General features: G+C 36.5%; 56 protein-coding genes and 1 rRNA gene (1 of these 57 running past the window's edge). 41 read left to right on the forward strand and 16 right to left on the reverse strand.

Annotation, left to right across the window (positions count from 1 at the left end; translation table 11 throughout):
• Positions 1-22 precede the first annotated feature (22 nt).
• Positions 23-133, forward strand: a 5S ribosomal RNA gene (gene rrf, locus Q8S25_RS13915).
• Positions 134-241: 108 nt separating this feature from the next.
• A complete protein-coding gene (locus tag Q8S25_RS13920) occupies positions 242-1,516 on the forward strand; it encodes a sensor histidine kinase KdpD (RefSeq protein WP_305538741.1) in 1,275 nt (424 codons plus the stop codon).
• Here the strand turns inward: Q8S25_RS13920 and Q8S25_RS13925 are convergent.
• Positions 1,506-1,961 carry a GNAT family N-acetyltransferase gene (locus Q8S25_RS13925; protein ID WP_305538742.1) on the reverse strand — a complete coding sequence of 152 codons (456 nt, stop codon included), beginning with the start codon at positions 1,959-1,961 and terminating at the stop codon, positions 1,506-1,508. The genes Q8S25_RS13920 and Q8S25_RS13925 overlap by 11 nt on opposite strands.
• A gap of 75 nt (positions 1,962-2,036) precedes the next feature.
• On the opposite strand from Q8S25_RS13925, the gene Q8S25_RS13930 reads away from it, so the two are divergent.
• Positions 2,037-3,509, forward strand: coding sequence for an NAD(P)/FAD-dependent oxidoreductase (locus Q8S25_RS13930; protein ID WP_305538743.1), 1,473 nt, complete (start codon positions 2,037-2,039; stop codon positions 3,507-3,509).
• Here Q8S25_RS13930 and Q8S25_RS13935 read toward each other — a convergent pair.
• Positions 3,506-4,768, reverse strand: a complete 1,263-nt coding sequence (locus Q8S25_RS13935; protein WP_305538744.1) for a replication-associated recombination protein A — start codon at positions 4,766-4,768, stop codon at positions 3,506-3,508. The two genes, Q8S25_RS13930 and Q8S25_RS13935, sit on opposite strands and share 4 nt — an antisense overlap.
• Positions 4,769-4,777: 9 nt before the next feature.
• The gene (locus Q8S25_RS13940; RefSeq protein ID WP_305538745.1) at positions 4,778-5,923 is read right to left on the reverse strand and encodes an MFS transporter; all 1,146 of its coding nucleotides are present in this window, start codon (positions 5,921-5,923) and stop codon (positions 4,778-4,780) included.
• 109 nt (positions 5,924-6,032) lie between these two features.
• Here Q8S25_RS13940 and aspS point away from each other — a divergent pair, with 109 nt between their 5' ends.
• Positions 6,033-7,859: an aspartate--tRNA ligase gene (gene aspS, locus Q8S25_RS13945; protein ID WP_305538746.1), complete on the forward strand. Its 1,827-nt coding sequence runs from the start codon at positions 6,033-6,035 to the stop codon at positions 7,857-7,859.
• A 70-nt stretch (positions 7,860-7,929) separates the two neighbouring features.
• On the opposite strand, the gene Q8S25_RS13950 is transcribed toward aspS, so the two are convergent.
• Together Q8S25_RS13950 and Q8S25_RS13955 are read right to left on the reverse strand one after the other, a co-directional pair.
• Positions 7,930-8,616 (reverse strand): hypothetical protein, encoded by a 687-nt coding sequence (locus Q8S25_RS13950; protein WP_305538747.1) that lies wholly within the window; start codon positions 8,614-8,616, stop codon positions 7,930-7,932.
• Positions 8,613-8,951, reverse strand: coding sequence for a PadR family transcriptional regulator (locus tag Q8S25_RS13955; RefSeq protein ID WP_305538748.1), 339 nt, complete (start codon positions 8,949-8,951; stop codon positions 8,613-8,615). Before Q8S25_RS13955 ends, Q8S25_RS13950 begins: the two co-directional genes overlap by 4 nt.
• Before the next feature lie 165 nt (positions 8,952-9,116).
• Between Q8S25_RS13955 and Q8S25_RS13960 the strand changes: the two genes are divergently transcribed.
• The 4 genes from Q8S25_RS13960 to accC all read left to right on the forward strand — a co-directional run bounded on the left by Q8S25_RS13960 (position 9,117) and on the right by accC (position 12,280).
• On the forward strand, positions 9,117-9,629 hold the full coding sequence (locus Q8S25_RS13960) for a hypothetical protein (RefSeq protein ID WP_305538749.1): 513 nt from the start codon (positions 9,117-9,119) through the stop codon (positions 9,627-9,629).
• An 87-nt stretch (positions 9,630-9,716) separates the two neighbouring features.
• The gene (gene efp / locus Q8S25_RS13965; RefSeq protein ID WP_305538750.1) at positions 9,717-10,283 is read left to right on the forward strand and encodes an elongation factor P; all 567 of its coding nucleotides are present in this window, start codon (positions 9,717-9,719) and stop codon (positions 10,281-10,283) included.
• A 156-nt stretch (positions 10,284-10,439) separates the two neighbouring features.
• Complete coding sequence (gene accB, locus Q8S25_RS13970) at positions 10,440-10,916, forward strand: acetyl-CoA carboxylase biotin carboxyl carrier protein (protein WP_305538751.1); 477 nt, start codon at positions 10,440-10,442, stop codon at positions 10,914-10,916.
• 26 nt (positions 10,917-10,942) lie between these two features.
• Complete coding sequence (accC, locus tag Q8S25_RS13975; RefSeq protein WP_305538752.1) at positions 10,943-12,280, forward strand: acetyl-CoA carboxylase biotin carboxylase subunit; 1,338 nt, start codon at positions 10,943-10,945, stop codon at positions 12,278-12,280.
• A gap of 98 nt (positions 12,281-12,378) precedes the next feature.
• On the opposite strand, the gene Q8S25_RS13980 is transcribed toward accC, so the two are convergent.
• From Q8S25_RS13980 to Q8S25_RS13990, 3 genes are all read right to left on the reverse strand, one after another.
• Positions 12,379-12,765, reverse strand: a complete 387-nt coding sequence (locus Q8S25_RS13980; RefSeq protein WP_305538753.1) for a hypothetical protein — start codon at positions 12,763-12,765, stop codon at positions 12,379-12,381.
• Positions 12,766-12,857: 92 nt separating this feature from the next.
• Positions 12,858-15,047: a glutamine synthetase III gene (locus Q8S25_RS13985; RefSeq protein ID WP_305538754.1), complete on the reverse strand. Its 2,190-nt coding sequence runs from the start codon at positions 15,045-15,047 to the stop codon at positions 12,858-12,860.
• 118 nt (positions 15,048-15,165) lie between these two features.
• Complete coding sequence (locus Q8S25_RS13990; protein WP_305538755.1) at positions 15,166-19,326, reverse strand: SdrD B-like domain-containing protein; 4,161 nt, start codon at positions 19,324-19,326, stop codon at positions 15,166-15,168.
• Between the two features lie 223 nt (positions 19,327-19,549).
• Between Q8S25_RS13990 and Q8S25_RS13995 the strand changes: the two genes are divergently transcribed.
• The 4 genes from Q8S25_RS13995 to Q8S25_RS14010 are packed head-to-tail and all read left to right on the forward strand — an operon-like array spanning position 19,550 to position 23,859.
• Positions 19,550-20,503 carry a hypothetical protein gene (locus tag Q8S25_RS13995; protein WP_305538756.1) on the forward strand — a complete coding sequence of 318 codons (954 nt, stop codon included), beginning with the start codon at positions 19,550-19,552 and terminating at the stop codon, positions 20,501-20,503.
• Positions 20,504-20,505: 2 nt separating this feature from the next.
• The gene (locus Q8S25_RS14000) at positions 20,506-21,414 is read left to right on the forward strand and encodes a cytochrome c peroxidase (RefSeq protein WP_305538757.1); all 909 of its coding nucleotides are present in this window, start codon (positions 20,506-20,508) and stop codon (positions 21,412-21,414) included.
• Positions 21,415-21,417: 3 nt separating this feature from the next.
• Positions 21,418-23,199, forward strand: a complete 1,782-nt coding sequence (locus tag Q8S25_RS14005) for a hypothetical protein (protein WP_305538758.1) — start codon at positions 21,418-21,420, stop codon at positions 23,197-23,199.
• Between the two features lie 21 nt (positions 23,200-23,220).
• Complete coding sequence (locus tag Q8S25_RS14010) at positions 23,221-23,859, forward strand: response regulator transcription factor (RefSeq protein ID WP_305538759.1); 639 nt, start codon at positions 23,221-23,223, stop codon at positions 23,857-23,859.
• Between the two features lie 2 nt (positions 23,860-23,861).
• Here Q8S25_RS14010 and Q8S25_RS14015 read toward each other — a convergent pair whose 3' ends face one another.
• Complete coding sequence (locus Q8S25_RS14015; RefSeq protein WP_305538760.1) at positions 23,862-26,348, reverse strand: DUF4114 domain-containing protein; 2,487 nt, start codon at positions 26,346-26,348, stop codon at positions 23,862-23,864.
• Between the two features lie 98 nt (positions 26,349-26,446).
• Between Q8S25_RS14015 and purL the strand changes: the two genes are divergently transcribed.
• Both purL and rfaD read left to right on the forward strand, forming a co-directional pair.
• Complete coding sequence (gene purL / locus Q8S25_RS14020) at positions 26,447-28,714, forward strand: phosphoribosylformylglycinamidine synthase subunit PurL (RefSeq protein ID WP_305538761.1); 2,268 nt, start codon at positions 26,447-26,449, stop codon at positions 28,712-28,714.
• A 1-nt stretch (position 28,715) separates the two neighbouring features.
• Positions 28,716-29,717, forward strand: a complete 1,002-nt coding sequence (gene rfaD / locus Q8S25_RS14025) for an ADP-glyceromanno-heptose 6-epimerase (protein ID WP_305538762.1) — start codon at positions 28,716-28,718, stop codon at positions 29,715-29,717.
• Between the two features lie 56 nt (positions 29,718-29,773).
• Here the strand turns inward: rfaD and Q8S25_RS14030 are convergent, their stop codons facing one another.
• Positions 29,774-30,649 (reverse strand): dienelactone hydrolase family protein, encoded by an 876-nt coding sequence (locus Q8S25_RS14030; RefSeq protein ID WP_305538763.1) that lies wholly within the window; start codon positions 30,647-30,649, stop codon positions 29,774-29,776.
• Positions 30,650-30,841: 192 nt separating this feature from the next.
• On the opposite strand from Q8S25_RS14030, the gene Q8S25_RS14035 reads away from it, so the two are divergent.
• Together Q8S25_RS14035 and Q8S25_RS14040 are read left to right on the forward strand one after the other, a co-directional pair.
• On the forward strand, positions 30,842-32,491 hold the full coding sequence (locus Q8S25_RS14035) for a CTP synthase (RefSeq protein WP_305538764.1): 1,650 nt from the start codon (positions 30,842-30,844) through the stop codon (positions 32,489-32,491).
• Between the two features lie 154 nt (positions 32,492-32,645).
• Positions 32,646-33,026: a biopolymer transporter ExbD gene (locus Q8S25_RS14040; RefSeq protein WP_305538765.1), complete on the forward strand. Its 381-nt coding sequence runs from the start codon at positions 32,646-32,648 to the stop codon at positions 33,024-33,026.
• Here Q8S25_RS14040 and Q8S25_RS14045 read toward each other — a convergent pair.
• On the reverse strand, positions 33,017-33,985 hold the full coding sequence (locus Q8S25_RS14045) for a DUF4407 domain-containing protein (protein WP_305538766.1): 969 nt from the start codon (positions 33,983-33,985) through the stop codon (positions 33,017-33,019). The two genes, Q8S25_RS14040 and Q8S25_RS14045, sit on opposite strands and share 10 nt — an antisense overlap.
• Before the next feature lie 131 nt (positions 33,986-34,116).
• Between Q8S25_RS14045 and yidC the strand changes: the two genes are divergently transcribed.
• Positions 34,117-35,955, forward strand: a complete 1,839-nt coding sequence (gene yidC / locus Q8S25_RS14050) for a membrane protein insertase YidC (RefSeq protein ID WP_305538767.1) — start codon at positions 34,117-34,119, stop codon at positions 35,953-35,955.
• Between the two features lie 6 nt (positions 35,956-35,961).
• Entirely contained in the window at positions 35,962-36,600 is a 639-nt protein-coding gene (locus Q8S25_RS14055) for a hypothetical protein (protein WP_305538768.1), read from the forward strand.
• On the opposite strand, the gene Q8S25_RS14060 is transcribed toward Q8S25_RS14055, so the two are convergent.
• Positions 36,601-36,948, reverse strand: coding sequence for a hypothetical protein (locus Q8S25_RS14060; RefSeq protein ID WP_305538769.1), 348 nt, complete (start codon positions 36,946-36,948; stop codon positions 36,601-36,603).
• A gap of 139 nt (positions 36,949-37,087) precedes the next feature.
• Here Q8S25_RS14060 and Q8S25_RS14065 point away from each other — a divergent pair, with 139 nt between their 5' ends.
• Genes Q8S25_RS14065 through Q8S25_RS14075 form a run of 3 tightly spaced genes read left to right on the forward strand, consistent with a single transcriptional unit; the run spans position 37,088 to position 40,044 of the window.
• Complete coding sequence (locus Q8S25_RS14065) at positions 37,088-38,509, forward strand: lipopolysaccharide assembly protein LapB (RefSeq protein WP_305538770.1); 1,422 nt, start codon at positions 37,088-37,090, stop codon at positions 38,507-38,509.
• 34 nt (positions 38,510-38,543) lie between these two features.
• Positions 38,544-39,308 (forward strand): phosphosulfolactate synthase, encoded by a 765-nt coding sequence (locus Q8S25_RS14070; protein WP_305538771.1) that lies wholly within the window; start codon positions 38,544-38,546, stop codon positions 39,306-39,308.
• Between the two features lies 1 nt (position 39,309).
• The gene (locus Q8S25_RS14075; protein WP_305538772.1) at positions 39,310-40,044 is read left to right on the forward strand and encodes a shikimate dehydrogenase; all 735 of its coding nucleotides are present in this window, start codon (positions 39,310-39,312) and stop codon (positions 40,042-40,044) included.
• Here Q8S25_RS14075 and Q8S25_RS14080 read toward each other — a convergent pair whose 3' ends face one another.
• Genes Q8S25_RS14080 through Q8S25_RS14090 form a run of 3 tightly spaced genes read right to left on the reverse strand, consistent with a single transcriptional unit; the run spans position 40,045 to position 41,666 of the window.
• The gene (locus tag Q8S25_RS14080) at positions 40,045-40,473 is read right to left on the reverse strand and encodes a thioesterase family protein (RefSeq protein WP_305538773.1); all 429 of its coding nucleotides are present in this window, start codon (positions 40,471-40,473) and stop codon (positions 40,045-40,047) included. It lies immediately after the preceding gene.
• Between the two features lie 29 nt (positions 40,474-40,502).
• Positions 40,503-41,099: an RdgB/HAM1 family non-canonical purine NTP pyrophosphatase gene (rdgB, locus tag Q8S25_RS14085; RefSeq protein WP_305538774.1), complete on the reverse strand. Its 597-nt coding sequence runs from the start codon at positions 41,097-41,099 to the stop codon at positions 40,503-40,505.
• 3 nt (positions 41,100-41,102) lie between these two features.
• Entirely contained in the window at positions 41,103-41,666 is a 564-nt protein-coding gene (locus Q8S25_RS14090; protein ID WP_305538775.1) for a hypothetical protein, read from the reverse strand.
• Positions 41,667-41,727: 61 nt separating this feature from the next.
• Between Q8S25_RS14090 and Q8S25_RS14095 the strand changes: the two genes are divergently transcribed.
• Complete coding sequence (locus tag Q8S25_RS14095; RefSeq protein ID WP_305538776.1) at positions 41,728-42,792, forward strand: branched-chain amino acid aminotransferase; 1,065 nt, start codon at positions 41,728-41,730, stop codon at positions 42,790-42,792.
• A 104-nt stretch (positions 42,793-42,896) separates the two neighbouring features.
• Here the strand turns inward: Q8S25_RS14095 and Q8S25_RS14100 are convergent, their stop codons facing one another.
• Positions 42,897-46,394, reverse strand: a complete 3,498-nt coding sequence (locus Q8S25_RS14100; RefSeq protein WP_305538777.1) for a T9SS type A sorting domain-containing protein — start codon at positions 46,392-46,394, stop codon at positions 42,897-42,899.
• A gap of 187 nt (positions 46,395-46,581) precedes the next feature.
• On the opposite strand from Q8S25_RS14100, the gene rpsL reads away from it, so the two are divergent.
• The 19 genes from rpsL to rpsH form a co-directional block, all read left to right on the forward strand.
• Positions 46,582-46,962 (forward strand): 30S ribosomal protein S12, encoded by a 381-nt coding sequence (gene rpsL, locus Q8S25_RS14105; protein WP_026751391.1) that lies wholly within the window; start codon positions 46,582-46,584, stop codon positions 46,960-46,962.
• A 67-nt stretch (positions 46,963-47,029) separates the two neighbouring features.
• Positions 47,030-47,500 carry a 30S ribosomal protein S7 gene (gene rpsG, locus Q8S25_RS14110; protein ID WP_349254895.1) on the forward strand — a complete coding sequence of 157 codons (471 nt, stop codon included), beginning with the start codon at positions 47,030-47,032 and terminating at the stop codon, positions 47,498-47,500.
• A gap of 192 nt (positions 47,501-47,692) precedes the next feature.
• The gene (gene fusA, locus Q8S25_RS14115) at positions 47,693-49,843 is read left to right on the forward strand and encodes an elongation factor G (protein WP_305538778.1); all 2,151 of its coding nucleotides are present in this window, start codon (positions 47,693-47,695) and stop codon (positions 49,841-49,843) included.
• A 302-nt stretch (positions 49,844-50,145) separates the two neighbouring features.
• The gene (gene rpsJ, locus Q8S25_RS14120) at positions 50,146-50,451 is read left to right on the forward strand and encodes a 30S ribosomal protein S10 (RefSeq protein WP_026751395.1); all 306 of its coding nucleotides are present in this window, start codon (positions 50,146-50,148) and stop codon (positions 50,449-50,451) included.
• Positions 50,452-50,742: 291 nt separating this feature from the next.
• A complete protein-coding gene (gene rplC, locus Q8S25_RS14125; RefSeq protein WP_295186363.1) occupies positions 50,743-51,360 on the forward strand; it encodes a 50S ribosomal protein L3 in 618 nt (205 codons plus the stop codon).
• Between the two features lie 35 nt (positions 51,361-51,395).
• Positions 51,396-52,028: a 50S ribosomal protein L4 gene (rplD, locus tag Q8S25_RS14130; protein ID WP_305538779.1), complete on the forward strand. Its 633-nt coding sequence runs from the start codon at positions 51,396-51,398 to the stop codon at positions 52,026-52,028.
• Between the two features lie 26 nt (positions 52,029-52,054).
• Positions 52,055-52,354 (forward strand): 50S ribosomal protein L23, encoded by a 300-nt coding sequence (rplW, locus tag Q8S25_RS14135; RefSeq protein ID WP_295186368.1) that lies wholly within the window; start codon positions 52,055-52,057, stop codon positions 52,352-52,354.
• A gap of 44 nt (positions 52,355-52,398) precedes the next feature.
• Complete coding sequence (gene rplB, locus Q8S25_RS14140) at positions 52,399-53,238, forward strand: 50S ribosomal protein L2 (protein WP_295186370.1); 840 nt, start codon at positions 52,399-52,401, stop codon at positions 53,236-53,238.
• Positions 53,239-53,294: 56 nt separating this feature from the next.
• A complete protein-coding gene (gene rpsS / locus Q8S25_RS14145) occupies positions 53,295-53,564 on the forward strand; it encodes a 30S ribosomal protein S19 (RefSeq protein WP_026763916.1) in 270 nt (89 codons plus the stop codon).
• Positions 53,565-53,603: 39 nt separating this feature from the next.
• Positions 53,604-53,951, forward strand: a complete 348-nt coding sequence (gene rplV / locus Q8S25_RS14150) for a 50S ribosomal protein L22 (RefSeq protein ID WP_295186373.1) — start codon at positions 53,604-53,606, stop codon at positions 53,949-53,951.
• A gap of 12 nt (positions 53,952-53,963) precedes the next feature.
• Complete coding sequence (gene rpsC / locus Q8S25_RS14155; protein ID WP_305538780.1) at positions 53,964-54,737, forward strand: 30S ribosomal protein S3; 774 nt, start codon at positions 53,964-53,966, stop codon at positions 54,735-54,737.
• 76 nt (positions 54,738-54,813) lie between these two features.
• Positions 54,814-55,233, forward strand: coding sequence for a 50S ribosomal protein L16 (gene rplP / locus Q8S25_RS14160; protein WP_026751403.1), 420 nt, complete (start codon positions 54,814-54,816; stop codon positions 55,231-55,233).
• 18 nt (positions 55,234-55,251) lie between these two features.
• Complete coding sequence (gene rpmC / locus Q8S25_RS14165) at positions 55,252-55,467, forward strand: 50S ribosomal protein L29 (RefSeq protein WP_026751404.1); 216 nt, start codon at positions 55,252-55,254, stop codon at positions 55,465-55,467.
• 17 nt (positions 55,468-55,484) lie between these two features.
• Positions 55,485-55,742 (forward strand): 30S ribosomal protein S17, encoded by a 258-nt coding sequence (gene rpsQ / locus Q8S25_RS14170; protein WP_026751405.1) that lies wholly within the window; start codon positions 55,485-55,487, stop codon positions 55,740-55,742.
• 75 nt (positions 55,743-55,817) lie between these two features.
• Positions 55,818-56,186: a 50S ribosomal protein L14 gene (gene rplN, locus Q8S25_RS14175; RefSeq protein ID WP_026751406.1), complete on the forward strand. Its 369-nt coding sequence runs from the start codon at positions 55,818-55,820 to the stop codon at positions 56,184-56,186.
• Positions 56,187-56,208: 22 nt separating this feature from the next.
• Positions 56,209-56,547, forward strand: a complete 339-nt coding sequence (gene rplX / locus Q8S25_RS14180; protein WP_295186381.1) for a 50S ribosomal protein L24 — start codon at positions 56,209-56,211, stop codon at positions 56,545-56,547.
• Positions 56,547-57,116, forward strand: a complete 570-nt coding sequence (gene rplE, locus Q8S25_RS14185) for a 50S ribosomal protein L5 (protein WP_305538781.1) — start codon at positions 56,547-56,549, stop codon at positions 57,114-57,116. The genes rplX and rplE overlap by 1 nt, the downstream gene beginning before the upstream one ends.
• Before the next feature lie 22 nt (positions 57,117-57,138).
• Positions 57,139-57,408: a 30S ribosomal protein S14 gene (gene rpsN, locus Q8S25_RS14190; RefSeq protein WP_295186385.1), complete on the forward strand. Its 270-nt coding sequence runs from the start codon at positions 57,139-57,141 to the stop codon at positions 57,406-57,408.
• Between the two features lie 47 nt (positions 57,409-57,455).
• Positions 57,456-57,671 carry the 5' portion of a 30S ribosomal protein S8 gene (rpsH, locus tag Q8S25_RS14195; RefSeq protein WP_295186386.1) on the forward strand. 183 nt of this gene lie beyond the right edge of the window, so 216 of the gene's 399 nt are visible here — the first part of the coding sequence; its start codon is at positions 57,456-57,458; its stop codon lies off the right edge, out of view.

Here is a 57,671-nt window from a genome sequence, read left to right on the forward strand (position 1 = left end):
GAATAAAATCAACTAAACTCTTTATGGTGGTTTTGCCGGGGGTGTTCACCTCTTCCCATTCCGAACAGAGAAGTTAAGTCCCCCATGGCCGATGGTACTCGCATCTAGCTGGGAGAGTAGGTAGCTGCCATATTTATTGAACCTCGATCTTTATTGATCGAGGTTTTTTTTTGCCCTTAACTATTTTGTTTAAATGATTAAACATTGATTAATCTAAATGGCTTAACTTGCCCATGGTTTTATGACTAAACCAAAATCCAATATATTATTTCAAATTCTTTCATTAGGTAATCAGGACGATACTCCATTTAGAGTGGCGTATAAGAACTATATGTTCAACCTATTCCTTTTGTTGGCTACTCCTTTTGCCTTTTTGGTAACCTGTATTAATTTGTATATTGGAGCTTATACGCTTGCCTTTTTTAATGTTGCACACCTTTTAATTTTTGTTGTTGGTTATTATATATCTTATTCGCAAAAGCATTTAGATTATAGACCTCTTTTATTGTTTATTGGTGCAGTAATTTCTTCTTATACGGCATATATGTTTAAGAATGGCAATGAATATCGCTTTCTTATCATGATTGTTGCAGCAGTGGTTTTATGTGAAAAAAATTGGCAGTATATATTATTTGTTCTTTTTGTTTCGCTCAGTTTTGTTGTAATTAGATTAGACGAATTGCCTTTGAGTACCATGAATGGGTTAAATATTTTTGAGAAAGTAATCAAATTGCTTTTTCCACTTTCTTTCTTTTCAATCTGTTTGTACTATTTCAAAGAATTCTATTTTAAAAATCAATACAAGCTTGAAACTGCATATGCCGAGTTAACAAAAAATAAAGAAGAACGTGATCGAATTTTAAATGTGGTTGCACATGATTTAAGGAGTCCGTTAAGTGGCATTTCTGGTATTAGTAAAATGATGTTGGCCGATGATAAAGTGGTGGAAGACAATAAAGAAATGTTTAGACTAATTGAGCAAAGTGCTGAATCTACGCTGAGGTTGATTACTGATTTGATGCATACCAATATTAATTCTGCAGAGCAATACCAGTTTCAAGAAATTGAATTAAATAAATTGGTACAGCAAATACTGCAAATACTTGTTTTTACTGCAAAAGAGAAGAATATTATAATTGAAGTAAATATTGCAAAACAAAAATTAATTTTAAATGCCGATAAGGATAAAATTGATAGGGTTATATCTAACCTAGTAACCAATGCAATCAAGTTTAGCAAACCTGGTTCAATAGTACACGTTTCTTTACATACAAATGATGGGTTTGCAGAAATCACTGTTAAAGACAATGGAATTGGTATACCTGAATATTTGCAGGGTAAAATTTTTGATTTGTTTACTACAGCAAAAAGAAAAGGAACGGCTGGTGAGAAAAGTTATGGATTAGGATTGGCAATTTGTAAAAAAATTGTGGAGGTACATGAAGGGTTTATTCATGTGGAAAGCAAAGAAGGGATAGGGTCTTCCTTTATTGTGAGGCTCCCTCTTAAGGCCTAACCATTTCAATATGCTCAATCCCATCTTCTAAATACATTTCTCCTTCTTCAATAAACCCAAATGAAGCATAAAATTTAATTAGATAACATTGAGCCCCAATTCTAATAGGCCCCAATCCAAACTGTTGGTGAATCAATTGAATGGCTTCTGCAATTAATAGCTTACCTGCACCTGTTTTTCTATACGAGGGGGCACTTACTACTCTTCCAATACTCATTTCCTTATAAGCTAAACCAGGGGGAAGCAATCTGCAATAGGCAATCAATTCATTGTTGTTCCAAAATAGTAGATGCATACTTTTTTGATCTTTATTATCTGCATCTTGGAATACGCAGTTTTGTTCAACTACAAACACTTCGTTCCTTAATTGAATAATTGCGTACAATTCAAATGGTGTGAGTAATTCAAATGGTTTTAAAGAAAAATAGGTTGTTGCCGTATTCATAGAGTTCATTTAACTGATTTGCAAATAATCCCGCATCTTTGCAATGCTGTAAAAATAAGCATACCAGCGATAATCATGTCAAAAAGAGTTGCAATCATAGGTGCCGGCCCAGCAGGATTAACTGCAGCCTACTTGTTGGGGAAAGAAAAACAACAAGTAGTAGTGTTTGAAAAAGACGCTACTTATGTGGGCGGAATATCTAGAACAGAAAGTTATAAAGGATACCATTTTGATATTGGTGGACATCGTTTCTTTTCTAAATCTAAGGAAGTAGAAGATTTTTGGACTGAAATCTTAGGTGATGAAATGCTTGAAAGGCCAAGAAGTTCTAGAATATATTACAATAAGAAGTTTTTTTCTTATCCCTTGGTTGCAATGGAAGCCTTAAAGAAATTAGGAATTATAGAAAGTGCGCTTTGTGTGTTGAGTTATTTAAAAGCTAAAATATTCCCTGTTAAAAATCCAACCAATTTTGAAGATTGGGTAGTTAATCAATTTGGTCAAAGACTATTCAATATTTTTTTCAGAACCTATACAGAAAAAGTATGGGGTATTCCTTGTAAAGAAATTTCTGCTGATTGGGCTGCACAAAGAATTAAAGGCCTTTCATTAAGTAGTGCTATTTGGAATGCACTTTTTAAGTCAAAACCATCTAAGAAAGGGGATGTAATTAAAACCTTGATTGACTCTTTTAGATATCCAAAGCAAGGACCTGGTTTAATGTGGGAACGCTGTACGGAGAAATGTAAAGCAATGGGTGTTCAGGTTGAAATGAATTGTGGCGTTAAAGACATTGCTACAGCGGATGGCAAATGGACAGTACATACCAATGATGGCAGAACCTTTAATGATTTTGATTATGTGCTTTCTTCGGCCCCAATGCGTGAATTGATTCAAGCAGTAAGTCCGGCCTTTCCAACTAAAGCCTTTGAAGGTGCAGCTAATTTAGGATACAGAGATTTTTTAACGGTTGTCTTAATTTGTAAGGATGAAGATGCATTTCATGACAACTGGATTTATATTCACGACCCAAGTGTGAAAGTAGGGCGTATTCAAAATTTTAAATCTTGGAGTCCTTACATGGTTCCTGATCCTGAAATGGCTTGTTACGGATTAGAATATTTTTGTTTTGAAGGTGATGGATTGTGGACCAGTTCCGATTATGATTTAATTGAATTGGCTAAAAAAGAGATTGCACAAATTGGATTAACCCAACCAACTGCTGTGGTGGATGGTTATGTGGTAAGACAACCCAAAGCCTATCCAGTTTATGATCATATGTATAAGGAAAGAGTAAATGATGTTCGTGAAGCTTTAAAACAATACCCAGGACTTTATTTAGTAGGTAGAAACGGAATGCATAAATACAATAACCAAGATCATAGTATGATGACAGCAATGCTGGCTGCTAAAAATATAGTAGCAGGTAAAGAAGTATATGATTTATGGGATGTGAATGAAGATGCGGAATACCATGAAGGTGGAGAAAGAGGAGCAGAAGTAGAGAAAGTTGCAGAACGCCTTGTTCCACAGAAACTGAATCCTTAGTACCCATATTTGCCTTTCCAACGCTCTTTTAAAAATTTCTTTATTTCATTTTCTCTGGCGTTATTTCCAGGAACATAAAATGAAGTGTTTTTTAATTGATCTGGCAAGTATTCTTGTTCAATGAAATTATTTTCTCCTAAATGTGAGTACTGATAATTTTTACCGTAGTCCATTTGCTTCATCAATTTAGTAGGTGCATTTCTCAAATGTAGCGGCACCGATAAATCACCGTGTTGTGAAACAGCTTGCTGGGCTTTAGCAATTGCTTCGTAAGACGCATTACTTTTTGGAGAAGAAGCTAAATATGTAGCGCATTGCGAAAGTATTATTCTGCTTTCAGGATAACCAATTTTTGAAACGGCATCAAAAGTTCCATTAGCTAATAGTAATGCGTTGGGGTTGGCATTACCAATATCTTCACTTGCGAAGATGAGCATTCTTCCAGCAATAAATTTTACATCTTCACCTCCTTCAATCATTCGGGCCAACCAATAAACGGCACCATTGGGATCAGAGCCTCTCATACTTTTGATAAATGCAGAAACAATGTCATAGTGTTGCTCACCAGATTTATCATACAAAGCAATTTTTTGTTGAGCCACTTTTAAAACAATATCATCGGTTATAATAGTAGCACCAGTTTGAACAACAAGATCCAAAAGATTTAATAATTTTCTACCATCTCCACCGCTTAGGTTTATTAAAGCCTCCGTTTCTGCTAACTGAATATTTTTTAGTTGCAGCAGCTCATCTCTATTAATGGCGTCTTGCATTAATTGAATTAATTGCTGCTTTTCTAAAGCTTTTAGAACATAAACCTGACACCTGCTCAACAATGCAGCATTCACTTCAAAAGAAGGATTCTCAGTGGTAGCACCAATTAGTCTGATAATTCCTTTTTCTACTGCACCTAATAATGCATCTTGTTGGCTTTTATTAAAACGATGTATTTCATCAATAAATAATACTGCTCCAGATAGATGTTTGGCTTGTTCTATCACTTCTCTCACTTCTTTAACACCACTACTGATGGCAGAGAGTTGAAAATAAGGCACTTGAAGGGTTTGTGTTATTACATTCGCCAACGTGGTTTTGCCTACACCAGGAGGCCCCCATAAGATCATAGACGGTACAACGCCTTTTACTAAAGCTGTTCTTAAAATACTTCCTTGGCCAGTAATATGTTCTTGACCCAATACCTCATCTAAATTAGTCGGGCGCATTCTCTCCGCCAAAGGGGTATGGGCATTATTGGTCATTGAGTAAATTTAATTTTTAAATTTAGTGATTCCCGCAAGAATAGTGGTACCAAATCCGAGTAAAGCAATAATCCCAAAGGACCATTGTAATCCAAATGCTTCTGCAATAAATCCAATTAATGGAGGACCAATAAAAAATCCAAAAAATCCTATACTTGAAACGGCTGCCAAAGCCATGCCTGCACTCATTTTTTCTGATTTTCCTGCTTGACTATATACAATTGGTACTACCGAGGAAACCCCAAAACCAACCAATAAAAAACCAATTGTAGCAAATACAATGGTAGGAAAAAATACTGCAATGAGTAATCCAATTGCAATTAGAATGCCGCTGCCTTGCAGAATTTCTTTTCTACCAAAACGCAATACCAGTCCATCACCTAAAAATCTACCCAATGCCATAGTACCCATAAATGAAGCGTAACCTAGCGTTATCAAACCTGGAGGTGCTTCAACAATTTTCTGAAAATAAATTCCACTCCAGTCGAACATGGTGCCTTCTGCCGCCATGCAACAAAAAGAGATTAATCCTAGTTTCAATAATATTTTATCGGGTTTTACAAATAAGGGCTGGTTACCAATAACAGCATCTTTGGGCATTCTACCAAACTTCATAATTACAGCAAGCAACACCATTACAGCTGCAATTACAAGAAAATGCTTTAGTGGATTAAAGCCCAAAGAAATCATTAGCGTTCCTACAGCTGCGCCAGTAAAACCGGCCATACTCCATATACCATGGAAAGAAGCCATAATCGATTTACCATATAAATCTTCTACTGCAACAGCTTGTGTGTTAACAGAGATATTCATCATATTGCCCAGTAATCCAAAGAAGAACAATAAAGTGGTTAGTACAAATATAGAAGTAGCAGCACCTAATGATAAAAGCAATAAAGGGTATATAATTGCAGCAATAAGCATTACCGTTCTGCTACCTAATTTGGCTACCAGCCAACCCGAAATGGGTAAACTTACCATTGAACCTGCAGGTAATGCAAATAGAATACCTCCTAATTCTGCATCATTTAATTCTAGTTTTATTTTAATATCTGGTATACGACTTGCCCAACTGGCAAAAGTAATTCCAGCTATAAAAAAGTAACTCCCAATAGACCAACGATGGGTTCTTCGCGAAAGGGTATTTACGTTCATAACTATAATTCAAGGGCAAAAATACCGCAATAAGACAACTTGGCCCATTTAGGTTATATTTGCGCTCTTAAATGGCTATTTGGCCTGTTGTATAAATTATTTTTTGCGTATGTATCGTACTAATACCTGTGGAGAATTAAGGTTAGCAAATGCGGGTCAAGAAACAACTTTGGCTGGCTGGGTTCAAACTGTTAGAAAGTTTGGCGCTATTACTTTTGTGGATTTGAGAGACCGTTATGGAATCACTCAATTGTTGTTTGGAGAATCGTTAACTGCTATGCTAGATGAGCAGCCTTTAGGTCGTGAATATGTTTTGCAAGTAAAAGGAAATGTACAAGAAAGAAGCAGTAAGAATGCCAATATTCCCACAGGCGAAATTGAAATAGCGGTAACTGAATTTAAGGTATTAAACAAATCAGCTGTGCCTCCATTTACCATTCAAGATGATACAGATGGTGGAGATGATTTAAGAATGAAATATCGCTTTTTAGACTTAAGAAGAAATGCGGTAAAGAAGAACTTGGAATTACGTTATGCAGTAAATAGATCAGCCCGAAATTATTTGCATGAAAATAGTTTCATGGATATTGAAACACCTTTTTTAATTAAATCTACTCCAGAAGGCGCAAGAGATTTTGTAGTGCCTTCTAGAATGAATCCAGGTCAATTTTATGCATTACCACAAAGTCCACAAACTTTCAAGCAATTGTTGATGGTAAGTGGGTATGATCGTTACTATCAAATCGTAAAATGTTTCAGAGACGAAGACTTACGTGCAGATCGTCAACCAGAATTTACACAAATAGATTGCGAAATGGCATTTGTGGAGCAAGAAGATATTCTACAAATGTTTGAAGGATTGGTGAAGCGTATTTTTAAAGACGTAAAGAGTATCGACTACACAGAGCAAGTTGAAAGAATGTCTTGGGAAGATGCCATGTGGCATTACGGAAATGACAAGCCCGATATTCGTTTTGGCATGAAGCTCTCTAACTTGAAAAGTGCCTTTTTAAAAGGTGGCCAAATTGAAGCTACAGGAGATTTAATTAATGGTGCTGGTTTTGGAGTGTTTGATAATGCGGAAACAGTATTGGCTATTGCCGTACCTGGTTGTTCCGAATACACACGCAAACAAACCGATGAATTAACTGAATGGGTTAAACGTCCTCAGATTGGTATGCAGGGGATGGTATATATCAAGTGCAACGCTGATGGAACCTACAAGAGTAGTGTAGATAAGTTTTATTCAGAAGAAAAATTGAAAGCCATTGCAGATTCGGCAGGAGCACAAGCCGGAGATTTGGTGTTGATTTTGGCAGGTCGTGAAGAAAGAACCCGTAAAGCAACCAGTGAACTTAGATTAGAAATGGGTAAGCGTTTGGGTATGCGCAAAGACGATGAATTCAAACTGTTGTGGGTGATGGATTTCCCATTATTTGAATATGCAGAAGAAGAAAATCGTTGGGTAGCCAGACACCATCCGTTCACTTCACCTAAGCCCGATCATATTGAAGTGATGATCAACAATAATCCAGTGATTGAAAATGCAGATAAATATTTAGAACATCCTTATTCCAATATCAAAGCCAATGCCTATGATATGGTATTAAACGGTAATGAAATAGGAGGGGGATCAATCAGAATTTATCAGCGTCCATTACAAGAGAAAATGTTTGCAGCTTTAGGTATGACCGAAGAAGAAGCACAACATAAATTTGGATTCTTATTGGGTGCTTTTGAATATGGTGCACCACCACATGGAGGTATTGCATTTGGATTTGATAGACTTTGTTCTATTTTAGGCGGCAGTGAAAGTATTAGAGACTTCATTGCATTCCCTAAAAACAATAGCGGTAGAGATGTGATGCTAGATGCGCCAAGCACTATTGATGATAAGCAGTTTGATGAATTACAGATTAAATTGAATTTAAAATAAATTCAATTTCTAATAATCGTAAAGAAGCCGTTTCATCTAATGGAGCGGCTTCTTTACTAAATAAATGTCTTTATGCAAATGCTTTGGGATATTGTTCTAGGGCGCTTTTGTATAACTCTTTTATGAAATCTCTATGTGCTAATATTGAAATAAAAATGATTAGCATAAACAGCGAAATAAGCGCATAGGAGAGAAAGTGCATACTTTTTACTTCAGCATAATCAAAAATACTGCTACTGAAAAAAATCTGTACAAAGAAGCCTGAATGAATAATTCCACTTAATCGTTCACTCGTAACAATCATTGCTTTTTTTTGGCTTTTAAAAAGTTTATTTGTTTGGATTGAATGAACAATTTCAAAAACAAATATGGCTAGGCCTAATGCAAACAAGAATATCCCTTGATAATAATCCTGAGTCAAAAACTTACCCACAAGTAACACAGCAGCATATAAGCAAAGTGTCAGTGCAATTTTTGGGACAGTGAAATACGAGAAGAATAATTTCCATTTTTGTTTTCTTGCTTTCTTACTCACCATCTCCATTCGGGTGGCTACAATATCTGCAAACCCCTTGATGCCAAAACCTGCATACACAATTTCAAGTGCTTGCTCAAAACTGAGTTTTGAATTCAAGTTCATTTTTTCTTCAATTGCTTCCGATAAGTGATCTACTAGTTCTACCTGAACATCATAATACTGAACATAATGCTTTCTGCAAAAAGCATAGAGGCTTTCGTATTGGACTTCTGTAATCATCCTATAGCTGTTTTAGGATTAACAATAAATTCAAGACTCTGCATAAATGCTTTCATTTCTTCCATAGCTACTGAAGTCTGCTTTTTTCCTGCTTTAGTTAAGCTATAATATTTTCGCATTCTGTTGCCATTCATTTCTGTTACTGCTTCTACAATGCCTTGTTCTTCTAATTTATGCAAGAGCGGATAGAGTGCCCCTTCTGTGATATTTAATTCGCCTTTAGTAATGTCTTTCACCATTTGGGTCATCTGGTAACCATACATTCTGCCATTGTCCTTTAGAAGCCTTAACAAGATGGGTTCAAGGCAACCTTTATATAGAGAAGATTTTTTCATTTCACGTTCAATTTTTTTGAGCAGTCTTTTGGATCACAATAATACATAAAATATAAATACATAAGAAAATTATGCATAAATAATAAAGTATTACTTATAAACTGCAGTGATAGTAAACCCCTATTGATTATTCTTTACCTTTACCCTTATTTACTAAACATATTTATGAAACAACTGACCATTTACAGAATTCTCTCTTTTATTTTGGTTCCTATTGCATTAATTATTGGATTTTTAGATCTATTTGTATTGGTTATGGGTTTGTCTGGTAATCCTGCTATGTTGTTTATTGCTTTTGTTATGGCTTGCCTGGTTATTTATGCATTTGCATCCCTTAGATTTTTACTGCACGGTATTGGTAATCAGCGTCATTGTAAACCTTCCTTAAGAGATTGGATTAAGGTAAATGCTTATGGCACTTTGTTTATTGCAGGTATGTTCTTTTTAAATTCAACTGGTGTATTCTTTCTTGGAGACATACAATTGCAGCAAATGTTATCAGACGTGATGGAGCAGCAGCCTGAATTGGCGGGAAAGATTTCTATGGAAACGATGGTGGATATGTTTAAAGTAGTTGCAGTGATTATGTTTATTATTAGTGTAACCGCAATCATTCATGTTCAAATTGGTTTTAGACTGTTGCGTCAATATTCCTATTTGTTCAGGAGTTTAGAATAAGGCATATTTATACCTTGTTTGTTGTTTCGTTGCTATTTCCTACTTTTGCAGCCGTCTTAACCAGACTTTATATTTAAAAAATTATTTATGGCAACTACTTCCGACATCAGCCGTGGCATGATTCTAAAATTAGACGGCAATCTATACTCTGTAGTAGAGTTTGGCGAAAATAAAACTGCAAGAGCTGCAGCAAAAGTTTGGGCTAAATTGAAAGGTGTAGACAATAAGCGCTCTATCGAAAAAACTTGGAACAGTGGTGAAAACATTTACCCTGTTAGAGTAGAAAAAAAGGCATTTCAGTACCTATACAAGGATGAAACAGGTTATAACTTAATGAATAACGAAACCTTTGAACAAATTGCTTTAGCAGAGGAAATGATTGATGCGCCTCAGTTTTTAATGGATGGTTCTGAAGTATTTGTTTTTATTAATACGGAAACCGAATTGCCAATTGGAGCTGAGTTGCCTGAAAAAATAGTCGTAAGAGTCACTTATTGCGAGCCAGGCCTTAAAGGCGATACCGCTACTAGAGCTTTAAAAGCAGCAACTATCGAAACTGGTGCTACCGTAATGGTGCCTTTGTTTGTTGACCAAGACGAATTGATACGCGTAAATACCAAGTCGGGTGATTACGTAGAACGCGTTAAAGAATAACTTCTACCGGGTAATCCCGGAATACAATGACCTGATTCCATTCGTTTCAGGTCATTTTGCTTATAACGAGAAAATACCTGTTTTTTAGTAAAAAAAGGCTATTTTGCCCCACAATTCAGCAAAAACTAACTGATTTTACCCCTAAAACTGCCATTTATGGACTTAAAGCAAATCCACGAATTAATCAAGATTATCAACAAAAGCAATATTGGAGAAATTAGTATTGAAGATAAAGATGGTAAAGTAACCATTAAGCAAAAGGAAGAACCTGCTGTAAATGTTACTGCTGCACCTAGCCATCAAGTTTATACTACTGCTGCTCCCTCTTTAGCTGCTGCTCCAGTTCAAGCTACTCCTGCCGCAGCTTCAGCCGCTGCTCCTAAGACAGACAACCTTATTACAGTGAAAAGTCCAATGATTGGTACTTTTTACCGTAGACCTTCCCCAGATAAGCCCATCCTTGCAGAAGTTGGGTCAGAAATCACTCCTGGTAAAGTGGTTTGTATAATTGAAGCAATGAAATTGTTCAATGAAATAGAAAGTGAAGTAAAAGGAACGATTGTTAAGGTATTGGTAGAAGATGCCAGCCCTGTAGAATATGATCAGCCTTTGTTCTTAGTTGAGCCGGCTTAATCAATTCTTCACCTAAAAAATTCTACATGTTTAAGAAAATATTAATTGCCAATAGGGGAGAGATTGCCTTGCGTGTAATCAGAACCTGTCGTGAAATGGGTATTAAAACAGTTGCTGTTTACTCAACAGCAGATAGGGAAAGCCTTCACGTAAAATTTGCTGATGAAGCTGTTTGTATAGGAAAGCCTCAGAGCAGTGATTCTTATTTGAATATTGCTCATATTATGGCCGCTGCAGAAATTACCAATGCAGATGCAATTCACCCTGGGTATGGATTTTTAGCTGAGAATGCCCGATTCTCTCAAATCTGTGCCGATCATGGTATCAAGTTTATTGGTCCAACCCCAGATATGATTAATAAAATGGGAGACAAGATCACTGCAAAAGAAACCATGATAAAGGCAGGTGTTCCTGTTGTTCCAGGTGGAGAAGGCTTGTTGGAAAGTATTGAGCAAACCAAATCATTGGCAAAAGAAGTTGGGTATCCTGTTATATTGAAAGCTACTGCTGGTGGTGGTGGAAAAGGGATGCGTGTTGTTTGGACTGAGGAAGAAATTGAAAAAGCATATACTTCTGCAAAAATGGAAGCTGCTGCATCGTTTAAAAATGATGGTATTTATATGGAGAAATTCGTTGAAGAACCTCGCCATATAGAAATACAAATTGCAGGAGACCAATATGGAAATGTTTGTCATTTAAGTGAAAGAGATTGCTCTATTCAACGTCGTCACCAGAAATTGGTTGAAGAATCTCCTTCCCCTTTTATGACTGCAGATTTGCGTGCAAAAATGGGCGAAGCAGCCATTAAAGCGGCTGCTGCAATTAATTATGAAAGTGTTGGAACCATTGAGTTTTTAGTAGATAAACATCGCAACTTCTACTTTATGGAAATGAATACCCGTATTCAAGTAGAACACTGTGTTACTGAAGAAGTAGTGAGTTTTGATTTGATTAAGGAGCAAATTAAAATTGCCATGGGCGAAAAAATTTCAGGAAGAAATTATGAGCCAACCATGCATGCAATTGAGTGTAGAATTAATGCAGAAGACCCATATAATGATTTCAGGCCATCACCTGGAAAAATCACCAATTTATTTACTCCTGGTGGTCATGGAGTAAGAGTAGACAGTCATGTATATGCAGGATATGTAATTCCTCCTTATTATGATTCAATGATTGGTAAACTAATTACTGTAGCGCAAACACGTGAAGAAGCAATAGATACCATGTATAGAGCGCTGAGTGAATATGTAATTGAGGGTGTTAAAACAACAATTCCATTCCACTTGCAATTGATGCAAAATGAAGATTTTAGAAAAGGAAACTTTACTACTAAATTCTTGGAATCTTTTACAATGAAATAAACTTTTGAATGTCAACTATCTTTTTGGGTATTGACAATAAAATAAGAAGCCCCCAGACAATTAAAATTTGGGGGCTTCTTGTTTTTAGCTTGAATATTTTACTTAGAACCACCACCGCCTCTTTGAGGGCGATTTTTTCTCATCTCTTCGTAGAAGTCGTTCACCAATTTAATTTGATCATCGGTTAAAGGAATGGCTTTAAACTTTTTTGTCTTTTCTTCATTTACTGTTTTGGTTTTCGCAGCTCTTTCTTCTTCGCTTAAATCGCGCATGCCACGCATTTCACCTTGACTCCATAATTGAATTTCTAAAACCTTGTCTGCTTGCGCATCAGTAAGCTTTGTTTTTTCAATTAATTGAGGCTTTACACGTTGCTTCATCATTTCAAGCATTTGTGCAGGATCCATTTGACCACCGCCCTGAGCTTGCACGGTGTTAAGAGAACAGATTAGCGCAAAAACGGCTACTGTGATTATTTTTTTCATTGTTTGGGAGTTTATATTAAACAAAATAGTGGATTTTTTCAAATCCACTATTTCTTTATCGGTCAAAAGCTTGTGATAGTCGGCAGTTCTTATTAACGTAAGAACAACATTTCTCTGTATTTAGGCAATGTCCAGTACTCATCGTCTACTAAATGTTCCAATTTATCAACATGGTATCTGATTTCATCAAAATAAGTGCTCTTGATATTTTCATATGCAATGGCTTTTTCTCTGCTATGAGTAATATTGTTAACCACTTTTCTTGCTTCAACCATTTCATACACTTTGGTATGAATTACTGAAATATGTTTGCTGATGAATTTAAGAATGGTTAATTGGCTGCTATACATAGACTCATCAAGTCCTGTTTCTTTTAATCCAGTAATATTTTTAATTAAATCGTTCTGGTATTTAATAGCGGCTGGTAAAATATGGTTAATGGCTAAATCTCCCATAACTCTTGCTTCAATTTGCACCGTCTTGATGTATTTCTCTAATTCAATTTCGTATCTAGCTTCAAGCTCAGAATGAGAGTAGATGCCATTGGTTTGATACAATTTCATTGCCTTTTCTGTAACCATTGCATCTAAAGCAATAGGGGTGGTTTTTAAATTGGGTAAACCACGCTTCTCTGCTTCTTTATGCCATTCTTCGCTATATCCATCACCTTCAAACAACACTTTTTTACTAGCAACAATGTATTTCTGAATTACATGCATGATGGCAATTTCTTTCTTGTCACCTTTTTCAATTAAGCCATCTACTTCTGCTTTGAATTTCTTTAAAGTATCTGCCATGATGGTATTCATAACTGTCATTGCATTGGCACAGTTTGCAGAAGAACCCACTGCACGGAATTCAAATTTGTTTCCAGTAAATGCAAATGGAGATGTTCTGTTTCGATCTGTATTATCTAGCATTAATTCTGGAATGCTGCGATGTAAGTCTAATTTCAAAATGGCTTCATCTTGTTCATCAAACTTAGTACCAACTCTTGTTTCAACATCAGCTAATACTTTTGATAAATATTGACCAACAAAAACAGAAATAATTGCAGGCGGTGCTTCATTGGCCCCTAATCTATAATCATTAGATGCAGAAGCAATAGCTGCTCTCATAATGTCTGCATTGTCGTGAACCGCCTTAATGGTGTTTACGAAGAATGTAAGGAACATTAAGTTGGTCTTTGGGGTTTTGCCAGGAGCAAGCAAGTTAACCCCAGTGTCTGTTGCTAAACTCCAGTTATTGTGTTTGCCGCTACCATTGATTCCAGCAAATGGTTTTTCGTGTTGAAGCACAACAAGGTTATGTCTTTTTGCTACTCTTTCCATTACATCCATTAAAAGGATATTATGGTCAACAGCAATATTTACATCTTCAAAAATAGGAGCACACTCAAATTGAGCTGGAGCTACTTCGTTGTGACGAGTACGCAATGGAATACCCAATTTATAAGCTTCTTGCTCATAATCTCTCATAAATGCATATACTCTTTCTGGAATTGAACCAAAGTAATGGTCTTCCATTTGCTGACCTTTTGCAGGTGCGGCACCAAAAACGGTTCTGCCGCACTGAACAAGATCTGGTCTTGCAGTAGCAAGGCCTGCATCAATTACAAAGTACTCCTGCTCCCAACCTAATGTAGGAGTTACTTTAGTAACGTTTTTATCAAAATAGTTACATACTTCAACAGCCGCTTTATTTAAAGCTTCAGTAGCTTTTAATAAAGGAGCTTTGTAGTCAAGTGATTCACCTGTATAAGAAACAAAAAGGGTTGGTATGCACAAAGTTTTGCCTTTGCCAATTTCCATAATGAAAGCTGGAGAAGAAGGGTCCCATGCAGTATAACCACGAGCTTCAAAAGTGGCTCTTAATCCTCCACTAGGGAAAGAAGAAGCGTCTGGCTCTTGTTGAATTAATGCGGCTCCGTCAAACTCTTCAATTGCAGTTCCATCACTCTTTAAAGTAAAGAAAGAGTCGTGTTTTTCGGCGGTAGTGCCTGTTAATGGTTGAAACCAGTGTGTATAGTGGGTAACACCTTTACTTTCTGCCCAAGCTCTAATTCCATTTGCAATTTGACTAGCAACACTGCGGTCAATTTTTTTACCACCTCTAATGCTGGTAATTAAACTTTTATATGCTTCATCGCTTAAAAACTCACGAGCAGTTTTTTGTGTGAATACGTTTTCACCGAAAATACCAGTAATCTTAGAACTGAATTGCGGTATAGAAGTTTCCGCATCGTTGGCAATACTGCTGATTGCGTTAAATCTTAAAGACATATTATTTTGATTTATTTTGCGCAAAAATAAGCCTATTTACCGTTTAGAATAATTCTTTTCGGATAAATAGGCTTAAAATGTGAATAAAATACTCAAAAATTAATACATGTATTTATTTTTAATATTTACCTGCTAGTATTTTAGTTGCTTTGTATTTAGTATTGTCTACACCTGTTCCATCCAAATTGATAATCAATACTTTTTGTGCACCATTGTTTTCCATTTCCACAGAAACAATATTTTCTCCTCTAATGGCATTCACCTGCTTGGTTAAAATAACTCTTCCAGTAACTCCATCACTAATTTTTAATTGCAAAGTTTTACTGTTGTCGCTTTTAAAGCGAACAGAAAACTTGTTTCCAGTAACCGGATTGGGGAAGGCACTCATGCTTACCTCTTTTAAGCTATTGATGTAGTTCATATCTTCTTTGCTAAAAGAGATATTGCTTACTGCCAATTGTAAGTCGGTACTTTTTCCTTTGTTTGGAGGAACAATAGTGATGATAATAGAACTAATATCTTTCAAATCAATGTTGCTGTTAAAAGCAATTGATTTAAAATCTTCTAATCCAATAGCATACTCTTTTGTTTCGTTGCTAATAGGTAATTGAATATTATACTGGTCATCCCAATTTTTGATAGACTGTTTTACTAGTGTAATTAAAATTGGAGCATTTCCGGAAGCAGTGAATTTTAAAGACTTGTAGCTGCTAAGATCTTGTGGAGTTCCACCTGCTCTTAATAACTTATAAACAGTAATATAGTCTGGTGTAGTTCCAGCAATTTCAGCATTTCTGAATACACTAAATTCATCTTTTGCTTTTGGCGTATTACTATTGGTTACTACAAACTTTTTAAGACTGGTGGTATTGGTATTATAATCTACACCCCAAGCACCATCGGCCATGAATACCTGATCTTCTAATTTACCATTGATGAATAAGTTAATGGTAGATTCGAATAAATCGTTGGTAGGTATTGAAACACTTGTAAGGCCATTGGCTTTTGCTGTAAAAGGAATGGTTCTTTTTACTTGTGTAGTAGACTGCTCGTTGGCTCTGTCACTAATTTCAAAGTAACCAGTAGTTGCAGTTAAATTGTTTTGCAAGGTTAAAGTAACATTTTCATCTGACCTTTTTCCTGCTGTAAAATAAGCGCCAGGCAAACCTGCTGTATTTGGAATAGAAACAACTGGTAATCCGGTGTTAAGGCGTGTAATGATATCTGTTGCCATTTCAATCACTAGGCTAGGAGATCCACCCCAAAGTTGAATGTTGTACATCATCTCTTCTAGGGTATAATCTTTATTTAACCAATTCGATTGAATAGTATAGTTGTTTCTTCCACTTTCTGCACCAATGATAAAGCTGGTAGCATATTCAATTTCACCATTCGTGTTTTTCAAATTGTATTGTACTAACTCATATCCTTTTACATTGATTGTTTTCAACGAAATCAATTCATATCCTTTTAAACGATCACAAATTGCTTTAGTATGATCATACACTTGGCCAACTGTTCTAGTTCCAAATGCAACTGCTTTTGAAACATTATTACTTACAAAGTCGATAGATAAAATTTCTTTAGCATTAGTGATTGAAATAATATCATTAGGTGTAGAAACAAAAGATTTATAACCGTTAGACAATTTAGTAGGTAAAATGTCTTGTAGTTTTAATGCTGTTCCTACAGATGCACCAGCGTATCTGTTGTATTGATCAGGAGTTGGAAGTTTTGTATAATCCACTGGTCCTTGCTCACTTTTAACAGCTCTGTTAAATACTCTGTATGCAATAGCATCGCCCAAGCTTTTGCTTTCAACACCACCACCACCACCACCGCCAACACCGCCAATGGTAACAAATCCAAAGTCGTAGGTATGATTGTTTTCGCCAGCAATTCCGGTAGTAATGTTAATTTCTGCGTCATTTCCAGTAAGGGAAGCGTCGCTGTCTCTTAAATCTGCATCTACATCTAATCCTCCATTATTAATTACAGTTAATTCATAGGTGCTTAATGGAGTTTGAACGCTTGAGCCAGTTGCGTTAGCAATGCGAATAATTAAAGCAGCACCTGGTTGAATTTGTGTGATATTATAGATAGCTGAAGCAGTGTTTACTCCATTTGGATCAGAAGAGAAAATATAGTTGCCTTCTGCATCAGTAGTTGCAGTTGCAATTACTGTAGAACCTTGTACTAAACTAACAGTAACTCCAGCAATTCCAATTTCCTCGGCGTCTTGAATTCCATCACCGTCTACATCAAACCAAACTCTATTTCCAATTTCAATTGGAGCAGGTGCAGTAATGATTTCTAAATCACCAAGTCCGTTGGCTTTACCAAATACACTTACATCGTTTCCTTCATATAATACTTTACCATTTAAGGCAATACCATTGCTGTTATTGTAATAACGAACACCACCTGTATACCAGGTGGTAATAGGGTCAAATGCAGTACTTATTAATTCCTTTCCAGGGAAGTTTAAAATAGAGCCTGTACTGGTTTCTTCGTGGTCTATATATAATTTACCAGTTGAAGTATTTCCAATTCCTAAAGTGCCGCCTAAACCAGCTGAAAAACGGTCAGTAAAATAAAACTCTCCTCCTCCAGGACCTTCCCCATTGCCAGCACCAGCAGAAGTATTGGTTCCATCTGAACCATTGTTTTCTAATGTAAAGCTGGTGTAAGTTCCATTGTTGCTCGCTTTTAAAATATCACCAGCAGCATTTCCAGTAAATAAACTAGTACCAGTTGTGCCCCTATTTTGATTGCCTGTTTGATGTCCGGTACGGTCCATTAATCCTAAAATCATTGATCCATCGGCTGGATTAAATTCGATGCTTGAAAGCATTGGTTGCGGATAAATAGCAGTACCAGTATTGCCAACAACAGTTAGTTCGGCAAATGTTCTTGCCCATGGATGCCAAGAACCATGGCTGGTTGTTGCTGCAGGAATGGTTCCATTGGGGTCTACGTAATTGGTATTGTGATTAACATTAAAGCCAGTGTTCATATTGGCTTTTCTATTGTATGTAAGGGGCGCGTCTAAAACAGTAGTAAATGTTTCAGCACCGGGTGTTGCAGTTGCATCAACTTTTAGAACCACCATTTTTAATTCAGCTCTATCAACACTAGAGTTATCTGGTTTAACACCATCTAATACTCCGCCTACATAAATAGCTCCCCTATAAAATTTAACTGCAAATGGTCTAAAGCTGCTATTGCCTTCTGTAACGGAAAATGCATTGTAAGAAACAATTTGAGAAGCCAATGTTGGAGCAGTTCCGTTTGCACCAATTTCTACTCTCCAAAGTTTACGATCGTTTAGATTAATTAAATATAAATAACGACCATCATCAGAAATAGCCATGCCCCCAATCCCTTTTTTACCAACCTCGGTAAATGCCAAAGCGTCGTTGTTTGGTTGGGTTTTATTAAAATCACCTGGGCTAAAACTTCTACCAGGTATATCACCAGCATCAAATGCAGGGTTTACTGCATTTAGGTTTACAAAACTGGTAGTATTGGTTTTATTGCTGGTACTTTTTGCATTGTTGGTAACATAAATTCCGTTCATTCCTAAAGGCCCCATAGAAACATGGCGCTTTACAAATGCGGCATAAAAAACTTTATCAGCTTTTCTGCTATATGCAGTTGCCCAAACAGAACCAATTTGGCCCATATCAGCTATAACATCTGCTGTAGCAACTCCATCATAATTGAAAGCAAAACTTCCATCACCATTTTTTGCATCAAACCAATTGCCATTATCTACTTGGCTATTACCATTTGCATATGTTGGAAGAATAATTCTTGCATTTAAATTATCTATATAATCGCCAGGATAGTTAATACCAAAGTCTGCTGTAGAAGAAGGAGCAGTAACAAATTGAACACTTGTTTTATTATTAGCACCAAAAGGAGCCGTAAAATCAGCCGACTGCCAACCACTAAATTCTAATCTAACTTTAGTTGTAGCAGGAATGGTGCCTGCAGAAAAACTATATGCTCCATTAATACCTGAAGTTGTTGATCCTAGCAAAGTACCTGCATTGTCATAGGCTTTAATAGTAATGCCAGCAGCTCCCGGTTCGTTGTAGGAAGCCGTATTGTTTTTGGCACCATTTGCATTAAAGTCTCTGTAAACTGTTCCACTAACTTGAGCGTTAATTGAAGCAATTATGCCTAACTGTGCTAAAACAATCAACAATACATAAATAAAGTATTGTTTTACCCTGTTGGCTTTTGGGTTAGATAATGTGTAAATAGCTTCCATATCCAGGTATTTATAAAAAGTTGTAAAAGGCGGATTTATATTATACTAAAGATAGATGCAAAACCGCTTTTTTGTATTCAAAACAGCTTAAAATGGCAGCTAGAAGCCAAATATACCAACCGTTTTGTATGTATTTTTCTGCAAATACATATCATTTTTTAGTCGTTGAAAGAAAAATTGATGAGATTGTCATTCATATACATTAATAGATTTAATAATTTTAATGATGAAATTTTCACTTTGTTCAATAAAATGCTGCGTATTATTTATAGTGTGTTGGATATTATTGAAACCAAATTTTGGATTAGCACAAAGAGAAATTAAACCCTGTCAACAAGAACCCGCTTTTATTAGAACATTGGGTTATGATCCATTGTGGACTGCGCTTAGTACTTCGGAAAAAACATATATCGGTATTAGCTTAATTGCATTCGAAAAAAAACTGGGACAAAATTCTCCTACTGCACAAACGCCCAAAATGGAAATTTACCAACACCCAAGTTGGAAATCAGCGGGTTATTTGTCTACCATTAGTTTTGACAGAATAGGCAATGTGTATACAGTTCCCGCACCACTGATATCTATGTTATACAATCAAACAGAAAAATTGAATACTATTTATAAAATTGATGCAAGTAATGGCGAAATGAGTGAATGGATCAATTTGCCTTTTGCTTCCAAACCAAGTTCGCAAAATCCGTATGGATTATTGGGCATTAATTATGATTGCCAAGACCACTATTTAGTTGCATCAACCGTGGCAGGATCGGATAGGTATAATGAACGAGGCGTTATTTATTTAATTAATCCAGTGAATAAAAAAACAACAGATTCTATAAAAAATTTTGATGCAATGGGAGTAGGTTTTGCCTTTGATGAACTAAGGAAAAAACGTTTATATTATGGAAGTGTTAGAACTGGCAATATTTTTTCGGTAGTGGTAAATTCAAAAGGGAAAATGGATAAAAAAACCATTCGTAAAGAATTAAGTTTAGAAGGATACGGACCTAGAGGGGATGACAAAGCGAGGAAAATTAAATTTAATGGAAACCAGCTGTTGGTAAGTGGAACTGCATTTAATTATAATTTACAAGCAGCTAGCGAAAAGCCTGAAACATTGTACACTTTTATATGGTTGGCTAAAGAGAAAAAATGGGGACTCATCAATTATAATTAATCATGCAAAAAAAGTGGAATGTTATTGGGTTGATTATAGCCGCCGTTTGTACGGGTCTCTTTCTTATGCAAGCAGAAAGCATTGCAAAGCAAAATTTAGTAAAGGCAAGAGTGAACTTAGGACGTCATCTTTTTTATGATACCAAGCTTTCTTATAATTTAACTAAGAGTTGTGTTTCGTGTCATGACCCTTCAATGGCATTTACCGATGGGTACAGAACCTCGTCAGGAGCCGATGGTTACAATGTAAAACACAATGCTATATCCTTATTAAATGTGAAGTATAGAACCAAATATACTTGGGCCAACCCTGCTATCACAAGCTTGCAAATGCAGATACAATTTCCTTTCTTTAACGAACATCCTACAGAATTGGGTTGGAAAAGTCAGGAGCAAATAATACTTAACCGATTTGCAGCTGATTCTAATTATCAACAGCTTTTTACATTAGCATTTCCTAATCAAAAAAAAACCTTCAACGTCATTAATATTCAACAGGCCTTAATTGCATTTGAAGAACAATTGATTTCTTTTAATGCCCCCTACGATCAATACTTGAAAGGGAATAAGCAAGCTTTAAATGCACAAGCAATTGCTGGCATGAAATTATTTAATTCTGAAAAATTTGGCTGTATAAAATGCCATAGTTGGGAGAAGCCATTTGAAAAAAATGAATCAAAATTTAGCTTTGGAATAAGAGTGCCATCTTTGCGTAATGTAATGATTACAGGGCCATATATGCACGATGGTTCAGTTGAAAATATATTTGCAGTATTTCGTTATTACGAAAATAAAAAGTCGTTGAATTTATCTAATACAGAACAACAAGCATTAATTGCATTTTTTAATGCTTTAACCGATACCAGTTATCTTAGCAATAAGGAATTGCTTAATCCGTTTCAATACCAATAGCTTATGCTTAAAAAAAATATATTCTCATTAGTGATGCTGTTAAGTATGTTTTGTACAGATGCTATTGCTCAACAAAAAAAAGCGGCATTAAAAAAAACAACAGCAAAGAAACCAACAGCTGTTTATTTAAATGAGTATAGGGCAGGCTTGATGAGTTCATCCAAAGCAGATACCAATTGGTTTATAATTGAAAGAAAAAAAGAGATTGAACAAATTCTAAAAGATAGTTTACCCGTAAAGTGGTACAAAGAGAAGGGAGGTGAAAAAGCATTACTAGCCCAAAAAATAGCCCTTGCCAATCCATTCTTTACGAGGTATTTGTTCGACTTAAAAACAGGTAAACCTTTGTGGAATGAAATTTTTGGCGTTTACCCTGCAAGGCCAGGAGACATCAAAAAAGGAATCACTTCGTTGCCTGGCGCTTTAATGCGAGTAGAAATGTATAATTATGCGAATAATTTAACCACAATTGGAATAGTAGACGTGTTTTCGATGAAATTGGTAAGTGCCGATCATTATCCAGATACACAGCCCGATATACCACAATCTTTAATTCAGCTTGCTGAACAAATCGCCATCAATGCCCCAGAAGTAGAAAAAGCATTAGGCTTTAAACCCAATGCCCAAAAACCAATCATGAGTAGTACTAAAACTGCTTTAAATAGAACCAAATGTGAACGATCTCAACATTTATGTGTTGCGCCTACATTTGTTCAGGGTAATAGGGCTTTGTGGGCAATTGTTGATTTAACAGACAATCGATTGGTTGGTTTGAGGTGGACCAATACAGGTGCTGATGCGGCAGTGGTAACTGAGCGGAAAATGCAAAATGAAACGGTTGCCGACTGTTATTGTGAGAAAGTAAATTCGATTAGTAAAAATGGATGGAATATGGATTATTTGCTAACTGCATCTGATGGTTTACAAATAAGTAATGTTACTTTCAACAACAAAAGAGTATTAAACAGTGCCAAATTGGTAGATTGGCATGTGAGCTATTCTGGAACAGATGGATTTGGATACAGTGATGCGGTTGGTTGCCCTATTTACAGTCAGGCTGCAGTAGTGGCTACTGATCCACCCAAAATTGCTGAAATAGTAGAAGGAGATTCTGTTGTAGGGTTTATGCTAGAACAAAAATTCTTTTCAGAGTTATGGCCTGGACCATGCAACTACAGCTATTCTCAGCGATATTTCTTTTATAAAGATGGAAGGTTTAGAATTACTTGTGCAAGCATTGGAAGAGGTTGTGGAAATAATGGTACTTATAGGCCAGTGTTTAGAATTTCTTTTGCAGGGAATGAGCAAAACTTTTATGAGTATGAACAGGCTGGCTGGAAACAATGGACTAAAGAGAACTGGCAATTACAAAAGCCCTCCACACTTTATGATTCCAGTGGGTTTCAATATAAAATTAGTTTAGATAAAGTCAATAGTTATTTTCTAGAACCCGGGAAAGGTCAGTTTAATGATGGTGGAAAAGGAGACAATGCCTATTTATATTTAACAAAAAATCACTTAAATAAAGATGAAGGTGAAACTGATTTGGTAACCATTGGGCCATGTTGTAATACCAATCATGAACAGGGACCTGAAAAGTTCATCAATGCTGTTCCAGAGAGCACCATCAATACCGATTTGGTGCTGTGGTATGTACCTCAAATGAAAAATGACGACCGACCAGGATCTAAGTATTGTTGGGCAGAAACCTATTATGAAAACGGGGTTTATAAAATAAAAGCGTATCCCTGTTTTGCAGGTCCTATGTTTGTTCCCCAAAAATAACTTATATTGAAACCTGATAATATGGAAAAAAAGATTCAAACAATGATTGCTGATGATCATCCGCTTTTTGTAGAAGGCCTAAAGATGATATTAAGTAGCAATGATCTTTTGCAGATAGCAGGTATTGCGAACGATGGTAAGCAGCTTTTATATTTACTTACCCAACAGCCCAATATTGACCTCATTTTGTTAGATGTAAATATGCCCAATTTGAATGGGTTGGATACAATTAAATATATTAAACAGTCTTTTGGTTCATCTAAAGTTTTAATGCTTTCTGCATATAGTGATGAAAAAGTGGTTGAGCAAGCCAAGAACGCAGGTGCAGATGGTTATGTTTTAAAAAATAGCAGCAAAGATGAATTGATGAAAGCCATTATGGATGTAGTAAATGGGAAAACGCATTTTGATTTACAAAATGAGCCTAACCAAGAAGATGCATTCAAAAAAATGGATATTTTTTTACGCAAATACAATCTAACGAAACGAGAAAAGGAAATTCTATTGTATTTGAAACAGACATATACCAATCAGCAAATTGCCGATAAGCTACATTTAAGTATTTATACTGTTGAAACACATAGAAAGAATATAATGCAAAAGCTGCAGTTGAGTTCCCCTGCAGCTTTAGTAAAATTTTTAGTTGAATTTAATATCTAGAATTAGTTCATTATAATTCTATTGGTGCCGTATTTAACACCAGAACCTTCTACAGAAATCATATAAACACCTGCTGCAGGTTTTGAGTTAAACTGCACTGGTACTACATTGTCTCCCTTTATTGCTTGTACTACTTTGCTATAAATAGTTTTGCCTGTTGCTGCATCAATAACACGCAACGTAAGTGGGGCATCAATATCAGAACGAAATGTTGCACTGAATTTTCCACCAATTGTTGGGTTGGGGTAAATATGTATTTTTTGCTGTTTTAAGTTTTCGATATATTCTTTAGGTTTTTTAGAAAAGAAGATATCCGCAATTGCAGCATCAATTGTAGTACTAACTCCAGTAGTGTTTTCAAAAGCAAAGACTACAGTTGTAATATCATTCGCTTTTATTTTTTCTAATGGATCTTCTCCTGCAAAATCTAATAAATTAATAGTGTAGTCTTTTAATTCTTTGCCAATTGGCAAAACATAGCTGAATTGCTTAGCAAAATTGGTAATGGAATATTTTACTAATGTAATTTTTAGACTTGCGCCTTCTCCTTTAGCTTTAAAGCTCATTGTTTTGTAATCTGTAAGGTCTTGCATTGCAGCAGCACCTCTTAGCAATTTGTATGCAGAAATATAACTATCAGTTTTTGCTTTAAACTGAACATCTCTAAAAACAGGATAAGTGTCTGCAAAATTTCTTGCTGTATCGTTGGTTATAGAATAAGATTCAACTACTGTTTTAGTTGAGTCGTAATCTAAATCCCAACTACCATCACTCATGTAAACTACATCTTGAAGTTTACCGTTGATGTACATAGAAATTAAGCTTTCGTGTGTATCATTCATTGGGAATGACACATTTGTTTTTCCATTTGGATTCAAGGTTAATGGAATAATACGTTTTGTTTCTAATTGAGAGAGTTCATTGTATTTTTCTTCCACTTCAAAATAAGCAGTAGTTGCCGTAGTTTCATTCTCTACTAATAAATTCACTTTAAGCCCATCTCTATTACCATAACGAATATAAGTGCTCGGTAAAGCAGTTGGTGGAGCAATAGTTTCTATTGGCATGATATTGCTTAGTTTGTCTAGCACATTCAATGCCATATCAATACACAAGTAAGGTGCAACGCCCCATACTTGATAGTTGTACATTGTGTCTTCTCCAACAAAATCTGCATTTAACCAATTGCTTTGGAAAGAGAAAGTATTTCTGCCTGCCTTTTTGCCAATTGAAAAACTCATTGAATACTCAATATTTCCATTTTCTTGTTTTAATTCGTATCTGGTAAATACTAGGTTTCTCAACTTAAACTGGTCCATATTTAGCAATACAGCCCCTTTGAGTCTATCGCATATTGGTTTAGTATGATCGTAAACATCTCCTAAAGTTTTAGTAGCAAATGCTACCGCTTTACAAGTATCATTTTCAGTAAAGTCAATTGCTCTAACTTCTACTGCATTGGTAATGCCTGGAATATCTGATGGTGTGCTAACAAAAGCCGTGTATGCTCCCTCAGGAATTCTATCTGGCATTACATCGGCTAATGTAAGTTCCCTGTTTAAAGAGCTGCTCTTAATTTGGTTGTGTTGTAAATCTAACTTTTCCATTCGTGCGTAATTAACTGGGCCATTGGTACCCTCTTTTAATTTACTCATTACACGCTTGGCAATTTTATTTCCTAAGCCTTTGCTTTCTAAACCTCCTGTATTACCCGAAAAAGAAACCCCACCATCTTCTGTAAAAATGGGAATAGAATCAAGTTTTTCTGTACACAAAATAGGATTTACGGTTGCATAAAAAAGTAGGTCGTTAAAGTCTTGATCACAATCGTTTCTATCTCGTAAAATGTCTTCAAATCCAATCACTAATCTATTGGTCATTGTGTCTCTAACAATAACAGTATGTTGTTTTAAAGAATCATTGCTTTCAGGATTATAATCTGGATTAGAATATACTTTCCAATTGCCTTGCTTTACTTCAGTGCCATCCCATCCATCTGAAATTAAAACGAACCCTATTTCGGTATTTGCAGGAAAATTACCTAAATACACTTTGTCTCCAGCAACCAATGATCCACCAAAATCTGCCTTAGATGCGTTTGGAAATATTATGGTAATATCCTTGTTTTTTGGTGCAGTAGTAGGTGGATTTCCTTTTGTAAAAGTATAATAACCCAATGCATTTCTGTACGATGCACCCTCGTCAATAAATGTTATCCATACATCGGATGGACAATTAACGCCAATCGTTTTTACCCTTTCTTGTGAAATTAGTAAAGGATTGTAAACAGGTACTGGTCTGTATTCGGGTAAAGTAATTTCAATAAGCGTTCTAAAAAATGAACTTACGCTGTCTCTAGGTGTAACCAAGTAATTTGGAACGCCTCTTGAGTTGTAAGTGCCCATATAGGTATAATTCTGTGCTTGAACCTGCTGGGCACCTGTATACAGGAACAAAGCAATGATAAAGGATAGGATAGAGCGGTTCATAGCAAAGAGTTTAATGTAAAATTACTGTATATCACAGCATATGCTGTTCTAATAACGTTACAAAGGCCTAAAAACGTATTAAATACCAACTAATTTGTATGTATTTTTTATGGAAAACTTCATTCGGACACATTGCCTTGGTTTTGTACCTTCGCAGCATCATGGAAATCACCGTAAAAACAGCCCAGCAGTTGCGATTAACTGCAGATGAATTTGAGTTGATAAAGCAAAAAATGGGTCGCACCCCTAATTTTACTGAGCTCTGTGCTTTTAGTGGCATGTGGAGCGAACATTGTAGTTATAAAAATTCCATTAAGTGGCTAAAAACCCTTCCAAGAGATGGGGGAAGAATGTTGGTTGCTGCTGGTGAAGAAAATGCGGGCCTTATGGATATGGGGAATGGTTTTGGAGTAGTATTTAAAATTGAAAGCCATAATCATCCAAGTGCTATTGAGCCATTTCAGGGAGCAGCTACAGGTGTTGGTGGAATTCAACGCGATATTTTTACCATGGGAGCAAGACCAATTGCTTCTTTAAATAGCTTACGTTTTGGTAATTTAAAAGACAAGAAAACCCAGCACCTTTTAGCAGGAGTTGTTAAAGGAATAGGACATTATGGAAATTGTTTTGGGGTTCCTACTGTTGGAGGTGAAGTCTATTTTGAAGATTGTTATCATACCAATCCTTTGGTAAATGCAATGAGTGTAGGTATTATGCAAGCCAATAAAATGGTGAGCGCAACCGCAAAGGGTACTGGTAATCCGGTAATTTATGTGGGTAGTGCTACTGGAAAAGATGGCATTGGCGGCGCAAGCTTTGCAAGCGCCGATATTACACATGATTCTGTTCAAGAATTGCCAGCAGTTCAAGTAGGCGACCCTTTTCAAGAAAAGAAATTATTGGAAGCTTGTTTAGAAGTACTAGAAACAGGTGCAGTAGTAGGTATGCAAGACATGGGTGCAGCGGGTATAATTTGCTCTACCGCAGAAATGAGTGCAAAAGGTGAAGTGGGCATGCATATTGACCTAGAAAAAGTGCCAACCCGTCAACAAAATATGAAAGCGTGGGAACTCTTGTTAAGTGAGAGCCAAGAGCGTATGTTGATGGTAGTAGAAAAAGGCAGAGAAGCAGAAGTGGTGGCTGTTTTTGAAAAATGGGATTTGAGTGCCAGCACTATTGGACATGTTACAGATGATGGGTTGTTAAATTTCTATATGAATGGAACTTTAGAAGCCAGTATACCTGCTTATGAATTGGTACTTGGTGGCGGTGCACCACAGTACACTAGAGAATATTCAGAGCCTAAATACTTTGAAAAAATCAATGCATTTGATGCAACTGCATTAGCCGATTTACAAGACCTGAAAGCTACCGCGGAGGCGTTAATCACCCTGCCAAATATTGCCAGCAAAAGATGGGTATATACTCAATATGATAGCATGGTGGGTGCAGCCAATACCAGTACCAATAGTCCAAGTGATGCGTCTGTGGTTTTGGCAAAAGGAACAGGTAAAGCTTTAGCCATTACGGTTGATTGTAATAGTAAATATGTTTTTGCTAATCCATATATTGGTGGAATGATTGCAGTAGCTGAAGCTGCAAGAAATATTGTTTGTAGTGGTGGAGAGCCAATTGGAGTTACCAATTGTTTAAATTTTGGTAATCCATATGATCCAGAAGTTTATTTTCAATTTGTACATGCGGTTACTGGAATGGGCGATGCGTGTAAAAAATTCAACACGCCAGTTACTGGAGGAAATGTGAGTTTTTATAACCAAAATCCAGACGGTCCTGTTTACCCTACACCAACAATTGGTATGGTTGGGATACTAGATAATATTAATCAAAAAATGACCATGCATTTTAAAGATGCGGGTGATATAATTGTTTTGATTGGGGCACAACACAACGATATTGCATCGAGTGAATACTTGCATAAATTGAAAGGAGTTCAATACTCACCTGCACCTTATTTTAATTTAGATGAAGAGTTCAATACCCAACAATTGATTAGTAAATTAATCAAAAGCAAAAAAATAAAAAGTGCACACGATATTAGTGAGGGTGGATTAATGATTACTTTATTAGAAAGTGGGTTCAGTGGCGGCAAAGGTTTTAATGTACATCCCACTGTTGATATAAGACAAGACGCATATTGGTTTGGAGAGGCGCAAGGTCGTGTGGTTGTTTCTGTTGCCGCTAGTGATTGGGGTGCTGTTCATGCCGCTGCTACTGCCGAAGGTATTGCCGTTACTCAATTAGGTACTGTTACTTCAAACGAAGTGGAAGTAGCTGGAAATAGTTGGGGTGCAATTGAAGAGTGGAAAAATAAATATGATACAGCCATAGAAAAGTTGATAAAATAATATGAGCAACAACTTGCATATTATGGTTACCGGAGCTGCTGGTTTTATTGGCAGTTGTATGGTGCAATATTTAAATGAACAAGGCTATTCAAATATTTATTTAGTAGACGATTTTGGTGTTGAGGAAAAAAGAAATAATTGGCAAAGCAAGCAATTTGTTACCATAATAGAACGCTATAATTTATTGGATTGGTTACATCAACACCAACCCAAATTAGATATTGTTATTCATTTAGGTGCAAGAACAGATACCACTGAGTTTGATTATTCAATTCATGAAGAACTCAATTTAGAATACTCTAAAGATGTTTGGAATTATTGTTGCATACATTCAATACCACTAATTTATGCATCAAGTGCTGCTACTTATGGCGGAGGAGAACATGGGTACAATGATGATCACTCAATTGTGAATCAGTTAACACCATTGAATCCATATGGAGTTAGTAAAAATGAGTTTGATAAATGGGCGTTACAACAAAATGCTCAACCTCCTTTTTGGACAGGGTTAAAGTTTTTTAATGTATATGGTCCTAATGAAGCACATAAGAAAAGAATGGCTTCTGTTATTTTTCATTCTTTTAATCAAATCAAAAGCAACGGCTTCGTAAAATTATTTAAGAGCCATCAACCTGGTTTTAAAGATGGAGAACAGCTCCGCGATTTTGTATATGTAAAAGATGTGGTCTCGGTTATTTTATGGATGATGGAAGAAATGGTAGAATTGAAATGGGTTATTGCTAATAATGGATTATATAATTTAGGCACAGGTAAAGCAAGAACCTTTATTGATTTGGTAAATGCTACTTTTAAGGGAATGGATATTGCTCCCTATATTGAGTTCATTGATATGCCATTAGACATTAGAGACAAATACCAATATTTTACTGAAGCCAACATGCAGAAACTGCAAAATGCAGGATACACAAAGCCTTTTTATTCTTTAGAAGAAGGCGTTGACAATTATGTAAGACAGTATTTAATTTCCAACAAGCAATACTAAAATAAAAAAAGAGGTTGCCCTTTTAGGCAGCCTCTTTTTTTAGCAAGTGATATTTTTTACAAACGTGCTTTCAAAAATTCTATGGTCTTTTTGTGCGCATCTTCTGTAGCTTCTTTATTAAAAGAAGGATTACTTGGATTGGCAAAGCCATGGTTGGCTTCGTAACGGTGTAAAGTTAATTTTTTACCTGCAGCAGCCATATCCTTTTCAAAGGTATTCACCACTTCTGGAGATGGGCTTCTATCTTGGTTACCAAAAAATCCAATTACATCAGATTGAAGTGATTTCAATTTTTCCATATTGTTTTCGGGGCGACCATAATACATAACTGTTCCTGCAGCTTGTTTACCAGCCAATATGCTGCTTTGTAAACTCCACATGCCACCAAAGCACCAACCAATAGTGAATATTTTTGCTTTAGTACCTGCATAAGCCAAAGCTCCTTTTACAATTGCTTCCAATCTTGGATTGGTAGCAGCTCTCATTAATTTCATTGCACTGTCTGGGGTGGCAGCTACTTTACCATCGTACATGTCTAAGGCAATTACATTTACATTGCCTAATTCTGCAGCTAGTTTTTCTGCTTCCTGCTTTATTTGGTCGTTTAATCCCCACCATTCTTGAATTACAAAAATCCAATTATTGGTTTTTTTCTTGCTTTTAATAAAATAACCCGAAGCTTTGTTTCCGTCAGGTGCATCAAAGCTGATAGTTTCTCCAGTACCATTGGTCAATTTAAACGGAAGCGGATTTTCATGCATGGCTGCAAATTCAGGAGTCATTGCTTCGTCTCTAAATTGGTCACGAATGTCTGAGTAACAAGCCAAGTAGTCTTCAGCGGAGCGAATACTTTGTTTGGTTTCGGTGTATCGGAAACCTTGAATGGCAATCAATACCACTACAAATAAGGCAAAAAATCGAAATTGTTTCATATATGTTGGTTGTTTAATTAAAGACTTGTTCACTTTTCACTAACAGTTTTTCGTCAGATTGGTTGAAAATAGCTTCGGTATTTTTCTTATTTCATTTTTTAAGCTAGCTTTGTTTGACCTCCGAACTATTTCAGTTCAAATTTCCAGGTCTAAGATTGTTTTTTAATTTATTGCAATAAAAGTATTCATTTTATGGCCAAGTATATTTTTGTTACCGGTGGAGTAACAAGCAGTTTAGGTAAAGGGATTATAGCTGCCTCATTGGCAAAATTATTACAGGCCAGAGGGCTTAAAGTAACTATCCAAAAATTTGATCCCTATATTAACGTAGATCCAGGAACATTAAATCCATATGAGCATGGGGAATGTTATGTAACGGAAGATGGGGCAGAAACCGATTTGGATTTAGGTCACTACGAAAGATTCTTAAATATTTATACCTCACAAGCGAACAATGTTACAACTGGAAGAATATATCAAACAGTTATTAATAAAGAGAGAGCGGGTGATTTTTTAGGTAAAACGGTGCAGGTTGTTCCACATATTACCGATGAAATAAAACATCGAATGCTTTTGCTGGGTCAAGACGACCAGTTTGATATTGTGTTAACAGAAATAGGTGGAACTGTTGGTGATATTGAAAGTTTACCATTTATTGAAGCAGTTAGACAATTGCAATGGGAACTACCAGAAGAAGATGTAATGGTAGTTCATTTAACCTTGATACCATATTTAAAAGCAGCCAAAGAATTAAAAACAAAGCCCACTCAGCATAGTGTAAAAATGTTGAGCGAAACTGGGGTACATCCAGATATAATAGTGTGTAGAACCGAAGAGCCTTTAAACAACGATATTAAAAGAAAGATTGCGCTGTTTTGTAATGTAAAACAAGAAGCTGTAATAGAAGCAATGGATGCTAGCACTATTTATGAAGTGCCATTGCATATGCTACGTGAAAAATTAGACATCATCTGCTTAAAAAAATTGAATATTACCAACTTTGCTGAACCCAATTTAAATAATTGGAAAGAGTTTTTAGATAAATTAAAATACCCTAAGAGCAAGGTTACTATTGGATTAATAGGTAAGTATATAGAACTACAAGATGCTTATAAGTCAATTTTAGAAAGCTTTGTACATGCAGGTGCTATTAATGAGGTAAAAGTGCAAGTAATAAATGTTCATTCCGAATTTATTACAGATGAAAATGTAGCAGAGAAATTGAATGGCTTAGATGGATTATTGGTTGCGCCAGGATTTGGAAATAGGGGAATTGAAGGTAAAATTGTTGCAGTTAAATACGCTAGGGAAAAAGGCTTGCCATTCTTTGGAATATGTTTAGGTATGCAAATGGCAGTTATTGAGTATGGAAGAAATGTGCTTGGTTTAAAAGATGCCCACTCTATTGAAATGGATGCAAGTTCGTCTCATCCAGTCATTAATATGATGGAAGAGCAAAAGAAGATAACTATGATGGGAGGTACTATGCGATTAGGTGCTTATCCATGTGAAGTAGAAGAAGGATCATTGGCACACAAAATCTATGGAACAAAAACATTTACAGAAAGACATAGACACCGTTATGAATTCAATAATGATTATTTAGATCAATACCATGCGGCAGGTATGAAAACCAGTGGAAAAAATCCGGCCACAGGTTTAGTAGAAATTATTGAATTACCCAATCATCCTTTCTTTATTGGGGTTCAATATCACCCCGAATTAAAAAGCACGGTGGAAAGACCTGCTCCATTATTTGTTGGTTTCATTGATGCTGCCAAAAAGTACAATGAAAGCAAGAGTAATTTTAAGTCGTCTAGCAAAAAGGATGCAGTTATCTAAGTAGTAAATTTTAATAAAAAAGGAATCCCACAACCAAAAATTGTGGGATTTTTGGCGTTTCATGAAAAAAATGGGGGGATTGGTGAAAAAAATGCCACCTGCATCTCTAGATTACCGAATTTAACAGTGTTAAACAACAACCATTTAATTGGAAATGAAAAAAGCCATTTTACTCATTTTTTTGCTACTTCCTTCTGCTACTTATTATTTAAGGGGCAATTTGGAAGCAACAGAAACTTTGGCATTTGTTCCCAATATATCTCCAGTAGAAAATCAGCCAATTGCCAGTGACTTAGAGTTGATGCATAGCTTAATTTTATTGAGTGACAAAGTAGTTGCCAATGTGTTTTCTAATGAAACATCTTTGTCTTATGATTCTTTACAGGTTTTTTTGAATAAATATGCGCAATCTTTAAATAATCAGACCTTATCTATTGCTGTTGCAAAAGGAACTGATTATATGGACGTAATACGGGTAGTAGATATGATGGCTAATTCAACTATAAAAAGTTACAAATTGGTCCGTTACGAATAAGATGCTTTAATCAATTTTATTTCTTCTGCTTCCACTAATTTAGATTTTACTTCATAAGTACCAGAAGGAAGTAAGTATTTAGCAAGTAAAGGCATTATTTCTATTAGTAACAACAAAACAATCAGTAAATAATATCTAAAAGCTACAGCCCTGTTTTGTTGTATTAAATGGTCCAAAGCTTCAATTTGAGTGATAAATCCATTATTCAATAGTTGATTAAATGAAGCCTGTTCTTTAGCAATGATACTATTGATAGATTGTATGGCACTATCCGAATATTGAATAGTAATAGTAAGCTTTTCGGCCATTGCTTGATAATCCGTTGCTGCTTTCTCTGCGGAAGCTTTTTTAGCTAAAGCAATTGCTTTTAAGCCAATTTTTTTTGAGCCACCTGTACCATCCGTTTCTTCTATAAATCGATTGCGCGTGTTAATCATTTCTTGGTAGTACCGATTCATTGTTTCGTTTGCTTGTTTTTGTTGATTAACAAACTGTTCTTTATCAAGCTGATAGCTTTTTACCAGTGCGATATTTTTATTTTTTTTTCTTATTTCATTGTCTATGGAAGCCTGCACTTTTACTTCTTTTTCAAAAAGAAAAAGTAAGGCAGGTTGGGCCATAAATAAGCCAATGGTAATGGCTAAGAATAAGCGGAAAACTAGTGGTTTCCAACCAATGGGTATAGATTTTTGAACCCCTTTAATTAGCGCCCGATCTATAAACAAAATCAATCCGCCCATGAAAATGCCCAATATCACTGCTAGCCACCATGTTGAAACAACGGTGCTAAAAAAGTAGGACCATGCCAAAGTGGCAAATCCCCAGGTACCCAATACCAGCATTCCTATTATGGAATGCCTATTTCGGTCTACTACCGCATCTTTTATTAATTCGGTTTCGGCCGTACTTAGCCACCATAAGAATTGTTCCCGGCGGTTGGGAAGATAATTTTCCTGCATAACTATTTTTTTTAATGGTTACGGCAGGCACAGGTTGTTTTTTGGTTGGTTGGGGTTGGCTGGTTGGAATGACAAAGAAAAGGCTTTTTTTGTTAGGCAAACGTTACCTTTGCCGCTCAATAAAATTTTGTATGAAGACGGACAAAAATACGGTCATTGGTTTTGTGTTGTTGGGTATCCTGATGTTTTTATATTTCTGGTACACAAGTCAGCAGCAAAATGCCATTATTGAGATGAAGAAAAGAGAAGAAGATTCTCTTGCAAAAGTGGCTGCAGCAAGAATGAAACTGGTAGATACTGTTGCATTAAAAACAGACTCATTAAAAAGAGATTCAGCTGTTAGGGTTATTGTTGCTGGAAATTTTACAGATGCCGCTGTAGGGCAAGAGCAAGAAACTGCTATTGAAAACGAATTGGTTAAAGTAAACTTTACCAATAAAGGTGGCCAAATTAAATCGGTAACTTTAAAAAATTATAAAGATGCCAATAATCAATTGGTAGTACTTTCTAATAATAGCAGCATCTCTTATGCAATTAATACTGCACCAGCGCAGTCTGCTACTATTGACAATTTATATTTCACTTCTAGTGAGCCCATAAAGAATTCCGATGGGTCTCAAACATTGCGTTATACACTTTCAGCAGCAAATGGACAATCAATTACCCATGAGTTTAGCTTACAACCCAATAGTTATAAGATTGGGTGGAAGTTAGGAATGAATGGCGCTGCTCAATTGCTTACCAATAGCTCCCTCAATTTGAATTGGACTGTTGCAACCCAACAAATGGAGCGAACGTCTCAGTATGAGCGCCAAGTTTCTAATATTTGTTTTTCTGAAGACAATGAGTTTGATTACATTTCCTCTAATACGGATCATACATTTGAAAAACCTGCACAATGGGTTTCTGTAGTGCAACAATTTTTTAATAGCACCCTAATTGCAGAAAATTCATTTAATAGTGGAAGTATTAAATGGGCAAGAGCAACCGACTCATCACGCAATTTGGCTACCGCTACCAGCACATTGCAAATGAAGTTGCCTGCAGCAGCTACTGTTTCTGTTCCATTCCATTTTTATGTAGGCCCTAACGAGTATGAAATTCTTGCAAAGCAGGCTCCAGAAATGGACAAGATTGTTAACCTAGGCAGAGATATGTATTCTTTTGTGCGACCAATTAACAAATACATCATCATGAATGTGTTTGATTTCTTTGCTTCATTTGTTAAGAATTACGGCTGGGTTATTCTATTGCTGACTTTGTTTATTAGACTGGTTACAGCCCCTCTAACTTATAGCAGTTATTTGAGTGGTGCAAAAATGAAAGCCCTACGCCCAGAGTTAGATATTTTGAAAAAGAAAATGGGAGACGACCAACAAGGATTTGCAATGGAGCAAATGAAATTGTTTAGAGAAGCAGGGGTTAATCCTTTAGGAGGATGTATACCAGCTTTGTTACAAATTCCTATCTTCTTTGCTTTGTATAGTTTCTTTAACTCTGAAATTGCATTGCGTGGGCAAGCATTTTTATGGAGTGAAGATTTGTCAAGTTTTGATTCAATTGCCAATCTTCCTTTTACTATTCCAGCATTTGGTAATCATGTAAGTTTGTTTACAATTACTGCAGTTATTACTAGCTTTTTAATATCAATTTACAATATGAGTATGACACCTACACAGGATAATCCTGCGTTAAAATACATGCCATACATTTTTCCATTCATGTTGTTGTTTATATTTAATAGTTTACCATCGGCATTAACTTGGTATTACACTGTTTCTAACGTTGTTACTCTTCTATTGCAATTTGTAATTCAGAATTATATTATTGATCATGATAAAATTCTGGCAAAGATTGAAGCAAAAAGGAAAGCACCAAAAACCAAAAGCAAATGGCAAGAGCGTTATGAGCAAATGGTAGACAGTCAGAAAAAAGTACAAGAGTTAAAAAATAAGACCACTAAAAAATAATTTATTATGCGCTACTTATTGAACATTGTTTTTGTTTTTTGTTTGGTAAGTAGCGCATTTGCACAAACCCGTGTAGTGGCGGAGTGTACGGTTAGTTATTCTATAGCTGTAAACAATGAATCTCAAATTGACAAAGATGCTGTTGCGCTATTAAAGCAAAGTATTAAAACGGTTTATATCAAGGGAAACAATAGCAGATCCGATTTAACTAGCCCTTCATTTACCCAATCGCTTATTTATAATAAAGCCAATGGAAACGCTGTTATATTAAGAGAAATTGGAGCCAATAAATTTTTAACAAAAATAGACGCTGTCAATTGGTTAAAGCAGAATGAAAAGTTTAGTGATATGCTTATTCAATTTACCGAAGAGAAAAAACAAATTCTTGGGTATGAATGCAAGCATGCTATTATGCAATTAAAAGACGGGAGCACATTTTCTGTTTACTATGCCAGTTCTATAACACCTTCTGTTAGAGAGTTTGAGTATCAATTTAAAGATATACCTGGATTTGTTTTGGAGTATGAAGCTAAAGACGGATACACCCAAAAAATAACTTACACTGCAACCAAAATAAGTTTTAATCCGGTTTCTGCAGCAAAGTTTGAAGTTCCAACAACCGGCTACCGGTTATTAAATGAGTAATTAATTGCGAGATTCCTGAGGAGTTTTGAATTTGGGCACTTTCACTTTAATCTTATAAGGATATATATAAGTAGTGTTACCATTGTTGTACTGCAACATACTGTTCATATCGTTGTTCTGTTGCATTAAACCATTACCAGTTAAGGATAAGCCTTTGTAATGAAGGTTCGATTTAATTGCCGAAAGCGATAATCCTTTTTTAGAGAAATTATTGAGACTACGTAAAGTAAACTTGCTGTTTTTAGCTTTGTCGTCTACTATTCCGGTGAATGCAAAAGCAGCAATAGCCAAGTGCAAGCTCAATATGAGCATCACCATCGGGGCTTTATTTGCGGATTTCAATTGCATTAACATATGGCAAAGGTAGGATATATCCTAAATATTTTAACGAATTATTTTTATTAACAAACGTTAATAAGGGGGTAAAAGTTTGGTTTTCGCCAAAAAAAGTTTAATTATTTGCCTAAATTAGGTAAACCATCACCCCATGAGCCAGAATCCGTACCGCGAAGACAAGGAAGAATTAAGGGAGTTGATCATTCAATATCAACATCTTAAGCATGGCAGAAGTCATCCATTTTTAGAGGAAGATGCTTTTGAGCGGATTATTGACTATTACGACGAAAAAGATGATTTGCCTGAAGCAATGATTGCAGCAGAGCTGGGATTAGAGCAATTCCCTTATTCAGCCAACTTAATGATTAAAAAGGCCGACTTGTTATTGGCTAGTAGAAAATACCAAGAAGCTTTAAACTTATTAGAGACAGCGGAATTGTTTGACAGTACCGATTTGAATTTATTTATTTTAAAAACAGATGCTTATTTGGCATTAGATCAACAAGCAAAAGCAGTAGAATTGTTGGAAGCAGCTTTGTTGCTTTTTGAAGGCGAAGAGCGTTTAGATTTACTTTTTGAGTTGGCCGATGTATATGATGATTATGAAGAGTTTGATAAAGTATTTGATTGTTTAAAACTGATATTAGAGGAAGACCCAAATAACGAGGAAGCTTTATACAAAATTTGTTTCTGGACCGATTTTACAGGAAGAAACGAAGAAAGTATTAAGCTACATCAATCTATCATAGAAGAGCATCCTTTTAGTGAGTTGGCTTGGTTTAATTTGGCAGCTGCATACCAAGGGCTTAAGTTGTATGAAAAAGCCATTGATGCCTACCAATATGCGGTAGCAATAGATGAAAAATTTGACTATGCATACCGAAATATGGGAGATGCCTTTTTAAGATTGCGCAAGTACAAAGAAGCCATTGAAGTTTTAGAAAAAGTGCTAGAGCTCAGCAGGCCCGAGGATGTGATTTATGAAGCAATAGGTCATTGCTATCATAGAATGGGTAAGTATGCCCAAGCAAGATTTAATTATAAAAAAGCAGTACACTTAAATGCAGGTGATAGTAAGCTGCACTACAAGATTGCAGTTACCTATATGTTAGAAGAGCAATGGCAAGCTGCAGCAAAGCAATTAGAAAATTCAATGAGAATCACTCGAACAGTTCCAGAATATAATTTGGCAATGGGAGAGTGTATGATGAATTTAGACAGATACAAAGATGCAATTATTTATTTTGGCACTGTGGTTAAGCATAAGCCCAAATCTGTTGCAGGTTGGGAGGCATTATTGCGTTGTTTAATTAAAGCTGAAATGCTCGAAGAAGCTTATAATCAGTGCCAGGCTGCACTGGTTGCAACAGCTGAAAAACCACTATTTTATTTTTATGCAAGTACCATTTTATTTGTATTAGGGAAATCTAAAGAAGCATTGCTTAAATTAGAAACAGCCATGGACAAAGCCCCTAAATTGCTCAAAAAATTTATGGAATTGAATCCTTTTATTTTGCAAAATAACCAGGTAGTTGATATTATTGCCCGTTATAAAAAAGGAAAGAAAATATAAATATGTACTTTTGCCCCCGATAAATTAGATAGGAATGAATTATAGACTTACACAAATACCAGAAAGAACAAAGCAACCTAGGGCAAATGGATTAACCATGGTAATGGACAAGGGGTTAAGCATTAATCAAGCTAAGGATTTTTTAAGTGTTGCTGGACCTCATGTAGATATTGTTAAGTTAGGATTCGGAACTTCATTTGTTACCCCCAATTTGAGAGAAAAATTAGATGTTTATAGAGAAGCCAATATGCCGGTTTATTTTGGAGGTACTTTATTTGAAGCCTTCTTAATTAGAAACCAATTTGATGATTATGTAGAAGTTTGTAAAGATTATGGTGTAAGCTATATTGAAGTATCTGATGGTTCAATTACCATTCCACATGCAGAGAAATGTGGGTATATTGAAAAACTGACACAGCATGCAACCGTATTAAGTGAAGTGGGGAGCAAAGATGCAGCACATATTATACCGCCTTATAAGTGGATTGAGCTAATGCGAGCCGAATTAGAAGCAGGATCGTCTTATGTTATTGCAGAAGCAAGGGAAGCTGGTAATGTAGGAATTTATAGAGGAAGTGGGGAAGTAAGAGAAGGATTGGTTCAAGAAATTTTAACCCAAATTCCTGCTGAAAAAATTATTTGGGAAGCTCCTCAAAAAGCACAACAATTGTATTTTCTTGAATTAATTGGATGCAATGTAAACCTGGGTAATATTGCTCCAAATGAAGTATTGCCACTAGAAGCAATGCGCATAGGATTAAGAGGAGACACTTTTCATCTTTACTTAGACAAAGCTTAATATGCGCTTATTTGGCTTACTGGGTTATCCATTGACACACTCTTTTTCTAAAAGCTATTTTACTGAAAAATTTTCATCCATGGGAATGGGTGAAGGGTTTGTATACGAGAATTTTTCTATTCCTGATATAGAAGAGTTGCCTTATCTATTGATACAAAAAAAATACTTGGAAGGCTTTAATATAACCATACCATATAAAAAACAAGTGATTCCATTTCTTCATCAGCTAACACCTGAAGTAGCCGAAATGGGGGCATGTAATTGTGTTCGAATAAAAAATAAAAAATTAATTGGCTACAATACAGACATTATTGGATTTGAAAATTCACTGAAACCTTTTTTGCAAAAACATCATACCCATGCATTGATTTTGGGTACGGGAGGAGCTGCCGCAGCAGTAGAATTTGTATTGCGCAAATTAAATATCAGCTACTTGAATGTTTCAAGAACCTCAGTTGATCAAACTATCCAATACAATCAATTGAATAAAGCCCTACTATCTCAATATCAACTCATCATTAATACTAGTCCGGTAGGTCAATATCCCAATGTTGAACAAGCACCACTGATACCTTATGAATTTCTTGGACCTAAACACCATTTATACGATTTAATTTATAATCCAACAGAAACGCAATTTTTGCTAAAGGGCAAAGCACAGGGTGCTTCTGTACAAAATGGATATGAAATGTTGGTATTACAAGCAGAAGAAAGTTGGAGAATTTGGAACCTTTAATTAGCTCAATTGCTTTATAATATTTTCGGTAAGCGACACTTTCTTTTTAGTGGTATAATCAAATAACATCATGCCTGTTTTTGCACGAACCGCTAAAACAGCTTCCCCGTTTTGTAATAGGGTAATTCGATAATAAATATCAAAACCAAGTTTATCAAAATCGGTAGCAACAACAGCAATTTCAATGCAGTCTTTATGGTTTAATTCTTTTTTGTATTCAATCATTGCATCTGCCATAATTAGGCCAAACGATTCAACACTTAGTTCGGCGTACCCTCTAGATTGTAAAAATTGTTGCCTTGCTTCTTGAAGTATAGATAATACAGTATCGTTTCCTACATGACCTCCATAATTTAAATCGGTTACCCGAATTTGCATTTGCGTACTGAAGCTAAACTGTTCTGGAAGTTGAATTTTTATACGATTCATTGCTATTAAGTTACTCAAGTTAGATACTACTAATCTTGTTGGGTTTGGTTTAGAAGGAAATGGATGAGTTTACTCATTGCTTTTTTACGATGACTGAATTGATTTTTTTCTTCCATATTCATTTCTGCAAAACATTTGTTTGCACCATCAGGTACAAAAATTGGGTCATAGCCAAATCCTTCTGTTCCTCTTTGATTGGCTATAATACGTCCTTTGCAAATTCCCTCGAACAAGTATTCCTGCTCGTTCCAAATTAGAGAAATAACCGTTCTGAATTGAGCTGTTTTATTTTCTTTATTCAATAATTTTTGGAGCACTAAGTCAATATTAGCTTGAAAATTTCTTTCATCACCAGCATAACGGGCACTTTTAACACCTGGTTCCCCATTTAATGCAACAATTTCTAATCCAGTGTCTTCACTAAAACAATTCTTTTTAGTTAAATTATGAATTACCCTAGACTTCTCACTGGCATTGGCTTCTAGCGTATCATATGGCTCAGGAATATCAATGTCAATACCTGCATCAGCCAATGATAGAACGCTCAATAGATTGCCCGTAACAGCTTTTATTTCTTTTACTTTATTTGCATTATTAGTAGCAAAAATAATTTCGACTGTAGCCATCGTTTAAAGATTAAAAAGTGATTTAAGACTTACCCAAAGTTTTGTCTTTTCTAATTTTGCGTCTCCACTGTCTCCATAATACTGCAAAAGAGAAGGGGCCATCAAAAACTTGCATCCTCCGTATTGTTGAACCTGATAATTTGGAACAGTAAATGGAAGTTTAACCATTGCTGCATTTACATTGAATAATAAACAGCTAGTGGGATTCAGCTCTTGTTTAATTTCGGTAAAATTGGCCAAGTAGCGGGCAATATTAATGACTGCTACGTCTCCCATATTTAATTTGCAAGCCCCTAAAATTTTGGTTAAAAAGTCTAAACTTTCTTCATTTAGGAAAGCTGCTTCTGGTTCTTGTACTAATATGACAATATTTTTACCATTGTTGCCTAAATACCATTTTTCAGGCCGTTCTTTTGCGGGTCCCGAATAAGCGGGAGGGTCTATTGCAACTGGTTTTGGGGCAACAGTTGGCAGGGTTTTTTCGGCCGATTCAACTATCACCAAATTGCTCGGAAATAGGTTGGCCAAAACAAAATCGGGTAGTTGTTCAGGTATTTTTTTGTCCATTTAAAATATTAACAGTCGTTAGTTTTTATTTTTTTTGTTTCTTTGCGCCAAATATAAAACTATGAACGCAGTACTTGATATAAACATTACCAAGGCTAATAAATCTAAATTAGACACAATTAGTTTAGAAAATATACCTTTTGGGCGTGTGTTTACCGATCATATGTTGGTTGCAGAATTCAGCAATGGTGTTTGGAAAAATGTAGAGATTAAACCATACGAGCCTTTGAGTATGGACCCATCTTTGGCTGCTTTGCACTATGGTCAATCTATTTTTGAGGGAATTAAAGCGTATCAAAACGAAGAAGGTAAGGCGGCAATATTTAGACCCTATGAAAATTTTAAGCGTTTTAATATATCGGCTACAAGAATGCAAATGCCCACTGTACCGGAAGAAATCTTTATAGACGGAATGCGTGAATTAATCAATCTTGATCGTAATTGGATTCCCACCATGCCCGATCATTCATTGTATATAAGACCATTCATGTTTGCTACCGACGCCGTGCTAGGAGTAAAGCCTTCAGATACGTATAAGTTTATGATTATCCTGAGCCCTACAGGGCCTTATTTTAGTACGCCTATGCGTATTTTTGTGGAAGAGAAATATACCCGTGCAGTGGCAGGTGGAGTTGGTTATTCTAAGAATGCAGGAAATTATGGGGCAAGTATGTACCCAACACAGTTGGCAAAAGAAATGGGCTATGATCAAGTATTGTGGACAGACGCATACGAGCATAAGTATCTTCAAGAGGTTGGGATGATGAATGTGTTTTTCATTATCGGCAATCAAGCCGTTACTCCTTCATTAGAAGAAGGGACTATTTTGGCGGGTATCACAAGAATGAGTGCATTAACCTTGCTAGCAGAAATGGGACTAGAAGTTGTTGAGAAAAAAATATCTATTGATGAATTAATGGCAGCTCATAAAGCTGGACAGTTGCGTGAAGTATTTGGAGCTGGCACAGCTGCTACTATATCTTTAATTAAAGAATTGCGATACAAAGATGAATCAATGTTCTTTGATACAGATAATTGGACTGTTGCCCCAGAATTAAAGAAAAGACTGAATGATATTCGTCAGGGTAAGTCTGCAGATACGCATGGTTGGATGCTTTCAATTTAATATTTTTTATAAATTACCGCATATTAAAGCCCCGTCTAGTATTATCCAGACGGGGCTCTTTATTTAATTATCAGTATTCGAATTCACGATTAATTTAATTTACGCTACTGTTTAATAAAAGGAATATTTTGTTGATTTGTTCCACTAATTACTTGAATATAGTATTGGCCATTACTGATATCTCCAATTGGAATACTTACCAATCCCTGCTGCATACTACCAACTTGAATTGTTTTGACAAGGGTTCCAGATAAATGATACAATCTAATAGAACTATTAGCAGTAACTGCCGATTTAAATATTACTTTCAGTTCATTTTTTGCTGGATTGGGATAAATTTTTACTGTTAGTAAATTCACTAGAGGGCTGCTTGCTTGCGGAACAAATTTGCCAATGTAAAAACGATTAGGGGCTTTACTTAAAGTATCACTCGTAATATTAAAAGCGTAGCTACTGTCTTTTAATAGACTCAATGTTTTATGGGTATAGTTGTCGTATAGAACCAGTTTAAATGCTGTAGGCATGAATGCGTCAAAAATTTGAAAACGATAATTGCCTTCTACAGCATTAGTTAACTCAATGGGGATAATGGTTTGTTGTTGAAATAGTCTACTATCAATGGCTAGTTTAATGCCATCGGAAATTTTACTAAAAATATTTAATCCAGGATTCATCAGCTTTATGGCATCTAATGAGTCTTTGCCGTTTCTAGCACCTGATTGTTCTCTTATTATAAAACGATCATGAAGGGTTTGGTTGCTCATTAAATCGATGGTAGAATAGTATCCAGACCCTTCTTGGTAGTCTTCGCTTAATCCTTTGTTCCATTCAGTAGATTTGGATGCTTCGGTAATGGTTATTTCGTTAGCAGCTGAACTATCAGTTAAGAGTATATATGCTTCAAATGGATTGAGGATATGCTTTTGTGTAAAGGGAAGTGCCATATAGCCACCCTTGCTCCCTAGTAGTGGATTCCAAATATATTTGTAAGCACTCACTTTTGCCGACCTGTTGAAGGTTCCTGTATTAACCGGGCTTAAATAGGGGTTCGCAATAAGGTTAAACCCATTTCCTGTTTTATTTAACACTATTTGTTGGGTTCCCATTTGAATGCTGCCAGTAAAATACGCAGGCCATAAATTGCTAGCTTGGTTGGGCAATATATTCCATCTGATGCCCTGGTGTTTTTTAAAATCATTGCTTGCACTGTCACTACTAAAATTGACTGCTTGCCATCCTGTTTCTATGGAGCAGCTATCTGTATTTAATAAAGGATTATTGTAAAAGATGGTGGGTTTATTGGTCCAAGCATAAAACGATATTGATTGATTAAATGGATGACCTACCAAATAACTGCCTACTGCTTTATTACCTAAAATATTTGCAGCATGAACCCTTCCAATAATTTGAGTTCCAGCAGCTGAAGCATCAATGGAAGCTGTTTCAGACAAATACAAAAGATCATTGGTAAATAAATTTCCAGCAGCTAATTGTAAACTTCCATTGATGATTAACCGATGGTTAATTTGAGCACCTGTTGTATTTTTTAAAACCACCTGTTGAATTCGATTCTCTTTAAACAATGCCCCATTTATAATTTGCGAATTATTTCCATTTAATTCAATGGTTGCATTTGTTGCGTCAATAGATAGAGAATCACCACTCATGATATCACTTATTTTTAAAGTACCCGTGATCTGTAGTTTTGCTCTGGATAATAGATGAAGTTGTTTGATGCTGTTTACACCGGATAGAATAGGTTGGTGTAAAGCATCGGCTGAAATAGTGATTACAGCACTATCGCTAGGCACCAATGTATTGCACCAATTATGTGGATTATTCCAATTGCTGTCTACATTGCCAATCCAGCTTAAAGATTGAAGGATTATTTTTTTGTTGGCGCTTGTTATACCGTTAGATACACGCACAAGAATACTATCTTTTGCTAAAGAATATTGTGAGTGAACCTTCCATTGGCCAGGGCTGGTAATGCTTCCATTTGACACAGTACTGAAATTTTGCAAACTGCTGAACCAATGAGTAGGAGCCTGAACAATTTGCCAATTTATTTCTTCTCCTGCAACAGTAGTGTCAATGGCTAACAGCACACCAATATCAATGGAGTCTTTGTTGTTGCATTGTATAAGCATAGTATCTGTTGGAACTTGAAATTGAATGCGGGTTCCATCCACTTGAATATATTGAATAACAGACGACAATAAATTGATAGTGGCAAGGTTTTCAGCTTGGTCTTTTATGATCAATTGATTTGGATTAAAATTGTTGGCTATGCCAATTCCATCTTTGTCTTTTTCTCCTTCCTGAATGATGTATTTGAACAGTAGTTGATTACTGTTATTGCCATCATAATATGCCGCCTGCCTATTATTGCCGCCAATAGTGATGGGTAAATATTTGATTGATGAATTTGAATCTAAATAAACCGATTCGCTAAATAGTAGTTTCAATTGCAAAGTATCGCCTGCTTTTAATAAGCTATCATTCGGCGAGCTGAAGTCAATTTGATGCGGCTTAATTTTATCTATCCATTGTGTATCAATACTAAAAAAAGGGAGTCCACTTAATCCGGGAATTAAATTGTTGTTATTATTGATTCCAAGAACCAATTTTCCTTCACCAATACCAGTGTATACATGAATTAAATATTCATTACCCGTTCCTGAGATACTGGTTATTGCTGCATTGGTTAAGCCCTCCGTAATCAAAGCAAAATTGCTGGTACTTAATCCACTTATATCCCCACCCGCTTTAAAACTGTATTGAATGGTGTCGGCATTGCTTAATTGAGGTGCCAATGCATATAAGCTATCAATCGTAACCGTATTATTACTGGTATCAAAATCTGCACTAAAACTAAAATTGTCAATCGCAACTAAATCGTCACTTCCGGTTTCGTCTGCATCATCCCATCTCAACAATAATTGTTCTCCATTTTTCCATTCTATGCCTATTATGCTGAATTGAATGGTGGTTTGGTTTTCAGAACTATTCCCATTTAAACTTCCTGCACCGGTTGTAAATTGAATGGATGAAAAATTCATTGAAGTATGGGCCAATAAATTAGGTTGATCAATGCTGTTCATTAGCCCAGTGGCATATTTTCCCAACCAAGTATTCTTATTGCCAGATCCACCTTTTCTCCATTGCTCAGCAGAAAAAGAGCCGCTGATTGTATTGAGGCTACTGCCAGTTTGGTTCGTAAGTAAAATGCCAAATGCATAAACACCAGAGCCTGCAGCAACGGATCCCAATGCCCTGTCTGAACTGCCACTTGTTCCAACGCTATACATTCCACTAGAAGTTGCGGTTCCAGTTCCTTGGGCAAAAACAGCATTGGTGCCCGATCCTGATTTATGCATGAATTCCCAGCCGGTTAATCCAGACAACAAAAAAGGGGATTGGGAAAATGTATGCGGCCCTTTACCTGTTAGCGTAAATGATCCCCCATTGGGTAAATCATTAAAATTTTGTTGGTAAATCGCTTTTTTTTCAGAATAAATAATAGGACTTGCCAATTGTGCATAAACAGATGAATCTGCTACTTGCAAAAGCAACAGTAAAATGATGATATGTGGCCTCATGGCGGAATAGGGGGGGATGCGGGGCTACAATGTAAAGCAACAAACTGTTGCCGAAACCAACAATAGGGGGATGAAAATTGGGCTAAAACCCTTTTTTTTGCCCGTAGAAATACTTTTTTTTTGAAAACATTTTGGATTCTCATTTGGAGCCATTACCTTTGCCGTCCGAAATTTTAAATGGTTTATAATGCCTACAATACAACAATTAGTTAGAAAAGGCCGCGAAATAATCAGGGCTAAGAGTAAGTCAAGAGCTTTGGATGCATGTCCTCAGCGTCGTGGCGTATGTACCCGTGTATATACTACCACTCCAAAAAAACCAAACTCTGCTTTGCGTAAAGTAGCGAAAGTGCGTTTGACCAATAAAGTAGAGGTGATTGCCTATATTCCAGGTGAAGGCCACAACTTACAGGAGCACTCAATCGTATTAATCCGTGGTGGTCGTGTTAAAGACTTACCAGGGGTACGTTACCATATTGTACGTGGTAGCTTAGATACTGCCGGTGTTAAAGACCGTAAGCAGAGCCGTTCTAAATATGGTACAAAGAAGGAAAAAGCTAAAAAATAGTTCTATTCATAACTGCGACTGAGTAAAGTTTTAATACTTGAAGAAAATCAGTCTCTTTAAAAATTAAATCATGCGTAAAGCACAAGCGAAAAAATTACCCTTAGCACCAGACGGACGTTTTAACGATAAGTTGGTTACCCGTTTCATCAATAACTTGATGTGGGATGGTAAAAAAAGTACTGCAATCAATATCTTTTATGATGCAGTAGATAAAATAACAAAAGTTACTGGCGAAGACGGTTACGAAGTGTGGAAGAAAGCAATTGCTAATGTAACTCCAGCTGTTGAAGTTAGAAGCCGTAGAATTGGTGGTGCAACTTTTCAGATTCCTGCTGAAGTTCGCCCTGATCGTAAAATTTCTTTAAGCATGAAGTGGTTAATCCGCTACAGCCGCGAAAGAAACGGTCGTACCATGGCAGATAAGTTATCAAACGAAATCATGTCTGCTGCAAAAGGTGAAGGTGCTGCATTCAAGAAAAAAGAAGATACACACCGTATGGCTGAGGCTAACAAAGCCTTCTCTCACTTTAAAGTGTAAATTTTTCCAAATATTTGCGAAACCTCTCCGAATCATCGGGGAGGTTTTTTTTGAATCAAACTCCTGCAATTCAATTATTTAATGAGGGCTTTTGGCAACGATTTTTCCCCATTCTAAATAAAACGGTCCGAACCCTTTGTTGGTTCGGTATTATCTGTACCTTTGCGGCCTCTAAAAAAACAAGAATACTATATGGCTGATTTGAAATTTCAACGAAACTTTGGTATTGCCGCCCACATTGATGCCGGTAAAACCACTACCACCGAGCGTATTTTGCGCTACACTGGTATGATCCATAAGATTGGTGAAGTACATGATGGTGGTGCTACTACCGACTGGATGGAGCAAGAAAAGGAAAGAGGTATTACCATTACTTCTGCGGCAGTTAGCTGTCAGTGGAATTTCCCAACTGTATTGGGTAAAGCCACTCCAGAAACCAAGAATTATTATTTCAACATCATCGATACTCCAGGACACGTAGACTTTACCGTTGAGGTAGAGCGTTCTATGCGTGTATTGGATGGTTTGATTGCGTTGTTTTCTGCAGTAGATGGTGTAGAACCTCAGTCTGAAACTGTTTGGCGTCAAGCTAACCGTTATAAAGTTCCACGTATTGGATTCGTAAATAAAATGGACCGTGCTGGTGCCGATTTCTTAATGGTGGTAACACAGGTTAAAGAAATGTTGGGTGCAAAAGCAGTTCCATTGCAATTACCAATTGGTGCGGAAGACAATTTCAAGGGCGTTGTAGACTTGATTAAAATGAAAGGTATTGTATGGCATGCTGAAACAGAAGGAATGACTTTTGATGAAATTCCTGTGCCTGCAGATATGATGGAAGATGTATTGCATTGGAGACAAAACTTAATTGAAGCTGTTGCTGAATACGATGATAAGTTAATGGAGAAATTCTTTGATAACCCAGATTCAATTTCTGAAGATGAGGTTCACGAAGCTATCCGTAAAGCTTGTATCGATTTAAGTATCGTTCCAATGATGTGTGGTTCTTCTTTCAAGAATAAGGGTGTACAAACCGCTTTAGATGCAGTTTGTCGTTACTTACCTTCTCCAGTAGATGTTGAAGATACCGTAGGTACAGACCCTGATTCTGGTGAGCAAATTACCAGAAAGCCAAATGCAAAAGAACCATTTGCTGCATTGGCATTCAAAATTATGACCGATCCTTTTGTTGGTCGTTTGGCATTCTTCCGTTGTTACTCTGGTCGTTTAGATGCTGGTTCTTATGTATTGAACGTAAGAAGTGGTAAGAAAGAGCGTATCAGCCGTATCATGAAGATGTTTGCAAATAAGCAAAATCCAATTGATTTTATTGAAGCAGGTGATATTGCAGCTGCAGTAGGTTTCAAAGAAATCAAAACAGGAGATACGCTTTGCGATGAAAACCATCCAATTACATTGGAGAACATGTTTATTCCAGAACCAGTTATCGCTATTGCTGTTGAGCCAAAAACTCAAGCAGACGTAGATAAAATGGGTATGGCTATTGCAAAGTTGGTAGAAGAAGATCCTACTTTACGTGTAAATACCGATGAAGATACTGGCCAAACCATTTTACGTGGAATGGGTGAATTACACCTTGAAATCATCATCGATCGTATGCGTCGTGAGTTTAAGGTAGAAGTAAACCAAGGTGCTCCTCAGGTTGCTTATAAAGAATCTTTTGGAAATACTATTACCCATAGAGAAGTGTTGAAGAAGCAGTCTGGTGGTCGTGGTAAGTTTGCCGATATTCAATTTGAAATTGGACCAGCTGATGCAGAGTGGTTAAAGGAAAACGAAGGAAAGAGCTTCCAATTTGTAAATGATTTATTTGGTGGATCTATTCCAAAAGAATTTGTTCCAGCAATCCTTAAAGGGTTTGAAACATCAATGACTTCTGGTGTATTGGCAGGATATCCTGTAAACAATATGAAAGTTCGTGTATTTGATGGTAGCTACCACGATGTGGATTCTGATGCAATGAGCTTTGAATTGTGTGCTAAAGCTGGTTTCCGTGAAGCGGGACGTAAAGCAAAGCCTACTTTATTAGAGCCAATCATGAAAGTGGAAGTACTTACTCCAGATCAATACATGGGAGATGTTACCGGAGACTTAAACCGTCGTCGTGGTATGCTAGAAGGAATGGATAGCCGCGCTAACCTACAGGTTATTAAAGCGAAAGTTCCATTGAGCGAAATGTTTGGTTACGTAACTCAACTTCGTTCTTTAAGTTCTGGTCGTGCTACTTCAACTATGGAGTTCTCTCATTACAATCCTGCTCCAAATAACGTTGCAGAAGAAGTAATGGCAAAGAACAAGGGTAAGGTTAAATCTGATGATTAATTTTCAATTTAATTGATATACCGCGCCCCGACTAAAGTCGGGGCGTTTTTGTTTTAATAAGGGGGGAGTTTAGCCGCCGTTTAAATTTAAATGAGCTGAATGTTGGCAACCCAAAATGGGAAGAAGAACAATTATATAAATTTTTAGTTTAATATAAAGGCGGTTTTTGGGGAAAAACGGGGTGATTTTGAAAAAAATAAAAAATAAATCCACAAAAACACATAAAAAGAAGATAAAAAACTTGTCTGTTCAATTACAGCTCCTTACCTTTGCAACCCCAACGTAAAAATTGGTTTTTGACTATGTCTCAGCGAATCAGAATCAAATTACAATCATACGATCACAATCTAGTAGATAAATCTGCAGAGAAGATCGTTAAGACAGTACGTAGTACAGGTGCAGTAGTAACAGGACCAATTCCTTTGCCTACTCATAAGAAAATCTTTACTGTATTGCGTTCACCACACGTTAATAAGAAAAGCCGTGAGCAGTTCCAATTAGCTACGCATAAGCGTCTAATGGACATCTACACTTCTTCTTCTAGAACAGTAGATGCGTTGAGCAAGCTAGACTTACCGTCTGGTGTTGAGGTTGAAATTAAAGCTTAATTAAGCCATTTCTCTAGAAAGAGAGAAACTAGTTCTTATATACCCAATTATCTGCCAATCGGCTTAGGCCAGAAAAAGCAGCTCTGATAAAGAAATTATAAATCATTTAGTTCACAATGAATTAAATGAGTAACATATAAACAGGCCCTTCGAGGTTTGTTTACTACCGGTACTTCCTCTTCAAAATGTAAGTTTTGAAAACAACGGAAAAGGTCGGTAGCAAACTAGGATTGAATCCCGCTTCATCGGTGGGATGTCCTCATAACCGAGCGGGGCATAAACCGCAAAACGATGAAAGGAATTATTGGAAAAAAAATCGGGATGACCAGCATCTTCGCTGCTGATGGAAAGCAAACTGCTTGTACCATCGTAGAAGTTGCTCCAAATACCGTAACACAAATTAAAACACAGGAAACCGATGGTTATTCTGCTGTTCAATTAGCAATCGGCGATAAGAAAGAAAAGCACGCTACAAAAGCCGAAATCAATCACTTTGCTAAGGCTCAAACTCCAGCCAAAAAGTTCGTAAAAGAATTTCGTAATTACTCAATAGAGAAAAACTTAGGGGAAACCGTAACTATTGACATCTTCTCTGAAGGAGACAGTGTTGAAGTTGTTGGTACAACTAAGGGTAAAGGTTTCCAGGGTGTTGTAAAGCGCCACGGATTCTCTGGTGTGGGTGAAGCTTCCCATGGTCAGCACGATCGTCAGCGTGCGCCAGGTTCTATTGGTGGATCTTCTTATCCTTCAAGAGTATTTAAAGGAATGAGAATGGCCGGCCGTATGGGTGGAGACCGTGTTAAAATGAAAGGTTTGAAAGTAGTTAAAATATTTTCAGAAAAGAACTATATCCTGATCAGCGGTTCTGTACCAGGTCACAACGGTTCTATCGTTTTAATTCAGAAATAATCACCCTGTTTAATTGACAGATTAATTGAAAGATCATGCAAGTAGATGTATTAGATATAAAAGGACAGAAAACCGGTAGAACGGTTGAATTACCACAGGAAATCTTTGGTATTGAACCAAACGACCACGTTATCTATCTAGCTGTTAAGCAATACTTAGCCGCACGTCGTTCTGGAACGCACAAAGTTAAAACTCGCGCTGAAGTACAAGGTGCTAGCCGCAAGTTGCACAAGCAAAAAGGAACAGGTGGTTCTCGTAAAGGTAATATCCGTAACCCTTTATACAAGGGTGGTGGTACCATCTTTGGACCAAAACCACACGCTTACGATTTCAAGTTGAACCGTAAAGTGAAAGATTTGGCTAAGATTTCTGCTTTAAGTCATAAGGCAAAAGAAAGTGCAATCATCGTAGTAGAAGAAATTAAGATGGATGCACCTAAAACCAAACAATTGGTTGATATTATGGGTAACCTTAAAGTTGCTGATAAGAAAGCGCTTATCGTTTTACCAGAATACAACGACAACCTGTACTTAAGTACTCGTAACGTACCAAATGTTGCTAGCACATTGTTAGCCGACATTAATACTTATGAAATCATGAATGCAGATGTATTAGTAATAACAGAGAACACTGTGAATATCTTTAACGAAGAAGAAGCAGTAGCTTAATTTAAGTAACGTTTCAATCATACAAAATGAGACAGTCAGAAATTTTAATAAAGCCAATCTTAACTGAGAAAGCAAACGCACAACAGGATACGTTGAGAAGATATGCTTTTAAAGTAAATCGTAAGGCAAACAAGTTAGAGATTAAGAAAGCAATTGAAGATTTCTATGGTGTTAATGTAGTAGATGTTAATACTGCAGTTGCTCCAGGAAAAAATAAAGCCCGTTATACAAAAGCTGGTTTTATTCAAGGAATGAAATCTGCATACAAGAAAGCATTTGTTACTGTTGCAGAAGGTGAAACAATTGATCTTTACGCAAATATTTAATTTATAGCAGCGGAGCTGAAAAATCCGCACAAAAAAAATAAACAATGGCACTAAAAAAGTACAAACCAATCACAGCAGGAACACGTTGGAGAATTGGTAATGCTTATGCTGAGATCACTACTAATAAGCCTGAGAAGAGCTTGTTAGAGCCTCAAAAAAATACTGCTGGTCGTAACTTCCAAGGTCGTAGAGTTATGCGTTACATGGGCGGTGGTAATAAGCAACATTATCGTATCATCGATTTCAAACGTAACAAAAGAGATATTGCTGCAACTGTAGTATCTATTGAATACGATCCAAACCGTACTGCATTTATTGCATTGGTTCAGTATACTGATGGAGAGAAGCGTTACATCATTGCTCCTCAGGGTATTCAGGTTGGTCAAACAGTAATTGCAGGTGATGCAGTTGCTCCAGAATTAGGTAATTCATTGGCAATGAAAAATATGCCTTTGGGTACTACCATTCACAACATTGAATTACAACCTGGTCAAGGTGGTAAGATGGTAAGAAGTGCTGGTGCTTCTGCACAATTAGCCAATAAGGAAGAAAAGTACGCTGTACTTAAAATGCCTTCTGGTGAATTGAGAAAAGTTTTGATTAACTGTTATGCAACCGTTGGTGTTGTTTCTAACAGCGATCATAACCTTGAAACAGCAGGTAAAGCGGGTAAAAACCGTTGGAAAGGTATTCGTCCACGTGTAAGAGGTGTTGCCATGAACCCAGTAGATCACCCGATGGGTGGTGGTGAAGGTAGAGCATCTGGTGGTCACCCACGTAGCAGAACAGGTAAGTATGCAAAAGGTGAGAAAACCCGTACAAAAGGTAAGGGTAGCGATAAGCTAATCATCCAGCGCAGAAATGGTAAAAAACTGGCTAAGTAATAACTAACCAGTCAAAATAAATAAATAAACTAATAGACCAGTAAACTCAAATAATTATGGGTCGTTCGATTAAAAAAGGTCCTTACGTAGATGCTAACTTAGAAGGTAAAGTAGTTGCTATTAACGACGGAAAAGTAAAGAGAAACGTTATCAAAACTTGGAGTCGTCGCAGCACAATCACACCTGATTTTGTTGGACACACTTTTGCCGTGCACAACGGAAATAAGTTCATCCCTGTTTACGTAACAGAATTCATGGTAGGTCACAAATTAGGTGAATTTGCCCCTACTAGAAACTTCAGAGGACACGCAGGAACTAAAAAATAACTGTAGGGGTTAACACCCATACATCAAACAAAAAAAGAAATGGAAGCAGTAGCTAAACTGAACAATTATCCAACAGGTCCGCGTAAAATGCGCCTGTTAGCCGATGTGATCCGTGGAATGGAAGTGGAGAAAGCCCTGGCTATTCTGGAACATCATCCTCAGCACAATGCCACTCCATTGGCAAAACTGTTGAAGAGTGCTATCAGTAACTGGGAGCAGAAAAACAGCGGATCAAATGCTGCAGACAGCAGTCTGATTGTAAAGACCGTATTCGTGGATGGCGGTAGAGTATTAAAGCGTATGCGCCCTGCACCACAAGGCCGTGGCTACAAAGTACGTAAGCGCAGCAACCATGTAACATTAATCGTAGATTCTAAAACTAATTAGTAAAACCATTATATGGGTCAGAAAGCAAATCCAATTGGTAACAGGTTAGGCATCATCCGCGGATGGGACAGTAACTGGTATGGTAGTAAAAAAGACTATGCATCCAAACTGATCGAAGATCATAAGATCCGTACCTACCTGAGTGCCCGTATCAACAAAGGTGGAATCGCAAAGATCGTTATTGAGCGTACGCTTGGTAAATTGATCATAACTATTCATACTTCTAAGCCAGGTATTATCATCGGTAAAGGTGGTAACGAGGTTGATCGTATTAAAGAAGAGTTGAAGAAGTTAACTGGTAAAGACGATGTTCAAATTAACATTTTGGAAATCCGTCGTCCTGAACTAGATGCAACTATCGTAGGAGATACCATTGCTCGTCAAATCGAAAATCGTATCAACTTTAAGCGTGCAACTAAAATGGCCATTGCCTCTACACTCCGTATGGGTGCTGAAGGTATCAAGGTTAAATTAAGCGGTCGTTTAGGTGGTGCTGAGATTGCTCGTAGCGAAGAATTTAAACAAGGCCGTACTCCTTTACATACTTTCCGTATGGACATCGATTATGCCAATGTTTTTGCTCAAACTGTTTACGGTAAAATTGGTATCAAAGTATGGATCTGTAAAGGTGAAGTACTAGGAAAGCGTGAATTGAATCCAAACTTCGTTGGTGGTAAGAACGATATGAGCGATAGAAGAGAAAGATCTGGTGCCGATGAAAGAAGAGGTGGTGGAGACAGAAGAGACGATAGAAGAGGTGGTGGAAGAGGAGAACGCAGAAACTAATAGTAGAATTAGTAATGCAGAATTACTAAAGTTTTAAATAACTACGAATCAAGTTCGTGGACCAAAAAACTAAAAAATGTTACAGCCGAAAAGAAGCAAACATAGGAAACAGCAGAAAGGACGCATTCGCGAAGTAGCTAAGCGTGGAACTGCTATATCATTTGGATCATTTGCCTTAAAAGCATTAGAGCCCATCTGGTTAACTAACCGCCAAATCGAATCTGCCCGTCAGGCCATGACCCGTGCTATGAAGCGTGAGGGAAATGTATGGATCAGAGTATTCCCTGATAAAATTATTACCCATAAGCCTGCTGAAGTGAGAATGGGTAAGGGTAAAGGTAACCCTGAATATTGGGCTGCTGTTGTTGAGCCAGGACGTATCATCTTCGAATGTGATGGTGTTACCGAAGCTGTAGCAAAAGAAGCGATGGGTCTTGCAGCACAAAAATTACCAATCGCAACCAAGTTCATCGTAAGAAGAGATTTGCAAGCATAACCAAAAAAAGAAATTGCAATGGCTAATAAAAAAACATACGAATTCAACAAGAATCTAAAGGATCTCAGTGTAACAGATCTTAGAGCAAAAATCCAGGAAGACGAACTACGTTTGAAAAAATTGGAGTTTGCTCATGCTATCTCTCCACTAGAAAATCCAATGACTATTCGTGGACTTCGTAGAGACATCGCCCGTATCAAAACGGAATTGAAGAAAAAAGAAATGGGTATTTAAACCATAAATTAAACACAATGGCTGAAAGAAATTTGCGCAAAACAAGGACAGGGATCGTTACCAGCGATAAAATGGATAAAACCATCACTGTTGCTGTTGAAAGAAAAGTAAAACACCCTATCTACGGTAAATTCGTAAAGAAGACTACTAAGTTCCATGCTCATGATGAGAAAGGAGAGTGCACCATCGGTGATGTGGTGAAGATCATGGAAACTCGTCCGCTTAGTAAAACCAAGCGTTGGAGACTAGTTGAAATTGTAGAAAAAGCGAAATAATAATATTGATTTGAGTAACTACTTCATCTTATACGATGGTGTTGTTCTTAAATGTAAAATTTCAAATTAAATAAAATGATTCAGCAAGAAAGCAGGTTAAATGTAGCTGACAATAGTGGCGCTAAAGAAGTCCTTTGTATTAAGGTACTAGGTAATAGCGGTCAGGATTATGCTAAGATCGGCGATAAAATTGTTGTTACGGTAAAAGACGCAATCCCTGCAGGTGGTGTTAAAAAAGGAACAGTATCTAAAGCAGTTATTGTTCGTACTAAAAACAAACTTCGCAGAAAAGATGGTTCTTATATCCGTTTTGATGACAACGCAGTTGTGTTGTTGAACAATTCAGACGAGCCTCGCGGTACACGTATCTTTGGACCTGTAGCTAGAGAATTACGTGATAAGGGATATATGAAAATTATTTCTCTTGCTCCTGAAGTATTATAAAAAAAGCTAAAAGCTAAATAAAATGAGTACAAGATTTAAAGCCAAATTCAGCATCAAAAAAGGTGATTCCGTAGTGGTTATTGCCGGAGATGACAAGGATTTGAAAAAGCCTCGCACAGTATTGGAAGTGATTGTAGATAAAGGACGTGTAGTTGTAGAAGGAGTGAATATCGTTACAAAGCACACCAAGCCATCTGCTCAAAATACCAAAGGTGGTATTGTTAAAGTAGAAGCCCCTATCAATATTAGCAATGTAATGTTGTGGGATGCTAAAAAGGGCGAGCCAACCAAAGTGAAGCGTACCCGTGAGAATGGTAAATTAATACGTGTATCTAAAAAATCTGGGGAGGTAATCAAATAATGAGTACAGCAAAATATACACCGAGATTAGCAGCGAAGTACAGCAAAGATGTTGTGCCTGCGCTCATGAAGAAGTTTGCTTACAGTACTGTAATGCAAGCTCCTAAATTAGAAAAAATCTGTATCAACCGTGGTGTTAATGGAGCGGTTACAGATAAAAAATTAGTTGACATTGCGGTAGACGAATTGAATATGATCACTGGTCAAAAAGCAGTTCCTACAATGTCTAAAAAAGACATTTCTAACTTTAAGTTACGTAAGGGTATGCCAATTGGTGCTCGCGTTACTTTAAGAGGTGAGAAAATGTATGAGTTCCTAGACAGATTGGTTTCTGTGGCACTACCACGTGTACGAGACTTTAAAGGAATCAGCGATAAAGCTTTTGACGGAAGAGGTAACTATACATTAGGTGTAACTGAACAAATCATTTTCCCTGAAATTGATATTGATAAAGTAAACAAAATTACCGGTTTAGATATCACTTTTGTAACAACAGCAAATACCAATGAAGAAGCTTACGAGCTTTTAAAAGAATTGGGTATGCCGTTTAAAGGAACCAAGAAAGATTAATTAAACACAGAACAAAAACATTATGGCAAAAGAATCAATCAAAGCCAGACAAAGAAAGCGCGAGAAAATGGTAGCTCAATATGCTGAAAAGCGTGCAGCTCTTAAAGCAGCAGGTGACTACGCAGGATTAGATCTACTTCCAAAGAACGCTTCTCCGGTACGTTTAAAAAACCGTTGTCAGCTTACAGGAAGACCTAAAGGTTATATGCGTTATTTTGGTTTGTCAAGGATTATGTTCCGTGACATGGCTTTAAACGGTATGATTCCAGGTGTTAAAAAAGCAAGCTGGTAGTAGTCAGTTTGATAAACAAAATTTAGAACTAGTATAATTATAATAATATGGTAACTGATCCTATAGCAGACTTCTTAACTAGAATTCGTAATGCTCAGTTGGCTGGTCATAGACTGGTTGAAATTCCTGCTTCTAATTTGAAGAAGCGTTTAACAGAGATTTTGTACGATCAAGGTTATATCTTGAAATACAAATTCGAAGACGATAACAAACAAGGTTTAATTAAGATCGCGTTGAAATACGATCCTAATACCAAAGTTCCT

The sequence above is a fragment of the Sediminibacterium sp. genome (assembly GCF_030695065.1).
In the GTDB taxonomy this organism is placed as follows: Bacteria; Bacteroidota; Bacteroidia; order Chitinophagales; family Chitinophagaceae; genus Sediminibacterium.

Bases quoted from the DNA above. Each gene is read 5' to 3' on its own strand.
- purL (WP_305538761.1), top strand. From the start codon at position 26,447: ATGTATTTTTTATGGAAAACTTCATTCGGACACATTGCCTTGGTTTTG.
- Q8S25_RS14005 (WP_305538758.1), top strand. From the start codon at position 21,418: ATGCTTAAAAAAAATATATTCTCATTAGTGATGCTGTTAAGTATGTTT.
- Q8S25_RS13935 (WP_305538744.1), bottom strand. From the start codon at position 4,768: ATGACCAATAATGCCCATACCCCTTTGGCGGAGAGAATGCGCCCGACT.
- Q8S25_RS14000 (WP_305538757.1), top strand. From the start codon at position 20,506: ATGCAAAAAAAGTGGAATGTTATTGGGTTGATTATAGCCGCCGTTTGT.
- rpsC (WP_305538780.1), top strand. From the start codon at position 53,964: ATGGGTCAGAAAGCAAATCCAATTGGTAACAGGTTAGGCATCATCCGC.
- rplC (WP_295186363.1), top strand. From the start codon at position 50,743: ATGAAAGGAATTATTGGAAAAAAAATCGGGATGACCAGCATCTTCGCT.
- Q8S25_RS14065 (WP_305538770.1), top strand. From the start codon at position 37,088: ATGAGCCAGAATCCGTACCGCGAAGACAAGGAAGAATTAAGGGAGTTG.
- fusA (WP_305538778.1), top strand. From the start codon at position 47,693: ATGGCTGATTTGAAATTTCAACGAAACTTTGGTATTGCCGCCCACATT.
- rplP (WP_026751403.1), top strand. From the start codon at position 54,814: ATGTTACAGCCGAAAAGAAGCAAACATAGGAAACAGCAGAAAGGACGC.
- Q8S25_RS14070 (WP_305538771.1), top strand. From the start codon at position 38,544: ATGAATTATAGACTTACACAAATACCAGAAAGAACAAAGCAACCTAGG.
- Q8S25_RS13960 (WP_305538749.1), top strand. From the start codon at position 9,117: ATGAAACAACTGACCATTTACAGAATTCTCTCTTTTATTTTGGTTCCT.
- Q8S25_RS14100 (WP_305538777.1), bottom strand. From the start codon at position 46,394: ATGAGGCCACATATCATCATTTTACTGTTGCTTTTGCAAGTAGCAGAT.
- Q8S25_RS14010 (WP_305538759.1), top strand. From the start codon at position 23,221: ATGGAAAAAAAGATTCAAACAATGATTGCTGATGATCATCCGCTTTTT.
- accC (WP_305538752.1), top strand. From the start codon at position 10,943: ATGTTTAAGAAAATATTAATTGCCAATAGGGGAGAGATTGCCTTGCGT.
- aspS (WP_305538746.1), top strand. From the start codon at position 6,033: ATGTATCGTACTAATACCTGTGGAGAATTAAGGTTAGCAAATGCGGGT.
- rdgB (WP_305538774.1), bottom strand. From the start codon at position 41,099: ATGGCTACAGTCGAAATTATTTTTGCTACTAATAATGCAAATAAAGTA.
- Q8S25_RS13980 (WP_305538753.1), bottom strand. From the start codon at position 12,765: ATGAAAAAAATAATCACAGTAGCCGTTTTTGCGCTAATCTGTTCTCTT.
- rplX (WP_295186381.1), top strand. From the start codon at position 56,209: ATGAGTACAAGATTTAAAGCCAAATTCAGCATCAAAAAAGGTGATTCC.
- accB (WP_305538751.1), top strand. From the start codon at position 10,440: ATGGACTTAAAGCAAATCCACGAATTAATCAAGATTATCAACAAAAGC.
- rpmC (WP_026751404.1), top strand. From the start codon at position 55,252: ATGGCTAATAAAAAAACATACGAATTCAACAAGAATCTAAAGGATCTC.
- efp (WP_305538750.1), top strand. From the start codon at position 9,717: ATGGCAACTACTTCCGACATCAGCCGTGGCATGATTCTAAAATTAGAC.
- Q8S25_RS14035 (WP_305538764.1), top strand. From the start codon at position 30,842: ATGGCCAAGTATATTTTTGTTACCGGTGGAGTAACAAGCAGTTTAGGT.
- rplB (WP_295186370.1), top strand. From the start codon at position 52,399: ATGGCACTAAAAAAGTACAAACCAATCACAGCAGGAACACGTTGGAGA.
- Q8S25_RS14055 (WP_305538768.1), top strand. From the start codon at position 35,962: ATGCGCTACTTATTGAACATTGTTTTTGTTTTTTGTTTGGTAAGTAGC.
- Q8S25_RS13930 (WP_305538743.1), top strand. From the start codon at position 2,037: ATGTCAAAAAGAGTTGCAATCATAGGTGCCGGCCCAGCAGGATTAACT.
- Q8S25_RS13990 (WP_305538755.1), bottom strand. From the start codon at position 19,326: ATGGAAGCTATTTACACATTATCTAACCCAAAAGCCAACAGGGTAAAA.
- rplD (WP_305538779.1), top strand. From the start codon at position 51,396: ATGCAAGTAGATGTATTAGATATAAAAGGACAGAAAACCGGTAGAACG.
- Q8S25_RS14060 (WP_305538769.1), bottom strand. From the start codon at position 36,948: ATGCAATTGAAATCCGCAAATAAAGCCCCGATGGTGATGCTCATATTG.
- yidC (WP_305538767.1), top strand. From the start codon at position 34,117: ATGAAGACGGACAAAAATACGGTCATTGGTTTTGTGTTGTTGGGTATC.
- rfaD (WP_305538762.1), top strand. From the start codon at position 28,716: ATGAGCAACAACTTGCATATTATGGTTACCGGAGCTGCTGGTTTTATT.
- Q8S25_RS14095 (WP_305538776.1), top strand. From the start codon at position 41,728: ATGAACGCAGTACTTGATATAAACATTACCAAGGCTAATAAATCTAAA.
- rpsL (WP_026751391.1), top strand. From the start codon at position 46,582: ATGCCTACAATACAACAATTAGTTAGAAAAGGCCGCGAAATAATCAGG.
- Q8S25_RS14080 (WP_305538773.1), bottom strand. From the start codon at position 40,473: ATGAATCGTATAAAAATTCAACTTCCAGAACAGTTTAGCTTCAGTACG.
- Q8S25_RS13985 (WP_305538754.1), bottom strand. From the start codon at position 15,047: ATGTCTTTAAGATTTAACGCAATCAGCAGTATTGCCAACGATGCGGAA.
- Q8S25_RS13925 (WP_305538742.1), bottom strand. From the start codon at position 1,961: ATGAATACGGCAACAACCTATTTTTCTTTAAAACCATTTGAATTACTC.
- Q8S25_RS13955 (WP_305538748.1), bottom strand. From the start codon at position 8,951: ATGAAAAAATCTTCTCTATATAAAGGTTGCCTTGAACCCATCTTGTTA.
- Q8S25_RS13940 (WP_305538745.1), bottom strand. From the start codon at position 5,923: ATGAACGTAAATACCCTTTCGCGAAGAACCCATCGTTGGTCTATTGGG.
- Q8S25_RS14030 (WP_305538763.1), bottom strand. From the start codon at position 30,649: ATGAAACAATTTCGATTTTTTGCCTTATTTGTAGTGGTATTGATTGCC.
- Q8S25_RS13995 (WP_305538756.1), top strand. From the start codon at position 19,550: ATGATGAAATTTTCACTTTGTTCAATAAAATGCTGCGTATTATTTATA.
- rpsJ (WP_026751395.1), top strand. From the start codon at position 50,146: ATGTCTCAGCGAATCAGAATCAAATTACAATCATACGATCACAATCTA.
- rplN (WP_026751406.1), top strand. From the start codon at position 55,818: ATGATTCAGCAAGAAAGCAGGTTAAATGTAGCTGACAATAGTGGCGCT.
- Q8S25_RS14040 (WP_305538765.1), top strand. From the start codon at position 32,646: ATGAAAAAAGCCATTTTACTCATTTTTTTGCTACTTCCTTCTGCTACT.
- rpsQ (WP_026751405.1), top strand. From the start codon at position 55,485: ATGGCTGAAAGAAATTTGCGCAAAACAAGGACAGGGATCGTTACCAGC.
- Q8S25_RS13920 (WP_305538741.1), top strand. From the start codon at position 242: ATGACTAAACCAAAATCCAATATATTATTTCAAATTCTTTCATTAGGT.
- Q8S25_RS14045 (WP_305538766.1), bottom strand. From the start codon at position 33,985: ATGCAGGAAAATTATCTTCCCAACCGCCGGGAACAATTCTTATGGTGG.
- rplE (WP_305538781.1), top strand. From the start codon at position 56,547: ATGAGTACAGCAAAATATACACCGAGATTAGCAGCGAAGTACAGCAAA.
- Q8S25_RS14015 (WP_305538760.1), bottom strand. From the start codon at position 26,348: ATGAACCGCTCTATCCTATCCTTTATCATTGCTTTGTTCCTGTATACA.
- rpsS (WP_026763916.1), top strand. From the start codon at position 53,295: ATGGGTCGTTCGATTAAAAAAGGTCCTTACGTAGATGCTAACTTAGAA.
- rpsN (WP_295186385.1), top strand. From the start codon at position 57,139: ATGGCAAAAGAATCAATCAAAGCCAGACAAAGAAAGCGCGAGAAAATG.
- rplW (WP_295186368.1), top strand. From the start codon at position 52,055: ATGAGACAGTCAGAAATTTTAATAAAGCCAATCTTAACTGAGAAAGCA.
- Q8S25_RS13950 (WP_305538747.1), bottom strand. From the start codon at position 8,616: ATGATTACAGAAGTCCAATACGAAAGCCTCTATGCTTTTTGCAGAAAG.
- Q8S25_RS14090 (WP_305538775.1), bottom strand. From the start codon at position 41,666: ATGGACAAAAAAATACCTGAACAACTACCCGATTTTGTTTTGGCCAAC.
- rplV (WP_295186373.1), top strand. From the start codon at position 53,604: ATGGAAGCAGTAGCTAAACTGAACAATTATCCAACAGGTCCGCGTAAA.
- Q8S25_RS14075 (WP_305538772.1), top strand. From the start codon at position 39,310: ATGCGCTTATTTGGCTTACTGGGTTATCCATTGACACACTCTTTTTCT.